Origin of the sequence: Idiomarina sp. ST20R2A10, assembly GCF_051842345.1 — a bacterium.
GTDB classification, from domain to species: domain Bacteria; phylum Pseudomonadota; class Gammaproteobacteria; order Enterobacterales; family Alteromonadaceae; genus Idiomarina; species Idiomarina loihiensis.
On sequence record NZ_JBNIEY010000009.1, the window covers coordinates 1 to 56,685 of the forward strand.

56 protein-coding genes, 1 tRNA gene and 1 other RNA gene (1 of these 58 only partly in view) are annotated in these 56,685 nt (G+C 47.4%); 37 read left to right on the forward strand and 21 right to left on the reverse strand.

What is annotated here, in order from left to right; translation table 11 throughout:
• Window positions 1-284: 284 nt before the first annotated feature.
• Together ACP7H9_RS11500 and ACP7H9_RS11505 are read right to left on the reverse strand one after the other, a co-directional pair.
• Complete coding sequence (locus tag ACP7H9_RS11500; protein ID WP_439222789.1) at window positions 285-3,404, reverse strand: translocation/assembly module TamB domain-containing protein; 3,120 nt, start codon at window positions 3,402-3,404, stop codon at window positions 285-287.
• A 257-nt stretch (window positions 3,405-3,661) separates the two neighbouring features.
• Complete coding sequence (locus ACP7H9_RS11505; RefSeq protein WP_114982022.1) at window positions 3,662-5,389, reverse strand: autotransporter assembly complex protein TamA; 1,728 nt, start codon at window positions 5,387-5,389, stop codon at window positions 3,662-3,664.
• A gap of 85 nt (window positions 5,390-5,474) precedes the next feature.
• Here ACP7H9_RS11505 and ACP7H9_RS11510 point away from each other — a divergent pair, with 85 nt between their 5' ends.
• The 7 genes from ACP7H9_RS11510 to ACP7H9_RS11540 all read left to right on the forward strand — a co-directional run bounded on the left by ACP7H9_RS11510 (window position 5,475) and on the right by ACP7H9_RS11540 (window position 10,622).
• Complete coding sequence (locus ACP7H9_RS11510) at window positions 5,475-6,332, forward strand: HDOD domain-containing protein (protein WP_253620435.1); 858 nt, start codon at window positions 5,475-5,477, stop codon at window positions 6,330-6,332.
• A gap of 95 nt (window positions 6,333-6,427) precedes the next feature.
• Window positions 6,428-6,504, forward strand: a tRNA-Trp gene (locus ACP7H9_RS11515).
• Window positions 6,505-6,571: 67 nt separating this feature from the next.
• The gene (locus ACP7H9_RS11520; protein ID WP_114982020.1) at window positions 6,572-6,892 is read left to right on the forward strand and encodes a hypothetical protein; all 321 of its coding nucleotides are present in this window, start codon (window positions 6,572-6,574) and stop codon (window positions 6,890-6,892) included.
• Window positions 6,879-7,316, forward strand: a complete 438-nt coding sequence (gene rimI, locus ACP7H9_RS11525; protein WP_439222790.1) for a ribosomal protein S18-alanine N-acetyltransferase — start codon at window positions 6,879-6,881, stop codon at window positions 7,314-7,316. The genes ACP7H9_RS11520 and rimI overlap by 14 nt, the downstream gene beginning before the upstream one ends.
• 18 nt (window positions 7,317-7,334) lie before the next feature.
• The gene (gene deoC / locus ACP7H9_RS11530; RefSeq protein WP_034823051.1) at window positions 7,335-8,081 is read left to right on the forward strand and encodes a deoxyribose-phosphate aldolase; all 747 of its coding nucleotides are present in this window, start codon (window positions 7,335-7,337) and stop codon (window positions 8,079-8,081) included.
• A 4-nt stretch (window positions 8,082-8,085) separates the two neighbouring features.
• Window positions 8,086-9,426 (forward strand): thymidine phosphorylase, encoded by a 1,341-nt coding sequence (gene deoA / locus ACP7H9_RS11535; RefSeq protein WP_439222791.1) that lies wholly within the window; start codon window positions 8,086-8,088, stop codon window positions 9,424-9,426.
• Window positions 9,423-10,622, forward strand: coding sequence for a phosphopentomutase (locus tag ACP7H9_RS11540; protein ID WP_114982018.1), 1,200 nt, complete (start codon window positions 9,423-9,425; stop codon window positions 10,620-10,622). Before deoA ends, ACP7H9_RS11540 begins: the two co-directional genes overlap by 4 nt.
• Here the strand turns inward: ACP7H9_RS11540 and ACP7H9_RS11545 are convergent.
• On the reverse strand, window positions 10,615-12,306 hold the full coding sequence (locus ACP7H9_RS11545; protein ID WP_439222792.1) for a methyl-accepting chemotaxis protein: 1,692 nt from the start codon (window positions 12,304-12,306) through the stop codon (window positions 10,615-10,617). The genes ACP7H9_RS11540 and ACP7H9_RS11545 overlap by 8 nt on opposite strands.
• Before the next feature lie 177 nt (window positions 12,307-12,483).
• Between ACP7H9_RS11545 and prfC the strand changes: the two genes are divergently transcribed.
• Together prfC and ACP7H9_RS11555 are read left to right on the forward strand one after the other, a co-directional pair.
• Entirely contained in the window at window positions 12,484-14,073 is a 1,590-nt protein-coding gene (prfC, locus tag ACP7H9_RS11550) for a peptide chain release factor 3 (protein ID WP_034823045.1), read from the forward strand.
• A 5-nt stretch (window positions 14,074-14,078) separates the two neighbouring features.
• Window positions 14,079-14,876: a TatD family hydrolase gene (locus ACP7H9_RS11555; protein WP_439222793.1), complete on the forward strand. Its 798-nt coding sequence runs from the start codon at window positions 14,079-14,081 to the stop codon at window positions 14,874-14,876.
• Here the strand turns inward: ACP7H9_RS11555 and ACP7H9_RS11560 are convergent.
• Window positions 14,833-15,465, reverse strand: a complete 633-nt coding sequence (locus tag ACP7H9_RS11560; RefSeq protein WP_243735037.1) for a YtjB family periplasmic protein — start codon at window positions 15,463-15,465, stop codon at window positions 14,833-14,835. The two genes, ACP7H9_RS11555 and ACP7H9_RS11560, sit on opposite strands and share 44 nt — an antisense overlap.
• A 27-nt stretch (window positions 15,466-15,492) precedes the next feature.
• Here ACP7H9_RS11560 and serB point away from each other — a divergent pair, with 27 nt between their 5' ends.
• Complete coding sequence (gene serB, locus ACP7H9_RS11565; RefSeq protein WP_439222794.1) at window positions 15,493-16,155, forward strand: phosphoserine phosphatase SerB; 663 nt, start codon at window positions 15,493-15,495, stop codon at window positions 16,153-16,155.
• Here serB and ACP7H9_RS11570 read toward each other — a convergent pair.
• Window positions 16,129-18,633: a PilZ domain-containing protein gene (locus ACP7H9_RS11570; RefSeq protein ID WP_439222795.1), complete on the reverse strand. Its 2,505-nt coding sequence runs from the start codon at window positions 18,631-18,633 to the stop codon at window positions 16,129-16,131. The two genes, serB and ACP7H9_RS11570, sit on opposite strands and share 27 nt — an antisense overlap.
• A gap of 65 nt (window positions 18,634-18,698) precedes the next feature.
• Here ACP7H9_RS11570 and radA point away from each other — a divergent pair, with 65 nt between their 5' ends.
• Window positions 18,699-20,063 carry a DNA repair protein RadA gene (radA, locus tag ACP7H9_RS11575; RefSeq protein ID WP_011235106.1) on the forward strand — a complete coding sequence of 455 codons (1,365 nt, stop codon included), beginning with the start codon at window positions 18,699-18,701 and terminating at the stop codon, window positions 20,061-20,063.
• 51 nt (window positions 20,064-20,114) lie between these two features.
• On the opposite strand, the gene ettA is transcribed toward radA, so the two are convergent.
• Window positions 20,115-21,779 (reverse strand): energy-dependent translational throttle protein EttA, encoded by a 1,665-nt coding sequence (ettA, locus tag ACP7H9_RS11580; RefSeq protein ID WP_011235105.1) that lies wholly within the window; start codon window positions 21,777-21,779, stop codon window positions 20,115-20,117.
• A 159-nt stretch (window positions 21,780-21,938) separates the two neighbouring features.
• On the opposite strand from ettA, the gene glyA reads away from it, so the two are divergent.
• Genes glyA through ribBA form a run of 4 tightly spaced genes read left to right on the forward strand, consistent with a single transcriptional unit; the run spans window position 21,939 to window position 25,933 of the window.
• On the forward strand, window positions 21,939-23,195 hold the full coding sequence (gene glyA, locus ACP7H9_RS11585; protein WP_273024582.1) for a serine hydroxymethyltransferase: 1,257 nt from the start codon (window positions 21,939-21,941) through the stop codon (window positions 23,193-23,195).
• Window positions 23,196-23,234: 39 nt separating this feature from the next.
• The gene (nrdR, locus tag ACP7H9_RS11590; protein WP_011235103.1) at window positions 23,235-23,684 is read left to right on the forward strand and encodes a transcriptional regulator NrdR; all 450 of its coding nucleotides are present in this window, start codon (window positions 23,235-23,237) and stop codon (window positions 23,682-23,684) included.
• A complete protein-coding gene (gene ribD, locus ACP7H9_RS11595) occupies window positions 23,677-24,804 on the forward strand; it encodes a bifunctional diaminohydroxyphosphoribosylaminopyrimidine deaminase/5-amino-6-(5-phosphoribosylamino)uracil reductase RibD (protein ID WP_439222796.1) in 1,128 nt (375 codons plus the stop codon). The genes nrdR and ribD overlap by 8 nt, the downstream gene beginning before the upstream one ends.
• 13 nt (window positions 24,805-24,817) lie before the next feature.
• On the forward strand, window positions 24,818-25,933 hold the full coding sequence (gene ribBA / locus ACP7H9_RS11600) for a bifunctional 3,4-dihydroxy-2-butanone-4-phosphate synthase/GTP cyclohydrolase II (RefSeq protein ID WP_011235101.1): 1,116 nt from the start codon (window positions 24,818-24,820) through the stop codon (window positions 25,931-25,933).
• Here the strand turns inward: ribBA and ACP7H9_RS11605 are convergent.
• Genes ACP7H9_RS11605 through ACP7H9_RS11620 form a run of 4 tightly spaced genes read right to left on the reverse strand, consistent with a single transcriptional unit; the run spans window position 25,930 to window position 29,315 of the window.
• Window positions 25,930-26,847: a ketopantoate reductase family protein gene (locus ACP7H9_RS11605; protein ID WP_439222797.1), complete on the reverse strand. Its 918-nt coding sequence runs from the start codon at window positions 26,845-26,847 to the stop codon at window positions 25,930-25,932. The genes ribBA and ACP7H9_RS11605 overlap by 4 nt on opposite strands.
• Entirely contained in the window at window positions 26,834-28,177 is a 1,344-nt protein-coding gene (locus tag ACP7H9_RS11610) for an AmpG family muropeptide MFS transporter (RefSeq protein ID WP_011235099.1), read from the reverse strand. The genes ACP7H9_RS11605 and ACP7H9_RS11610 overlap by 14 nt, the downstream gene beginning before the upstream one ends.
• A complete protein-coding gene (locus ACP7H9_RS11615) occupies window positions 28,177-28,767 on the reverse strand; it encodes a peptidylprolyl isomerase (RefSeq protein ID WP_439222798.1) in 591 nt (196 codons plus the stop codon). Before ACP7H9_RS11615 ends, ACP7H9_RS11610 begins: the two co-directional genes overlap by 1 nt.
• Before the next feature lie 2 nt (window positions 28,768-28,769).
• Window positions 28,770-29,315, reverse strand: coding sequence for a YajG family lipoprotein (locus tag ACP7H9_RS11620; protein WP_439222799.1), 546 nt, complete (start codon window positions 29,313-29,315; stop codon window positions 28,770-28,772).
• Window positions 29,316-29,444: 129 nt separating this feature from the next.
• On the opposite strand from ACP7H9_RS11620, the gene ACP7H9_RS11625 reads away from it, so the two are divergent.
• From ACP7H9_RS11625 to ffs, 3 genes are all read left to right on the forward strand, one after another.
• A complete protein-coding gene (locus ACP7H9_RS11625) occupies window positions 29,445-30,533 on the forward strand; it encodes a ketoacyl-ACP synthase III (RefSeq protein ID WP_011235096.1) in 1,089 nt (362 codons plus the stop codon).
• A 20-nt stretch (window positions 30,534-30,553) separates the two neighbouring features.
• The gene (locus tag ACP7H9_RS11630) at window positions 30,554-31,303 is read left to right on the forward strand and encodes an enoyl-CoA hydratase (protein ID WP_011235095.1); all 750 of its coding nucleotides are present in this window, start codon (window positions 30,554-30,556) and stop codon (window positions 31,301-31,303) included.
• An 83-nt stretch (window positions 31,304-31,386) separates the two neighbouring features.
• An RNA gene (ffs, locus tag ACP7H9_RS11635) (signal recognition particle sRNA small type) lies at window positions 31,387-31,483 on the forward strand.
• A gap of 17 nt (window positions 31,484-31,500) precedes the next feature.
• Here the strand turns inward: ffs and ACP7H9_RS11640 are convergent.
• From ACP7H9_RS11640 to priC, 3 genes are read right to left on the reverse strand one after another with little or no spacing between them, the layout of a single operon-like run.
• A complete protein-coding gene (locus tag ACP7H9_RS11640; RefSeq protein ID WP_011235094.1) occupies window positions 31,501-31,776 on the reverse strand; it encodes a late competence development ComFB family protein in 276 nt (91 codons plus the stop codon).
• A 4-nt stretch (window positions 31,777-31,780) separates the two neighbouring features.
• Window positions 31,781-32,716 (reverse strand): histone deacetylase family protein, encoded by a 936-nt coding sequence (locus ACP7H9_RS11645; protein ID WP_439222800.1) that lies wholly within the window; start codon window positions 32,714-32,716, stop codon window positions 31,781-31,783.
• Window positions 32,703-33,233, reverse strand: a complete 531-nt coding sequence (priC, locus tag ACP7H9_RS11650; protein ID WP_439222801.1) for a primosomal replication protein PriC — start codon at window positions 33,231-33,233, stop codon at window positions 32,703-32,705. Before priC ends, ACP7H9_RS11645 begins: the two co-directional genes overlap by 14 nt.
• Window positions 33,234-33,700: 467 nt before the next feature.
• Here priC and ACP7H9_RS11655 point away from each other — a divergent pair, with 467 nt between their 5' ends.
• The 19 genes from ACP7H9_RS11655 to ACP7H9_RS11745 all read left to right on the forward strand — a co-directional run bounded on the left by ACP7H9_RS11655 (window position 33,701) and on the right by ACP7H9_RS11745 (window position 49,969).
• A complete protein-coding gene (locus ACP7H9_RS11655) occupies window positions 33,701-34,489 on the forward strand; it encodes a DUF3450 domain-containing protein (RefSeq protein WP_439222802.1) in 789 nt (262 codons plus the stop codon).
• Window positions 34,486-35,853: a MotA/TolQ/ExbB proton channel family protein gene (locus ACP7H9_RS11660; RefSeq protein ID WP_439222803.1), complete on the forward strand. Its 1,368-nt coding sequence runs from the start codon at window positions 34,486-34,488 to the stop codon at window positions 35,851-35,853. Before ACP7H9_RS11655 ends, ACP7H9_RS11660 begins: the two co-directional genes overlap by 4 nt.
• A gap of 3 nt (window positions 35,854-35,856) precedes the next feature.
• Window positions 35,857-36,381 (forward strand): MotA/TolQ/ExbB proton channel family protein, encoded by a 525-nt coding sequence (locus ACP7H9_RS11665; protein WP_317498723.1) that lies wholly within the window; start codon window positions 35,857-35,859, stop codon window positions 36,379-36,381.
• A 12-nt stretch (window positions 36,382-36,393) separates the two neighbouring features.
• Complete coding sequence (locus ACP7H9_RS11670; protein WP_439222804.1) at window positions 36,394-36,795, forward strand: ExbD/TolR family protein; 402 nt, start codon at window positions 36,394-36,396, stop codon at window positions 36,793-36,795.
• 1 nt (window position 36,796) lies between these two features.
• Complete coding sequence (locus ACP7H9_RS11675; RefSeq protein ID WP_439222805.1) at window positions 36,797-37,408, forward strand: energy transducer TonB; 612 nt, start codon at window positions 36,797-36,799, stop codon at window positions 37,406-37,408.
• A 3-nt stretch (window positions 37,409-37,411) separates the two neighbouring features.
• Window positions 37,412-38,710, forward strand: coding sequence for a tetratricopeptide repeat protein (locus tag ACP7H9_RS11680; protein ID WP_439222806.1), 1,299 nt, complete (start codon window positions 37,412-37,414; stop codon window positions 38,708-38,710).
• Between the two features lie 74 nt (window positions 38,711-38,784).
• A complete protein-coding gene (locus ACP7H9_RS11685) occupies window positions 38,785-39,594 on the forward strand; it encodes an HvfB family MNIO-type RiPP peptide maturase (RefSeq protein ID WP_439222807.1) in 810 nt (269 codons plus the stop codon).
• On the forward strand, window positions 39,569-40,342 hold the full coding sequence (locus ACP7H9_RS11690; RefSeq protein ID WP_439222808.1) for an HvfC family RiPP maturation protein: 774 nt from the start codon (window positions 39,569-39,571) through the stop codon (window positions 40,340-40,342). Before ACP7H9_RS11685 ends, ACP7H9_RS11690 begins: the two co-directional genes overlap by 26 nt.
• Before the next feature lie 66 nt (window positions 40,343-40,408).
• Window positions 40,409-40,531, forward strand: a complete 123-nt coding sequence (locus ACP7H9_RS11695; RefSeq protein WP_255801606.1) for a hypothetical protein — start codon at window positions 40,409-40,411, stop codon at window positions 40,529-40,531.
• Between the two features lie 35 nt (window positions 40,532-40,566).
• Entirely contained in the window at window positions 40,567-40,944 is a 378-nt protein-coding gene (locus ACP7H9_RS11700) for a response regulator (protein WP_114982003.1), read from the forward strand.
• 16 nt (window positions 40,945-40,960) lie between these two features.
• Entirely contained in the window at window positions 40,961-41,494 is a 534-nt protein-coding gene (locus ACP7H9_RS11705) for an adenine phosphoribosyltransferase (protein WP_011235082.1), read from the forward strand.
• A gap of 25 nt (window positions 41,495-41,519) precedes the next feature.
• On the forward strand, window positions 41,520-43,559 hold the full coding sequence (gene dnaX, locus ACP7H9_RS11710; RefSeq protein WP_439222809.1) for a DNA polymerase III subunit gamma/tau: 2,040 nt from the start codon (window positions 41,520-41,522) through the stop codon (window positions 43,557-43,559).
• A 31-nt stretch (window positions 43,560-43,590) separates the two neighbouring features.
• A complete protein-coding gene (locus ACP7H9_RS11715) occupies window positions 43,591-43,917 on the forward strand; it encodes a YbaB/EbfC family nucleoid-associated protein (protein WP_034823014.1) in 327 nt (108 codons plus the stop codon).
• Window positions 43,918-43,933: 16 nt separating this feature from the next.
• Window positions 43,934-44,539, forward strand: coding sequence for a recombination mediator RecR (gene recR / locus ACP7H9_RS11720; protein WP_011235079.1), 606 nt, complete (start codon window positions 43,934-43,936; stop codon window positions 44,537-44,539).
• Between the two features lie 65 nt (window positions 44,540-44,604).
• Window positions 44,605-46,518 (forward strand): molecular chaperone HtpG, encoded by a 1,914-nt coding sequence (gene htpG, locus ACP7H9_RS11725; RefSeq protein WP_114982001.1) that lies wholly within the window; start codon window positions 44,605-44,607, stop codon window positions 46,516-46,518.
• Between the two features lie 117 nt (window positions 46,519-46,635).
• Window positions 46,636-47,283, forward strand: coding sequence for an adenylate kinase (adk, locus tag ACP7H9_RS11730; RefSeq protein WP_011235077.1), 648 nt, complete (start codon window positions 46,636-46,638; stop codon window positions 47,281-47,283).
• A 75-nt stretch (window positions 47,284-47,358) separates the two neighbouring features.
• Window positions 47,359-47,766, forward strand: coding sequence for an MAPEG family protein (locus ACP7H9_RS11735; RefSeq protein ID WP_034823011.1), 408 nt, complete (start codon window positions 47,359-47,361; stop codon window positions 47,764-47,766).
• Window positions 47,767-47,775: 9 nt separating this feature from the next.
• Window positions 47,776-48,564 carry an alpha/beta fold hydrolase gene (locus ACP7H9_RS11740; RefSeq protein WP_114982000.1) on the forward strand — a complete coding sequence of 263 codons (789 nt, stop codon included), beginning with the start codon at window positions 47,776-47,778 and terminating at the stop codon, window positions 48,562-48,564.
• 16 nt (window positions 48,565-48,580) lie between these two features.
• The gene (locus ACP7H9_RS11745) at window positions 48,581-49,969 is read left to right on the forward strand and encodes an MATE family efflux transporter (RefSeq protein WP_114981999.1); all 1,389 of its coding nucleotides are present in this window, start codon (window positions 48,581-48,583) and stop codon (window positions 49,967-49,969) included.
• On the opposite strand, the gene hisIE is transcribed toward ACP7H9_RS11745, so the two are convergent.
• The 8 genes in view from hisIE to hisG are tightly spaced (at most 2 nt apart) and all read right to left on the reverse strand, a layout consistent with a single transcriptional unit that may run on beyond the window.
• Window positions 49,966-50,574, reverse strand: a complete 609-nt coding sequence (gene hisIE / locus ACP7H9_RS11750) for a bifunctional phosphoribosyl-AMP cyclohydrolase/phosphoribosyl-ATP diphosphatase HisIE (RefSeq protein ID WP_114981998.1) — start codon at window positions 50,572-50,574, stop codon at window positions 49,966-49,968. The two genes, ACP7H9_RS11745 and hisIE, sit on opposite strands and share 4 nt — an antisense overlap.
• Window positions 50,571-51,368: an imidazole glycerol phosphate synthase subunit HisF gene (gene hisF, locus ACP7H9_RS11755; RefSeq protein WP_114981997.1), complete on the reverse strand. Its 798-nt coding sequence runs from the start codon at window positions 51,366-51,368 to the stop codon at window positions 50,571-50,573. Before hisF ends, hisIE begins: the two co-directional genes overlap by 4 nt.
• Entirely contained in the window at window positions 51,350-52,087 is a 738-nt protein-coding gene (hisA, locus tag ACP7H9_RS11760; protein ID WP_114981996.1) for a 1-(5-phosphoribosyl)-5-[(5-phosphoribosylamino)methylideneamino]imidazole-4-carboxamide isomerase, read from the reverse strand. The genes hisF and hisA overlap by 19 nt, the downstream gene beginning before the upstream one ends.
• Window positions 52,081-52,671 (reverse strand): imidazole glycerol phosphate synthase subunit HisH, encoded by a 591-nt coding sequence (gene hisH, locus ACP7H9_RS11765; protein WP_114981995.1) that lies wholly within the window; start codon window positions 52,669-52,671, stop codon window positions 52,081-52,083. Before hisH ends, hisA begins: the two co-directional genes overlap by 7 nt.
• Window positions 52,668-53,744, reverse strand: a complete 1,077-nt coding sequence (gene hisB / locus ACP7H9_RS11770) for a bifunctional histidinol-phosphatase/imidazoleglycerol-phosphate dehydratase HisB (RefSeq protein WP_110014266.1) — start codon at window positions 53,742-53,744, stop codon at window positions 52,668-52,670. Before hisB ends, hisH begins: the two co-directional genes overlap by 4 nt.
• Entirely contained in the window at window positions 53,741-54,814 is a 1,074-nt protein-coding gene (gene hisC, locus ACP7H9_RS11775; RefSeq protein ID WP_114981994.1) for a histidinol-phosphate transaminase, read from the reverse strand. Before hisC ends, hisB begins: the two co-directional genes overlap by 4 nt.
• Window positions 54,811-56,139, reverse strand: coding sequence for a histidinol dehydrogenase (hisD, locus tag ACP7H9_RS11780; RefSeq protein WP_114981993.1), 1,329 nt, complete (start codon window positions 56,137-56,139; stop codon window positions 54,811-54,813). The genes hisC and hisD overlap by 4 nt, the downstream gene beginning before the upstream one ends.
• A 2-nt stretch (window positions 56,140-56,141) precedes the next feature.
• Window positions 56,142-56,685 carry the 3' portion of an ATP phosphoribosyltransferase gene (gene hisG / locus ACP7H9_RS11785; protein ID WP_114981992.1) on the reverse strand. 350 nt of this gene lie beyond the right edge of the window, so 544 of the gene's 894 nt are visible here — the last part of the coding sequence; its start codon lies off the right edge, out of view; it ends in the stop codon at window positions 56,142-56,144.

Sequence of the window (56,685 nt, forward strand, 5' to 3'; positions counted from 1 at the left end):
ACAGGTTGAGCTCTTCGAAACCTTGTCCAGACTACAAATAAAACAGCCCTCAGCTCACGCTGGGGGCTTTTTTTATGCCTGCCTGCTGTGGCCTGACGTTCACGTCAGGTGAGATGCCCTGGCTTCTCCGTACTTAGTCTCCCTGCTCAGTTTATAGCTGCAGTGACGCGTGTCGGCCAAGATCCGCTCTCATAATATACCCCGGGTTTAACCCCCAACCTCCCCACCTGATGCAAGAGCATCAGGCTACTACAAAACAACCTTTGGTGATAAAGCGAGGTGAGTTACTTAGTTTCGATGGTATATATTAAATCGCCACCTTGACCTTCAGTGGTTGAGGTGGATTCAAAAAGTAGTCTTTCAGACAGTGTGTAGCGCAGTATGAAAGTAGAGGTTGGTTCTAGTAAGCCAATTCCATACTTAACGTACAGACGAGGAGAGAGGTATTTACCTATATACAAAGAGGTATCATTGACATCACTGGTTTCAGAATCCAAAGCCACTTCATCTAAATCAAAAGTGTCTTTTATGCCTTCAGTTAGAAACTTGGCGCTACGGCCACCAACTAATAGTGCAGCCTGTAGTTCGAGATTATTCGCATCTCCCTGGCTACCCGGCGGCTTTCCGAATAACAGGTACGAGAGGATAGTACTGTCCGGAAGAGGCGGTGTTGAAAAAAGGCTTAATTCAGGTCGGTTTATAGTACCGGTAACTCTGGCTCCTATCGTCTCAGGCGGCCGCTCGTCGATACCGGTTTTTTCAATATTACGGGTAACTCTAAGATTTAGGGATGGAGTATCTAAAGGCCCCCCATTGAAAAGCAAATCACCGCGTTCAATAGCTAATTTTTGTCCGTAAATCTCGTAATTACCGGATACGACCCCAATACTGCCGTTACCTCGTGCAACGGAATCGGGTTGCTGTGTAATTTGGAGTTTCCCTTTTAAGTTACCTGAAAAACCTAGAGCTTCGACGCGAACTTGTTCTCCTAGACTCACTGTTATATCTGTATTAGTAGAAAACAAAGGAGGATCTTTAGACTCATTTTTCAAAGTAACATCAGCTGACTCAGTGACAGCTTGATCTAAATTCACTGGTGTTATTCGAGCTTTAGGTAGATGTAAATCCCCTCTGACGAATACAAGATCTTTCTCAAGCTTTAGGGAGATATCAGGTGATGCAACAAGGAGAAGATCCGGGGTATCTAAAATCAATAGATCTTTACCCTTTATAACGAGGTTTCCGGTTCGTTTAAATGCATTGAGCTCCCCCTCAATAGCGACATCACCATCACCTATTTTGCCGTCTGCATTAACCGTAAATTCGCCAACATTTGCGTCTGCCGTTAGTTTTGCATTGAGCTCAGTAATTAATGTACCACTGGCTAATACAATGATTCTGTCTGCATTAAGGTTAACTTTTCCTGAAGCAGTTGGATCATTTAAATCACCTGCAATATTGAGTTCTGCGCTAGTACTCCCATTGCCGATATCCACTTGCGGTGCAAATAAATTCAGTAACTCTAAACTTTTAGAATTTAATGAAACCTTTCCGGAAAGAGGACTGTCGGGAGCTACTTTTTCGATAGTAAGCTGCCCTGACAGGTTAAAATCGAGTTCGTCAGCTATCGCTGTCATTCCAATATCAATGCCCTCGTCGTCGCGGTTTTTAGCGGTTAAGTTAAGCTGATTTAAAATAACTTTTTCTTCACCAGCCAGTACTTGACTGTTATCCGCGTTAATAGCGCCGTCAAGTTTCCTTAACGTCATATTTTCATAATCGAATGTACCGACAACCTCAGCCGATATCTCTCCAGTTAGCTTGTAAGCGACGTCGGGTAATACAAGAGCTTGCAGTAAATCCAGCGGAATCTCACTGGCATCTGCATCGAAACTTATTAACTTGTCCTGCTGTTCTAACTTAAGGCAGAAGGGATTATCTATCCCTTTGTAATTTAGACAAACTGGCGTTGTATTGAACGTGATGTCCTCATAGTTAAAAACGACCGTGATAGGTTGATTTAAACTAACAGTATTGTAGTCAGGGTGCTTCAGGTTAAATTTATTAAAACCTATTTTAAACTCTGGTTGGTTTAGTTGCCCACTAATATCACCGGTAGCTACAACCTCTCCTTTAACGTCAGAAAGCTCGCTTAAATCTTTAGACGTTACTTGCCAGGTGAGCTTTTTGCCAGGGCTAAGCGCCCCTTCAGCGATAAGTGACTGCGCTCCCCAGCTGGCATTAAACTGGTCAACAAATAAGTAGGGCTCTGACAAACGCAATTTCGCTTCTGCATTGACCGTCCGCTGTTGATATTCACCCGAAATATCCGTAGTTAAAGATAAATTGTCTTTCCAATTGATAGCAGCCTTGCCACTGACAGTTTCATCATTATGAGTAAGTTTCAGGCTTAAGATATTTAGGCTGTCAGACTTAAGTTTAGCTTCAGTAACAAGCTGTAAGTCTTCTTCCAGTACGCCAGACAGTTCGTTACTTAAATTAATTGCAAGCTCATCGAGTTCGCCTTTGGCCTGTAACCGGCCTTCGTGGCTGCTGATACCGTTCGGTTCGTAGGTTATTTTTTCCCAACTTACAGAAGCATCAATTACCGGAGTAGTCGATAGTGATGAAACATTTCCCTGCAAGGTTAGCTGTCCCTGGATATCCCCTCTAGAGTGCACATTGAGTGGTGCGAAGTTTATTATGTTGTCTTGATAGCTAACGGAGCCATCGATATCCATTGTCTGTTGATTAACTGTGACAGCTATGTCGGGCTCGATACTGGCTCGTGTTACTCCACCCTCTCCACGTATATCTCCGGCAAAACTCAATTCAACCGGGTCAGCTCCGACACTTGCCAACCACAGGCTCAGGTTATTCTTCTGCCAATTGCTGTCAAACTGCCAGGTAAGCTCGTTCAGCGGGTTATCGATTTTAGCGGTAACTTCACCGACAAGTCCTTCGGATAGTTCACTATTTGTCGTCAGAGATCGAATGTCGCCAGCTATCTCCGTTTTTACTTTAAGCGAAGGGAAGTCTGGTGAGTGAAAATGGGTGTTATTTTCGAGCTCACTTTTAAAAGGATAAGATAATTTAGTTTTTCCGGAAATCTCGGTGGTTAGGTATTGGTGCTCCAGACGAAACTGTCTGATATTAAGCTGGCCATCAGCGTTAGCTCTGGCTGATGCTTCAATCGTTAGTTCCTGAGAAGGAGTTTCTAAAATAAAAAAACGGCTTTCCTTAACCAGCAAGTTACGCAAGTTGACATCTAAAGGCAGCTCAATTTGAATGTCTTCAACAGAAGCTTCAGAATCCGCGTTTTGACTCGAATTCTGAGCTGCACGAAGACGGATCTCGCCACCAAGGCTTTCTATGTTATCTATTCGAATAACACCGGACAACAAAGCTAGCGGATCCCAGTTTATGATTAGCTTGTTTGGTGTATAGGAAAAAGTTTCGCTTTCAAAACGAAAATCTTCAAACTCAAACTCATTCAGCAGAGTTCCATTAAATGCTTTGTACTGGATGTCTACCGATAGATATTTTTGTCCCTGAGTTAGTATCCAGCGGCTGCCAGTTTCACTGCCAACCAGGCTGATAGCCATTAGTGGGACTAAAACAACCAGAACAAGAACTGTAATGGCCAACCAACGATAAATGCTCATAAATCGGGGCCTAAGGTAAAGTGTAGGCGCCAGGGCTTATCTGGCTCATCTATTGCCTGAGCCAAATCCAGACGAACCGAACCAATAGGAGAGATCCAGCGAATTCCGAATCCAACACTTTGTTTCAGCTTTTCATTAGGTTCAATCATGGCATTACCAATATCCGTGAATAAAGCGACACGCCAATTTTCCTTAAAGCGATAATCAATTTCTGCGCTGGCAACAGCCAAATAACGGCCACCTAAAATGGTTCCTGTATCGTCTTCTGGTCCTAATTGCTCATAAGCGTAGCCGCGCACGCTGTTGTCCCCGCCAGCGAAAAAACGTAGCGAAGGAGGCAACTGATTAAAATCATCTATATAGGTAGCGCCGGCTTCGGCTCTGGCAAGAAAACGTATATTGTCTGTAACAGGGACAACGGCTTTAAAGCCAAGTTCCACGCTGGCTAAATCGGCATCAGACAAAACTGCTTCACTTGCTGCTTTTAGTGTTACATCAAAACGAAAGCCTTTGTCGATATTTAACCTTCCGTCAGCTGTCACATAGTTCCAACTGGCTTGCGGAATTAAAAACTGACTGGTTCCCGAACTTTCGCCAATTTCGAAGTCATCGCGTTGCCAGTTTAACCCGTACTCGCGTTGCCATTTACCCATTGCAACAACGCTGGATGCGCCAAAGCGATATAGTCGGTTAGTTTGTCCTTCGTTATCTTTATCAGAGGCCTCGGCTCGAATCTGGTAATAATCTGACTGAGGGTTTTGACCCGGAATGATGTAGTTTGCACCAACGCGGCTTTCTACTTCTGATAACTGTGTCATCCCCCTGAGTTGGTGTCCCTGCGTATTGACCCAACGGCGGTTGAGGCTGGCACTAATACGAGCTCCGGTATCGGTTCCGTAACCAACACCGTATTGATACTGGTTTCTGAAGTTAGGCTCGGAGCTGACAGAGATAGGTACTGTGTGCTCTTCGGCATTTCCCCAGTCCGGACTGACCTGAACTTGAGAGAAATATCCGCTGTCACCTAATGCTACTTGTAATTGACTGAGTTCCTGTGTGTTGTAGCCTTCGCCGTGTTCAAAAGGAACAAAGCGATGGAGCAGTTCGTCGTCGAGTATATCCTGTTCGAATGTGACCTGCCCGTACTCGTAGCGTTTCCCGGAATCAAAAATCACTTCTATATCAGCGGTGTTTTCTGCAACATCAATTTCGACATTGTGTTTTATAAAGCGAGCATCGTGATAGCCGCGCTGACTCGCTAATGACAATAACCTGGACTTAACTTGTTCGTAAGTACTATGAATAAAACGTTGTTTTTCTTTGAGGCTATTATTCTCTATTATGTTCTCGAACGCCTCGTCTTCAGCCGCGTCGCCCCGAATTTCCCACATGTTTTTAGCAATTTTTACCGGGTCATTCAGCTCAATTTGGTAGGCAGCTGACCAACCTCCCTCAATGGTTTCTAGTTGAGCATTCACTTCAACCTGATAATATCCATATGGGCGGAGTGCTTTTTTAATGTCGTCAGGTGCTTGTCTATGTAGATACCGGACTCTATAGTCGGCGTAACTTTTGTCTTTATCCAGACGGGCTATTTGTAATAGCGCCATAACATTGGCGTACTCGTCTCCCTCAACACCGGAGACCGCAACTTCAACTGAAGCAAGAGCCAGCCCGTTGAAAAGTATACTAAAACTAAAAAGAATAAATCGAAAGTAACGCATTGAAGTGTTATACCAGACAAAAAGTTAAGACATAATCGCATGCTTTAAGATTTCATGTAAATCATTGGTTCAACCCGGAGACTCTATGGCGATAGAAATTACGACGGCAGAAAAACGATTGTTACAAAGAGTAAGTATTCCACCGCGCCCCGAAACTTTGCTAACTGTGAGTCGTGAAGCCAAAAAAAGTGAACCTGATGTCACCGTTATCGCTGAATCTATTTCGGCTGATATGAGTATAGCCGCCGCTGTTTTACAGGTTGTTAATTCTGCCGCTTACCGCAGAGCAAGAGAGGTCGATTCAATTCAGCAGGCCGTCATGACGCTTGGCTTTCGCCGGGTTTTTCCGATTGTAAGGGCGGTTGCTCTTAAGTCGGCTTTGACATCTGACTATGATCTCAGCGAGTTCTGGCGTTATAACGAGTGGGTTGCCGGGGCCTGTGTGATGATCGCTGAAGCCATCGGACGACCTGAATTGAGAGATCATGCTTATATGCTGGGTCTTTTTCAAAGCTCAGGAATACCGGTTATGTTGGCTGAGTTCGATGATTATGCTGACTTACTCAATGCTGCAGAAAGCACGCCGTGGCAGCAAGTTCAGGCCAAAGAGCTGGAGCTCTTCCAAACCACCCATACCACTATCGGTGCGCTGTTGGCACAACAATGGAAGTTGCCGAAAATTGTAGTTGAAGTCATTTATTATTTGTTTGAAGACAGTTCAATTTTCAATCACTCCAGCGAACTTGACAATTTAACCCTCGACTTATTGGGAATACTAAAGATATCGCGATACGCAATTGATTTGAGAACCCGCAGTTTGGCCGGAGAAGAAGAATGGCAGTATGTTCAGGATGGCGTACTTGAGCATTTTCAAATTGATGAGTTTAAGGTAGATGAGATGCTGCAGATTGTTCATGAGGAGCTTTTTGACGTAGAAGCCTAGCCATAATTGTTTAATTTATCTGCAAACAGTAGGTTAAGCCGTAAATATCGCTTGTCTGAATACTGGGTGTCGGTATAATTCTCCGCTCAAGCGTTAGGGGCGTAGTTCCAATTGGTAGAACAGCGGTCTCCAAAACCGACGGTTGGGGGTTCGAATCCCTCCGCCCCTGCCAGTTTCTAACTGGCTATCCTTCCCAAGCTTGAGTAAACTGCATTTATCTGTTTTCAACGGTAATCGTCATGCTCCCAGAATGGACCAGTCAACAACGCGCCGCATTACAAGTTATGGGTATTCCCATTTGGGACAAGAAACGTGCGTCGGCACCGGTATTTTATTATCGTCTGGGCCCTCTCTATTTGCGTGGAGAGAGAGAATTGCCTGTTTCTTTGCCCGGTTGGCTTGATGATCTTTGTTTGTACTTCGAGCAACGCCCGGTTGCTATAAAAGCCCCCTCTAAAACTCCAGATCTTTGTTTCGATTATACTGACGGTCTTACTGGTTCCTTTCCGGTGGAAACAAAAAAATCTCTCTGGCAACAACTTAAACATGCAAAGCTTTAATATCGAGGATTTTCGACCCGGTGAGCTTGAGTTTTCGGTCGAAAAGAAAGCACATCGTACCCCCTGGCCCTGGTCTGTATTTAGTGAAAGCCATGGTGAACAATATCGTTGTCGGCGGCTATTGAGCGACTCAAGGGTTATTGGTTTTACTATTAGCCAGTTAGTTGCCGATGAATTGACGTTGCACAACATTGCTGTGGATCCTGACTTTCAGGGACAGGGCTTTGGTTACAAACTCATGCAGGACTTATTAGACTATGCTGAAGAGAAACACTGCGTTGTGTTTCTGGAAGTGCGAGCTTCCAATGCTGCCGCTATCCGCTTATATGAAGGCAATGGATTTGATACGGTAGGGCGCAGAGTCAATTATTATCCAGCCGCCGACGGGCGTGAAGACGCTTTAGTTATGCGTTGGGAAAGCTAATAACCAAATGGAGTAATTATGCCATCAACACAACAGGTACGGGCACTACAGGCTTTGTCCTTTATGGATTTAACCACGTTGAATAACGATGATACCCGAGAGGTTATTGAAGACTTATGCCAACGTGCCTCGATAAATAAAAAGAGTGTCGCTGCGGTTTGTGTGTTCCCTGAATGGGTGGCGTTGGCTCGCCAGTTTCTCAACGAGCAGGGGCTGGATACCAAAGTCGCTACGGTTACTAACTTTCCTGATGGCAGTACCAATGTCGCCCGCGCCGCAGCAGAAACCGAGCGAGCTATAGCGGCCGGAGCGCACGAGGTTGACGTGGTCCTGCCTTATGCTGCTTTATTGCAGGGTGATGAGAGCACCCCGGCTGAATTGGTAAGAGAGTGCAAGGATATTTGCGGCGATTCTGTTCAGCTAAAAGTCATTATTGAGTCAGGTGAGCTTCAGCAACACGATAAAATTGTTCTGGCTAGTGAGTTAGCTATTGCTAACGGCGCTGACTTTATTAAAACCTCAACCGGAAAAGTATCGATAAATGCCACCTTGAAAGCGGCGGAAGCTATGCTGGGGGTCATTAAATCCAGTCAAACAGATTGTGGTTTTAAAGCCGCAGGCGGAATCCGGACTCTGGATGATGCGGTTCAGTATATTGAGTTAGCCGAGCGGATTATGGGTGAGGACTGGGTCACAGCTGATAATTTCCGCATCGGAGCCAGTAGCCTGTTGCAGGATCTCCAAAGCCTTTTGGTTAAGGTTTAAGTTTATGTTTTTGGCGCAAGAAGTTATTCGCAAAAAGCGTGACGCTGTAAGTTTATCCGACACCGATATTCAGCAGTTCGTTAACGGAATTTGCGATGACAGCGTCAGTGAGGGGCAAATAGCTGCGTTGGCTATGGCTATTTATTTTCGCGGTATGTCGGCGCAGGAAAAAACAGCTTTAACCGTTGCTATGAGAGATTCCGGCGATGTTCTTGACTGGCGGCAGGACAATTTAAATGGTCCGGTATTGGATAAGCACTCAACCGGCGGTGTCGGTGACGTCGTTAGTTTAATGCTGGGTCCTATTGTCGCGGCCTGTGGTGGCTATGTTCCGATGATTTCGGGGCGTGGTCTGGGACATACTGGCGGTACGCTGGATAAATTTGACGCAATTCCCGGCTATCAGACCGCTCCGGATAATCGGCGCTTTCGCGACACGGTTAAGCAGGCTGGTGTTGCCATTATTGGGCAAACAGGGCGTCTGGCACCAGCTGATAGCCGCTTTTACGCAACGCGCGATGTGACCGCGACAGTGGAGTCGATTCCGTTAATTACAGCTTCTATTCTGGCAAAAAAGCTGGCTGAAGGCCTTGATGGTTTGGTTATGGATGTTAAAGCCGGTAACGGTGCATTCATGCCAGGATACGATGAATCGAGAGAGTTAGCGCAGAGTCTGGTTAGTGTTGGCCGGAAACTGGGAGTAGAAACCACGGCGCTTATTACTGACATGAATCAGGCATTAGGTTCAGCTGCCGGTAATGCGGTTGAGGTTCAGTTAGCCGTTGATTATTTAACGGGAAAGCTCAGAGATAAACGCCTGCATGAGGTAACAAAAGCCTTATCTGCTGAGTTGCTGGTGTCGGGAAACTTGGCTAAAAGTACTGACCAAGCTGAGGTTATGGTTGAAAACGTACTGGGAAGCGGTTTGGCGGCCGAACGTTTCGCCAAAATGGTCGGTTCTTTGGGCGGACCTCACGACTTTCTGGAAAAAAGCGACCAGTACCTGCCCCAGGCAAACCTGAGAAAACCGTTAAAGCTTCCCGCCGAGTATCATGGGCTATATTTATCGGAAGTGAATACAAGAGAATTGGGAATGGCGGTTGTCTGTTTAGGTGGAGGCCGGCGCAAAGCTGATGATAAATTGGATTTAAGCGTTGGTATGACCGATATCCTGACAGTTGGATCGAAAGTGGACTCAGAGAGTGTCATTGCAACAGTGCATGCCAGTAACGAGTCGGACTGGCAAGAGGCTGCTGACAGCATACTGAAAGCTTTGAGTTTTTCCTCTACCCCGCCGGAGCCCGACTCTGTTATCTATGAGCGCATAGCCGGAGAGACTGAATGAGCAGAGCCATTGTTCTGGTATTAGATTCGTTTGGTATTGGTTCAGCCCCCGACGCTGATAAGTTTGGTGATGAAGGCGCTGATACTTTTGGCCATATCGCGGAATACAGGTATCAGCACGGACAACCCCTGCAGTTACCTAACCTTACCCGGCTGGGTTTAGCTAAAGCTCATAAAGAAGCGACAGGCACCTATGCCAAAGGTTTTCACGAAGTGGAAACTTATGGTGCTTATGCCTGTGCCGCAGAACTCTCGTCGGGAAAAGACACACCCTCTGGTCACTGGGAGTTAATGGGCGTTCCCGTACACTTCGAATGGGGGTATTTCCTCAATGAAGAGAACAGTTTTCCCAATGAATTGTTAACTCAAATTCTTAAGGCCTGCGAACTCGACGGTTATCTTGGTAATTGCCATGCTTCGGGCACTGAAATCCTAAAGCAGTTAGGTGAGCAGCACATTCGTAGCGGTTATCCTATTTTTTATACCTCTGCCGATTCCGTGTTTCAAATTGCCGCGCACGAAGAACATTTTGGTCTGGAGCGTTTATATCAGGTATGCGAGAAGGTTAGGGCCCTTATAGAGCCATATAATATTGGTCGCGTTATTGCACGTCCGTTTGTTGGCGATAAAGCGGACAACTTTGAGCGTACAGCCAATCGAAAAGACTACTCTGTTTTACCACCTAAGCCGACGGTGCTGGATAAGCTTCAAAATAAAGGCGGCAAGGTTATTGCTATCGGTAAAATCTCGGATATTTTTGCCGGGCAGGGCGTTTCCGAGTCGGTCAAAGCCTCGGGGCTGAACGGGCTTTTAACGGCCACATTAAACGCAATGGAGAAATCCCCGGAGAACACATTAATTTTTACCAATTTAGTGGATTTTGATACCTTATACGGACACCGGCGGGATATTGATGGCTATGCCCGGGAACTGGAAACGTTCGACCAATGGTTGCCTGTTATTGAATCGGCAATGAAACCGGATGATGTTTTGGTATTAACCGCTGATCACGGCTGCGATCCCACCTGGCAGGGAACCGATCATACCCGTGAATTTATTCCTTTATTACTGTCGGGTCAAAACGTGCAGGCGGGTAACCGGGGGAAACGACACAGTTTTGCCGATTTAGGGCAGACACTGTGTCGTTTATTTGACTTACCCGCGATGGAAGAAGGCAAGGCGATTAAGCTTAGCTAACACGATACCGCTTAACGTTGTTCTCAAGTTGTGCCGCAGTGTTACTAAGCTCTTTCATATGCTCCCCGGCCTGTTGAGTGCCATCGGCGGTTTGCTTCGCAATATCGACAATTGCGGTCATATTTTGGTTTATGGTTTCCGAAACCGATGTTTGCTCTTCCGCTGCAGTCGCAATTTGAGCGTTCTGCGTGTTAATGGTGTTTACCGCCTCCAGAACTTTCGCCAAAGCGTTTTCCACTTCCGCCGCCTCGGCGACACTGGTTTCACTTCCCTGTTTTATGGAGGCCATAACATTCGACACTTTTTTACTGCCTTGCTGCAGTTGCTCTATCATCGATTCAATTTCGTGAGTGCTGTCCTGAGTTCGTTTTGCCAGAGTGCGAACCTCGTCGGCAACAACGGCAAAACCTCTGCCAGCTTCACCTGCACGAGCCGACTCTATTGCCGCGTTAAGCGCCAGTAAGTTGGTCTGTTCAGCAATGCCTCGAATAACATCAAGCACGGAGCCAATTTTCGCTGAGTGCGCGTTAAGCTGTTCAACCTCTGATGCACCATTTTCCACTTTTTCTGCCAGACCGTGAATGACATTAACGGCTTTGGTCAGCAGGTGATTACTTGAATGAACCAATTCTTCTGCCTGTTCAGCTGCTGATGACGCTTCGCTGGCGCTACGGGCGACTTCATGAGAGGCCGTCGACATTTCGTTAATGGCGGTTGCCACCTGCTCACTTTCTGCCTGCTGCTCGGTTACTCCCTCGCGAGCGTCAATCAGAACTTTGTCGAGCTTTTGAGTGGAGCGGCTGACGGAGCTCGCAGAATGACGGATATTGGTTACCATATCGGAAACCTGGTCGGCAAAATCGTTAAAGGCCTGCCCAAGATCGGCCATTTCATCGTTGCTGGTCGTATCGAGGCGCTGGGTGAGATCACCGTCGCCTTTTGCAATTCTTTCCATAGCGTTAAGGGCGTTACGCAGTGGTCGTGTAATTCCTTTTACTACAAACAACGCCAGCGCGGCGATAATCAGCAATGCAATAATTGACGCAACGATGGTTTCAACAACGGCGTCGGCTAGTGCTTCATCAACATTATTTTCAATTCTGGCGGCTTCCTGCTCCATTCCGGCTGTCCAAAAGCCAGTACCTATTACCCAGTTCCACTCGTTTAGTAGCTTGGCGTATCCAAGTTTAGGATTGACTTGCTGCTGAGTATTCTGCCAGTCATATTTGACGAAACCGCCACCACCTTCTGCTTCTTCAATAAGCTTTCTGATAAGGTAAACCCCATTAGGGTCCTGAAAGTCGAACAGGTTTTTACCTTCAAGGCTTTGATTAACGCCATGAGCAACACTGACACCCTGACGGTCATAAACGAAGAGGTAACCCACATCACCAGAGTCATCAAAACGTAGTTGCCGTAGTATTTGCTTTGCGCGTTCTTGTCTTTCCTGTAACGAGCCCAGAGAAGTGTCTTTTACAAGGTGCTGGATAGAAGTAAATGCTAACTCCAAATAGTTAGAAAGCTCCTCTCGACTGTCTTTTTCCATTTGCGTTGTGAATTCTTCAACGGCGTTTTGTCCGACAGTCGTTGACTGAGACAAGTTATACCAGGTTAAGAACACGGCAATAAGTACCGGGGGGATAAGTGCCAGAGAAAATACTTTCGCTTTTATCGTCAGTTGCATGGGCAGGTTACTCGGGTTGTTCATGTCAGTTTGTAGTTTAGTACAGGCTCGGAATGCTATCTTTTAGACGTTAGTACCGTATCTATCTCAGATTATAGCAATCCATGGTTTGTGTATCGGCAGCAGATCAGCGAAAATAAGCAATATAGTTAAATTTAACCAATAAGAGTCTTGTTGATGTCTGAATCCAGCTTGCAGAATGAAGTCGCGAAACGTCGTACCTTTGCCATTATCTCTCACCCGGATGCCGGTAAAACCACGATTACTGAAAAGGTCCTGCTGCATGGTCAGCAGATCCAAAAAGCGGGAACGATAAAAGGCAAGAAATCTGGTCAGCATGCAAAGTCAGACTGGATGCAAATGGAGCAGGAACGGGGGATATCGGTAACGACCTCGGTCATGCAATTCCCTTATCATAATGCCCTGGTAAATCTATTAGATACTCCCGGACACGAAGACTTCTCAGAAGATACCTATCGCACCCTGACTGCCGTTGATTCTTGTTTAATGGTTATTGACGGCGCTAAAGGTGTTGAGGACCGAACCATTAAATTGATGGAAGTCACGCGTTTACGTGACACTCCTATTATCACGTTTATGAACAAACTTGACCGTGACATTCGTGACCCGCTGGAGTTGCTGGATGAAGTGGAAGATGTTCTGAAAATTATGTGCGCACCTATTACCTGGCCGATTGGTTCCGGCAAAAACTTTAAAGGGGTTTATCACCTTCTTAAAGATGAAACGATTTTATATAAAACCGGGCAGGGGCATCGAATTCAGGAAGAGACCATTATAAAAGGTCTTGATAACCCTGAGTTAGATGAGAAGCTAGGCGTATGGGCAGATGAGCTACGTGAGCAAATCGAGTTGGTGAATGGCGCGTCAAACCCCTTTGATAAAGAGCTTTTTCTCGCCGGTGAATTGACTCCGGTATTTTTCGGAACGGCGTTAGGTAACTTCGGTGTGGATCATATGCTGGATGGTCTGGTCGACTGGGCACCGAAACCTCAAGGCCGGGAAACCGATCAACAAGAAGGCGTTAGTGCCACCAGCGAAGACTTCTCCGGTTTCATTTTTAAAATTCAGGCGAATATGGACCCGCGTCACAGAGACCGGGTTGCCTTCATGCGTATTGTGTCCGGTAAGTATGAGAAAGGTATGAAAATGCGTCAGGTTCGTACAGGTAAAGACGTGCGTATCAGTGATGCATTAACCTTTTTAGCGGGTGACCGTTCGCATGTGGAAGAAGCCTACCCAGGCGATATCATTGGTCTTCATAACCACGGAACTATTCAAATCGGCGATACCTTTACCGCCGGCGAAGACTTCAAGTTTAGCGGTATTCCGAACTTTGCGCCTGAGCTTTTCCGTCGTATCCGTCTGAAAGATCCACTAAAGCAGAAGCAATTATTAAAAGGCTTAGTGCAGTTATCTGAAGAGGGCGCCGTGCAGGTGTTCCGTCCGCTTATCAGCAACGACCTGATTGTTGGCGCTGTTGGTGTACTGCAGTTTGATGTGGTTGTTCATCGCCTGAGAACAGAATACAAAGTGGATGCCATGTACGAAAATATTAACGTTGCGACAGCGCGCTGGGTGAGTAGTAAAGACGAGAAGAAACTGGATGAGTTTCGTCGTAAAGCAGAAGCGAATCTGGCATTAGATGGCGGTGACAACCTGACCTACATTGCCCCGACTATGGTGAACTTAAGCCTGGCAGAAGAGCGTTACCCTGATATTGAGTTTACTCACACACGCGAACACTAAAGCTTATGAATACGCTTTACGACACTCATTGCCATATTGATTTTCAGGCATTTGATGAGGACCGGGAGCAAGTTTTAGAAGCGGCTGCCGAAGCCGGAGTTGAGCGTTTTATGGTGCCGGGTGTTAGTGCTGAGCAATGGCCCCGGCTGCAGCAGTTAGTTAATCAGTTTTCAAGCTGGCGCTTTGCTTTAGGTTTGCATCCCTGGTTTATTCAACAACATAATCTGAACCACCTGCAAGAGCTGGAACAAGCCTTAGATACTCCGCATGAACGGTTACGGGCAGTGGGGGAGGTGGGGCTAGATGCTACCTGCGATAATTCCGAGCTGCAGCGCGAGCTCTTTATTGAACAGCTGAAATTAGCGAAGAACTATCGCCTGCCAGTGATTATACATCACCGTAAAACTCTGGAGACAACTCATCCGTTAGTCAAACAATATGGTCCTGAGCAAGGCGTTATACACGCCTTCAGTGGCAGCTACGAGCAGGCTATGAAGTTTGTTGATTGCGGTTATAAGTTGGGTGTTGGCGGAGTAATTACTTACACCCGGGCACAAAAAACGCGACAGGCAATAGCCAAAGTACCGCTATCGGCTTTGGTGCTAGAGACTGATTCACCGGATATGCCTATTTGCGGACATCAGGGAGAACGTAATGAACCGGCAAGGATTGCAAAGGTTTTGAGCGTTTTAGCCGAGTTGAGAAAGGTTGATAAAGACTCACTTAGCGAGGCTTTATGGAAGAACAGTTGTGAGCTGTTTAATGATGCTCAACCTGCCAGTAACGATCACGTATCCGGTTAAAGCCAAGCATAATAAACACACCGGCTAGCATCGCCAAAAGAAGTAAGAGTTTACCTTGTTGCATCAGGCCGTTATGGGCGGTCTGGCTTTGCTTCAATAATAAATTTTTATCGAAAATGACCTGTAAATAACCACTCACATTGTCTTCCAGGTTAATTTCTTCAACCAGTACCCATGGCTCAGAAGTGTCTTCGCTAGTGGGCCAGTCAATAATGGATGAATTAACGCCACTGTGCACGAGCAGTTCACCAAAACGGTTACGAATGGTTGCCGCCATAACTTCGGGGTGGCTGGCGATATTGTCGGTCAGAGCAGTTAAGCGCTCGGTATTTTGATGTTCAAGCCAATAATGCGCTTCGTGCTCGGCCTGATCCATCATAAGCTGAGTTACCGACTGAGTTTGCGAGAAAAGTTGCTGTTGCGACTGGACACTGGCAATATTCCAGACATTAATAATGATTAGCAGTAATCCACCGGCAGCGGCTAAGCGCAGAGCACGTTTCGTCATAATACGAATAATGGCTTTGGTTTTATTGTTAAGCAAAGTACTTTTTACTCTTTGCCATTGCCTGGATTCTGTTAGTCGCATGAGTTCAGCTCAGGAGTTTCCCGTTAAATGAAACACAGTTCTGGTTTAATTGTTTTCGACATGGATTCTACCTTAATTCATATTGAGTGTATCGACGAAATTGCACGATTAAACAACCGTTATACTAAAGTCTCGGCCATAACGGAAGCCGCTATGAGGGGAGAAATTGATTTCGCAGAGAGCTTAACCCAGCGTGTGGCCTGCCTCGAAGGCATTAAAGAGTCTGATCTGGAAAGTTTATTTTCACCTATTCCATTTAACCCCGGCGCTAAAGAACTTATTCAGGCGCTGCAAGCCGCCGGCTGGAAAACTGCACTGGTTTCCGGTGGTTTCACCTGGTTTGCAAACAGGGTTCAAGCGGCTCTGAATCTGGATGCGGTTGTCGCTAACCAGTTGGAAGTAGCCGATGGCTTTCTGACCGGGAAGGTATTAGGTGACATTGTTGACGCTCAAGTTAAAGCTGAACAACTTCAGCAACTGGCCGGGCACTGGAGTATTCCGCCGGACCGAACTGTAGCGGTAGGAGACGGTGCCAACGACGCCTTAATGCTTAAGGCCGCCGCTGTTGGTATTGCTTTTAATGCAAAACCGGCATTGCAGGCTATTGCGGATTACTCTGTCAATGCTAATAACTTACTCGAGATACTAGGTTGCCTTAAACAGTCAGAACTTATTGAGCCAGTTATTTAGGCGCTCCTGCTGCTCCTTAATGGCATCGGTGCCCGATAAAGCAAATTCCAGTAAGCTTTCGGTTACATCAACTGTGTCTGCAATGGCGTATACCTGCCACAAGTCTTCTTCTATTTCCTGTGCCCGGTAAGCAGCATAGCGGCTAATGTAATTCAGTTCGGCCTGAATAAACTGAGTATCAGGGCGTCCTGTTCTGGAAAGAGTCACAGTGATAGCCCGAAAGATAGAATTGGGTATGCTTTGCTCAATAAAAGATTCAATGGCCTGGTTGTCATTACCCTCCAGCCATTGGGTCTGAACAATATCCTCTCCATTTTGGCGATATAACCGCAGTAACAGTAATAAAGTGACAGGTTCCGACGTACGATCCATCTCATTTAATCTGGGGAGAAGTTCTTCTGTTAACGAGGAACCTCGCAGCAGCGGTTGTAAATTAATTGCACTTGGCTGACTGCCGGGAAATTTAGCCAATAACTTAGCCCATCCGGATGGCCAGTTAGAGAGGCCGGCGCGGCGCACAGAGGTTTTACGCTTTTTATTTCTGTACAGGAAAACCGGCAACGAGCCCGGAGCGTCACAGTACAAATTGCGCAGACAAAGTTCCAGCCCATTTATTGAGGTGTTTTCCACTTGAAGCTTAAGCAAGTCGCGCTGTTCACGAATTAAAAAGCGTATGAACTCCGAGCCCATGTGTTGTTCGTGGTCACCTTCAATTTTCAAACGTAACGTGGTGCGGGCATCGTCAATAGAAGCTATGGTGTAAGCTAACTGGTCTAACTTGGCTTTTTTATACAGCTTCTTGAAGCCGGTCAGAGAAATGTCGACGTTGTCACCTTTTTCTGCCGGTAGTGGTGTATCAATTTGTACTTGCAGACCGCTGACAGAAAGGTCAATGATCATGCCGTCACGAACCAGCTTGCCAACTTTAACCCGGCAGCGGCTGCGGTAGCTGAAGCGTTTTTCACTGCGTAAGTTAATAAATTCAAGGCGTGCTTCTTTTGTCCGAATAGGTGTGGACGGTGGGTGTGCAAAAGCTTTTAATGAAGCTAATTGCTCTTTTTCTATACCCGTGTCGAAAAAGCCCTGCAAACTATCCGTTATATCGTTAATCACCCCCATATATCGTAAGGGTGCTATCGCTCTTTTAACTTGTGCTGTAGGAGGGTTGATGCGAAACGGAACATTAATGTTTTTCGGTACGCTCTGAGGTTGCCATGCCTGATTCAAATCTACCCGGCGTAAATCGATTTGATAAACTCGCCAGGAGGCTTTTTTACTGCCGAAGGCAATATAAGTGTCCCATAACCCCGTTTTTTGAAGCTCTTCTGCGGTGGCTGAATAGTTGTATATTTTTCCGCGGGCGGTAATAGAAAAGGTCATTACCAGTAAACGAGCATGCTCTTTTTGAGCTAAGTCCTGAAGTAACCAGCGGCTGCGGCGTAGATTAAAAATAGAACCGAAACTGATTTGATTCAGTTCATTAATCCAGTTACTTAAAATAAAGCGGTTGTTGTCGGTGGTTAATACGTAATCGGCTACCAGTTGTTTGTTTGACTCGGAAAAGAACACCGGCAACTGCTGCATCCTGGGTAACAGGAATTGCTCGTGTCCTTTATTGAGTATTGTGTTGTAAGTATTATCAATATTAACGCGGTAGCGTTTTTTATAACCATTAATGAATCGATGAAAAAACTTATCCAGTTCGGCTGACTGATAATCCGGGTCTCGATTCAAACTCAAGTAGTGTTTACCGTCTAGCTCCTGAACTCCGACAACACGATAGGGAATTCGAGTTTCAGGGTTTACCGTGAACTCTTTTGCCAGTCCGGTAAAATAAAGCGACAGTGAATCGCCGTATTGCAGTCTATGTTCGTCGTTGACACGTACGCGCATCCCCGTAATGGAAATGTCAGCCGTTACCGCCTGATAATTTTTTCCTTTACTGTCTTCAAGCCCGACTTCGATGGTAAAATTCATTCGTTCTTCGGCGCGGTAAGGGTACTGGCCAAAGTGGAATGTTTCCAGAAGGTAAGATTCAGCCTCGTTGTCGCTGTTCAAAAATGGTGATTGACCGCTTAAGGGCTCGGCATTGTGGTCAGCTAAACTTTGTGCGAAGGCTCTTTCTTCTTCGCGAGCCTGGCGTAAATGGTTGTCTGCATCCAGTATTTGCTCAAAAGTATCCTGGGTAAAAACGCCTTTATAGGTTTCCAGGCCCCGCTCAAAAATTTCAATAGCAACATCGTCAAGCTGATGCCGGCGTCCATTGTATTCGTAAGGACGGCAATCGCCAGCAACCTGATTACGCAAGTCAACAGTGCGATGACAGGGAGCGGCTAAACGTCTAAGCTCCATTTTAAGCTTGAATTTTGTGGGACCATCTTCGTTTTCAGTTAACGACTGAAATAAGGTGTCAAAGTCAGTATCGTAAACGACGGGTTTTAACTGATCGATAAGTTGGTCAAAATAATGGTTCGGCATCGAAGTCTAATATTTTTTATAGTTATTCTTGAATAATACCTCATCATAAAACGAGAAGCAGACGAATGGCAAAAGCAAAAAGTGCGTATGTGTGTAATGACTGTGGCGCCGACTTCCCGCGCTGGCTTGGGCAATGCCCGGAATGTAAGGCCTGGAACACGTTAACTGAAATTCGTTTAACATCAAAAACAACCCCTACTTCATCTGAACGGAGGGGCTTCAGCGGTATTACCGAAGGCCGGGTGCAGACCCTGAACGAGGTGGACTTGCAGGAAGTGCCGCGTTTTAGCTCGGGCTTTCAGGAGTTTGACCGCGTTTTAGGCGGCGGCGTTGTGCCCGGTTCGGCAATACTCATCGGCGGTTCACCGGGGGCAGGGAAAAGCACGCTGTTACTGCAGGCCTTATGCAAACTGGCAGAACGTATGCCTGCATTATACGTTACCGGCGAGGAATCTCTGCAGCAGGTTGCAATGCGGGCTCAGCGGCTTAACCTGCCGACGGATAAACTGCGTATGTTGTCTGAAACCTCAGTGGAAAGTATTTGTCAGCTGGCTGATAAAGAAAAACCCGCCATTATGGTCATTGATTCCATTCAGGTGATGCATATGGCGGATATTCAGTCGGCACCGGGCAGCGTCTCTCAGGTGCGTGAATCAGCCGCCTTTTTAACGCGTTACGCCAAACAAAAAAATGTCGCCATTATTATGGTCGGACACGTGACCAAAGAAGGGCACCTGGCGGGGCCGAAAGTTCTGGAACATTGCATTGACTGCTCCGTACTTCTGGATGGCTCATCAGACTCCCGTTATCGCACCCTGCGTGGTACCAAGAACCGGTTTGGTGCGGTAAATGAACTCGGCGTATTTGCGATGACAGGTGGCGGCCTGAAAGAGGTCTCGAATCCATCGGCTATATTCCTGCAGCGCGCCGAAGATCAGGGCAATGGCTCTGTGGTGATGGTGATCTGGGAAGGTACCCGACCCTTGCTGGTTGAAATTCAGGCCTTGGTCGATTACTCGGCACTGGCTAATCCTCGGCGGGTTGCGGTAGGACTGGAAGCAACGCGATTAGCACTGCTACTTGCGGTTTTGCATCGGCATGGTGGTTTACAGGTATCGGATCAGGATGTTTTTGTGAACGTCGTTGGCGGGGTTAAGGTATCTGAAACGTCGGCAGATTTAGCGTTGTTGCTTGCTATTGTTTCCAGCTTTAAAGGAGAACCATTGCCGCGTGAATTAATCGTGTTTGGTGAGGTTGGCCTGGCCGGAGAAATACGCCCGGTGCCTAATGGTCTGGAACGATTAAATGAAGCTGCGAAACACGGTTTCAAAAAAGCTATTGTACCTATCGGCAATACGCCCAAAACCTCACCCAAGGGTATGGAAGTTATTGGGGTGAAGAATCTTCAACAAGCGCTGGATGTCATGTAGCTCGGAAATAAAAAAGGGGAGCAATAAAGCTCCCCTGTTAGCAGCATTCTTTTAACCAATAGGTTTGTATTTAATGCGGTGCGGCTCCATAGCCTGTTCACCGAATTTTTCTTTCATATAAGCTTCGTAATCGCTGTAGTTACCTTCGTAGAATACTACTTCGCCTTCATCGCGGTAGTCCAGAATGTGAGTAGCAATACGGTCAAGGAACCAACGGTCGTGCGAAATAACCATCACTGAGCCCGGGAATTCCAGAATGGCTTCTTCCAGTGCCCGCAGGGTTTCCACGTCTAAGTCGTTGGTCGGCTCATCGAGTAACAAGGTGTTGCCACCGGCTTTTAGCAGTTTGGCTAAATGCACACGGTTACGCTCACCACCAGACAATTCGCCAATGCGTTTTTGCTGGTCGGTACCACGGAAGTTAAAGCGCCCAACATAAGCCCGGCCGTTAACTTCAAAGTTACCAATTTTCAGAATGTCGTTTCCGTCAGTAATCTCTTCAAAGACGGTTTTGCTGTCATCCATGTTGTCACGGAACTGATCAACGCTGGCTAATTGCACGGTTTCGCCCAATTCAACTGAACCACTGTCAGGTTGCTCTTGCCCGCTAATCATGCGGAATAAAGTGGATTTACCCGCACCATTTGGACCTATAATACCAACGATAGCGCCTTTGGGAACGCTAAAGCTTAAGTTATCAATTAGCTGGCGCTTGCCGTAAGCCTTGCTTATGCCGTTAACCTCAATAACTTTGTCGCCTAAGCGAGGGCCCGGTGGAATAAACAGTTCGTTGGTTTCGTTACGTTTTTGGTAATCGCCACTTTGTAGCTCTTCAAAGCGGTTAAGACGCGCTTTGCTTTTCGCCTGACGGCCTTTCGGGTTAGTACGTACCCACTCCAGCTCCTGCTTAATAGTGCGCTGGCGTGCTTTTTCAGAACGCTCTTCCTGCTCCAGACGCTTCTCTTTTTGCTCCAGCCATGAGGAGTAGTTGCCTTCCCACGGAATGCCGTAACCACGGTCCAGTTCAAGGATCCAGCCCGCAACATTATCAAGGAAATAACGGTCGTGGGTAATGGCCACCACAGTGCCGTTGTAGTCGTGCAGGAAGCGTTCCAGCCAGGCTACTGATTCTGCATCCAGGTGGTTGGTGGGCTCATCAAGGAGCAGCATGTCGGGTTTCGATAGCAACAGGCGGCAAATGGCTACACGGCGTCTTTCACCACCTGACAAGTTGCCGATTTTTGCATCCCACTCCGGCAGGCGCAGTGCGTCTGCAGCACGCTCAAGAATGTTGTCGATATTATGCCCGTCTTTTGCCTGCAACAAGGCTTCAAGCTCACCTTGCTCTTTTGCTAAGGCGTCGAAATCTGCGTTTTCGTCGGCATAAGCGGCATAAATTTCGTCAAGCTTAGCGAAGGCCTCTTTTACATCTGCCACAGCCTCTTCAACGGTTTCTTTCACCGTTTTATTTTCATCTAACTGAGGTTCCTGAGGCAGGTAACCGATTTGGATACCTGCTAACGGACGGGCTTCGCCTTCGTATTCATTATCAACACCCGCCATAATGCGCAGTAAGGTCGACTTACCAGCACCGTTAACGCCTAAAACACCAATTTTGGCGCCGGGATAAAACGACAGAGAAATGTCTTTTAAAATCGTTTTCTTGGGGGGAACAACTTTGCTCACCCGCGACATTGAATAGATATATTGCGCCATAGCGACGTAAAATCCTTCTTATCAACAAAAAAGTTACTGCATAGTTTACTGTTATTTACGGACATCCCCAAACTTTGTTGTGCTGAACTAGGCACTCATTTGCGTTTTAAGGTAAAATAACGGGCAAATTAAGACCATTTAATGATTTGGAGAGCTGTAATGCTGAAATCTGAGATGAACATTGCCGACTTTGACGCGGACTTATGGCAGGCGATGCAGGGTGAAGTTGAACGTCAGGAACAACACATTGAGTTGATAGCATCGGAAAACTACACCAGTCCGCGGGTAATGCAGGCTCAGGGGTCACAACTGACCAACAAATACGCAGAAGGCTATCCGCACAAGCGTTACTACGGCGGCTGTGAGTTTGTTGATAAAGTAGAAGACTTGGCTATTGAGCGGGCAAAAGAATTGTTCGGTGCCAAGTACGCAAACGTACAACCGCATTCCGGTTCTCAAGCCAACACCGCTGCCTTTATGGCAATGATGGAAGCCGGCGATACCTTTCTTGGTATGAGCCTGGCTCACGGTGGTCACTTAACACACGGCTCTGGTGTGAACTTTTCGGGCAAACTTTACAATGCGGTTTCATACGGCCTGGATGAATCCACCGGTGAAATTGACTATGCCGAAGTTGAAAAGCTGGCGCTGGAATATAAACCGAAAGTTATCGTCGCAGGTTTCTCTGCGTATTCAGGCATTGTTGACTGGGCAAAATTCCGTGAAATTGCCGATAAAGTTGATGCTTATTTAATGGTTGATATGGCGCACGTAGCGGGTCTGGTTGCTGCCGGCGTTTATCCGAATCCTGTACCTTATGCTCATGTTGTCACTACCACTACGCACAAAACTCTGGCGGGCCCACGTGGCGGCTTGATTATTTCCGGCAGTGACGACGAAAAGTTACACAAGAAATTAAACAGTGCGGTATTCCCGGGTAACCAGGGTGGGCCGCTGTGTCACGTTATCGCTGGTAAAGCGGTGGCTTTTCAGGAGGCGTTGCAGCCAGAATTTAAAGACTACCAAAAGCAGGTGTTAGTGAACGCCAATGCCATGGTAAAAACCATGCAGGCGCGCGGTTACAAAATTGTGTCGAACGGCACTCAGAATCATTTATTCCTGGTCGACCTTATCGACAAAGATATTACTGGCAAAGACGCTGATGCGGCTTTAGGTAACGCGTTCATTACCGTTAACAAAAATGCGGTTCCTAATGACCCGCGTTCACCTTTTGTCACTTCAGGTCTGCGTTTAGGCACGCCGGCAATTACTCGCCGCGGCTTTAAAGAAGCTGAGGCTGAGCAGGTCGCCAACTGGATTTGCGACGTGCTGGATGACATTGCTGACGAAAGCAAAATTAATGAAGTTCGCGAGCAAGTAAAAGCGTTATGCGCTAAGTTTCCGGTTTACGGTTAATTGCTATCAGTTGTAGAGCGCACATAAAGGAGTCAGGCAATGCATTGTCCATTTTGCGGCACACAGGATACTAAGGTTATCGATTCGCGATTGGTTGCGGATGGTGCCTCGGTTCGTCGCCGGCGTGAATGTAATCATTGCAAGGAGCGCTTTACAACCTTTGAGACCGCTGAGCTGGTCATGCCGCGGGTTATCAAAACCGATGGTTCCCGCGAACCATTTAACGAAGATAAACTCCGAAATGGATTGCTGAGAGCGTTGGAAAAGCGGCCTGTGAGTCTCGAGTTGATGGAGCAGGCTATTAACAAGATTAAATCCAGTATCCGGGCAACCGGTGAGCGTGAAATAAGCAGTAACTTCGTCGGCAGTCTGGTAATGGAAAATCTCAAGCAGATAGACAAGGTTGCTTACGTTCGTTTTGCTTCTGTTTATCGCTCGTTTGAGGACATTCGCGAATTTGGTGAAGAAATAGCGCGCCTTAATGACTGAGTTAAACCCGCAGTACTTTGACCATCAAATGATGCACCGTGCGTTAATGCTGGCACGGCGTGGGCTGATGACGACCCGGCCAAACCCTGCGGTGGGTTGCGTAATTACTTCTGATAATAAGATTGTGGGCGAAGGCTGGCATCATCAGGCTGGCGAGCCTCACGCTGAAGTACATGCTTTGCGCGCGGCAGGACAAAAAGCCAGGGGCGCAACGGCCTACGTCACGTTGGAGCCATGCAGTCATATAGGCCGCACACCTCCTTGTTGCGATGCGTTAATTGAGGCCGGAGTAAAACGTGTTGTGGTTGCAATGCAGGATCCAAACCCACGGGTTAGCGGTAATGGTATTCAGCGTCTAAAAGCTGCGGGTATTGCTGTGGACGTAGGTGTACTGCAATCGGCTGCGGAGAGTCTGAATCCGGGGTTTATTTCCCGAATGACACGGCAACGCCCGTGGGTAACCCTAAAAATGGCAACCTCACTGGACGCAAAAACGGCGTTGTCAGATGGCCGCAGTCAATGGATAACGTCCTCTGCCGCCCGCAGTGATGTGCAGTTTTTTCGGGCACAGGCCGATGCCATACTGAGTGGTGCTGCAACGATTCTGGCTGACGATCCTAAATTGACAGTGCGTGTTGATCAGTGGCCAAAATCAAGACCGCTGCCTGAGCCTTTAAAACAGCCGGTACGTATTATTATTGACAGTCAGCACAGGGTGAATGATGAGGCCAGGGTTTTTGACTCTCCGGCGCCGGTGTGGTTAGTGCGAACAACTCCTGGTAAACCCAGTTGCCATCCACATTGTCATGAATTAATTATTGCCGCAGACCCTAACGGTAAAGTGAGTCTGCCGGCGCTTATGGTTGAATTGGCTAACCGCGAAATTAACCAGTTATGGACTGAGTGTGGGGCGAATTTGGCGGGCGCTCTTATTCAGCAGCAATTATGCGACAGATTGATGATTTACAGTTCGGGTCAGTTATTGGGCCATCATGGACGTTCGGTTATCGACATGAACGAGCCGTTGAATTTAGCTTCAGCACCAAGGTTTAAAATTATTGATCGTCGGCAGGTAGGCCCTGATCAACGCTTGGTAGCAGTACCTCATACACAAGATTAAAGGGTAAAGCGTTATGTCACTGCATAGCACAGAAGAGATTATCGAAGACATTCGTCAGGGTAAAATGGTTATCCTTATGGATGACGAAGACCGCGAAAACGAAGGCGATATCATTATTGCAGCCGAGTGTGTGACGCCGGAAACTATCAATTTTATGGCGCGTTACGGTCGTGGACTAATTTGCTTAACTCTGACTGAAGAACGCTGCGAGCAACTTAATTTGCCGTTAATGGTAGATAAGAACAACGCCCCATACGCAACAAGCTTTACTGTTTCGATTGAGGCCGCGGAGGGTGTAACCACAGGTATTTCCGCGGCGGACAGAGCGAAAACGGTGCTGGATGCTGTGAAAAAAGACGCCAAGCCCGAAGATTTAGTCATGCCGGGACATATTTTCCCGTTAAAAGCTAAGTCGGGCGGGGTTTTGAACCGTGCGGGACACACCGAAGCGGGTTGTGACCTTGCGCGTTTAGCCGGGTTTGAACCTGCGGCGGTTATCGTTGAAGTGCTGAACGAAGATGGCACCATGGCGCGCCGGGCCGATCTTGAAGCTTTTTCTGAAGAGCATGGTATTAAAGTCGGCACCATTGCCGATTTAATCGAATATCGCTCGATACAGGAAAAAACCATAGAACGGGTGGCTGAATGTAATTTGCCTACGGCATTTGGCAAGTTCCGGTTAATCACTTATCAGGACACTATTGATGAACAGGTACATTATGCTCTTGTTCACGGTGACCTCTCGCAAGATAAAGTGACTAACGTACGTGTTCATTTGCAGGACACCTTCCACGATACCTTTTTAACCGAGCGTGCAGCAAAACGCAGCTGGCCAATTCAGAAAGCTATGTCCTATATTGCTGAACACGATGGTGTGCTGGTTATTATTGGTCGTCAGCAAACCCCGGAGAGCATCATTGCTCAGGTGTGTGAATTTGAAGCGCAGGATAAAGGAGAGCAAAAACCAACAACATCGGCGTCAAATGCGTCCCGGAACGTCGGTTTAGGCTCACAGATTCTGGCAGACCTGAACATTCATAAAATGCACTTAATGAGCTCGCCAAAACGTTACTCTGCACTGTCAGGCTTTGGCCTGGAAGTGGTCGACTTTATTGAAGATAAAGACTAGCCGCTATAACGTTGTTGGAACTCATTGAGTAGTTGCTGGTGAGTCGGTGTGGCAACACCCGCCGTCTTACCAGTATTAACTAAATAACCGGTTAGTTGGTTTATCTCGGTACGCCGTTGTTGTTGAATATCCTGCAGCATGGAAGAGTGGTTTAAGGCCGTCTCCTTTGCTACTAAAAGCACCTCTTTATAGCATTCCTCAGTTGTCAAAGACACATTTTGACTGTTCGCTACAGCTACGGCTTCTGCTACGAGGCTGTATACTTGCGCCTGCCAGCTTCCCTTCAGCAATTCGCCATTAGCGCACTGATGAACTGCAGTCAGCGGATTAATAACGCAATTAATAACGAACTTTAACCAGCGCCTCTGACTTAGATCTTGTTCCAGAGTAAGCGGAGGAAAAGCCTGTTGCAGGACCAGGCCTGGGTCAAAGTCCGTCGGCTGATTCCGGACTGCAGGGTCGACTTCCAGCCAGCTTCGGCCTGCCCCCCTGTGTTGAATACAAAGGTCGGCATTTTCATTCCGGCTTCGTACCGCACCGTGAGTTGTCACCAATGGGTGTAAATTAAGCTCTTTTAACGGTTCCGGAAGTTCCACCATGCCGTTGTGACTTATTATTATGGGTATGGCTTTATTAAATCCGCGCAATGTCGTTATGCGTTGCAAGGCTTGAATCACATCAAAGGCTTTAACCGAAATAATGAACACCGTATTCTCGGCCAGAGGTTGTGTAATAACAGGAGCACTGTAGTCAGCTTTAAACTGCTTATGAGTGACTTGCCAGTTTATTTCTCGTGTTCGGTTCTTACGCGGTAAAACCGATACAGACTGGCCATGTTCCAGCAGAGCGCCGGCAATAAGCCCACCAATGGCTCCGGGGCCAAGCACGACCCAATTTAGGTTAGCCTTCGTCACGTTTTCGCTCCAGCTCGGCTATGGGTTTACGAATAAACCAGAGGAAGATAAGACTAGGGATAACCATTAAAGCAGTTAAGACAAAGAATAAAGCCCAGTTGCCATCCATATAATCGACAATTTGTCCGCTGGAGGACGACAGTACGGTTTTTCCTAAAGACCCCAACGATGCCATTAGTGCATACTGGGTTGCGGTAAAGGTTCGGTTACAAAGTAAACTGATGAAGGCAACGAAGGCGACAGTTGACCAAGCACTGGTAAAGCCGTCAATTAAAACCGCGCTTAGAAATAGGTTTGTATCCGGGCCTACCAGAGCAATCCAAGAGAACATCAGGTTAGAAGAGGCCATGGCTACGCCGCCTATGAGCAGGCCTTTAATTATACCCAACCGTAAGTTGACGGCACTGCCTAGTAGCGCAAAAATAATAGTTACCCACCAGGTAACCAATTTTGAATAGGTGCCGATTTCGGCATTAGTAAAGCCAACTTCTTTATAGAAAACAATCGACATTCGTCCCAGAAAAGCTTCGCCAATTTTAAACAAAAAGATAAAGGCCAGAATTGAAAAAGCGAGCTTAACGCCGTTACGGGAAAAGAACTCACCAATAGGCTGAATAACAATAATGTTGACTCTCTCTTTCATTGCCGGCCAGAAGTGAGTCAATTTTGTTTTTATGGTTGGTTCCTGATGATAAGTGGTGCGGCGCACAAAGAGTACGACAGCTGCAAGGACTAACATGATGCAGCCCAGTCCGAAATAAGCGTGTTGCCATTGCCAGGTTATACCATCGACAAAAAAGAACGGCAGGGCACCTAAACCACTGTAGCCGGTCCACCATCCGGCGGTTGTCATTGCTGCACCGGCGCTTTGCAGTCGACCTTCGTTTTCCGCAAAAGATTCAATTCGGTAGGCGTCAATGGCTATATCCTGAGTCGCTGAACTGACAGCAATGCCAAGTGCAATTAGCCCGACGAGATGAAGGTGGTCGATAATATCCAGACTCGCTAATGCGAAACAACCTCCGGCAATGAGCATCTGGCAGAAAAAAATCCAGCTCCTTCTTTGCCCTAGCCAGCGAGTGAGTATCGGGATTTTTAGGTTGTCGATAATAGGCGCCCATAAAAAATTTATAGAGTAGGCGCCAAAAACCGCACCGAAATAGCCAATGACTGAGCGGGTTAGTCCAACCTCCTGCAGCCACGCTGAAAGTGCTGAGCCAATCATCACCCACGGAAAACCACTGGCTAGGCCCAGAACAAAAATCACTAATACGCGAGGCTGTTTGTAGACTTTCAAATCTTGCCAGAAAGTCGGTTTTGTTAAAGCCATTAGTTTTGCGGTACAACCTCTATACGTTTCAGAATAGGCGGGTCGACAGGTACATCAGCCCAGCCAATTTCATCGCTATAGGCCTGTGATTCAAGTTTAGCCATGGCTTCAAGGACATCTAAGCCTTCAACGATACGACCAAATACAGCGTAGCCCCAGTCACCATTGTCTGGATTAAGTGAAGTATTGTCATTTAAGTTAAAGAAAAACTGGCGGGTACCTGAGTGAGGTTCACGTTCGCGAGCCATAGCAATTGTGCCATATTCGTTCTTCAAGCCGTTACCGGATTCATTCGCAATTTTTTCAAATGAGGGTTTGTCCTGAAAATCTTCGTCATAGCCGCCGCCCTGGATAACAAAGCCGGGAACTAAACGATGAAATATCGTACCGTTGTATTGTGCTTTTTTCACATAACGGAAAAAGTTCTTAACGGTTAACGGAGCTGCATCGCGATTGAGCTCTACAGTGATGTTACCCATAGAAGTTATCATTTTTACCCGCGGAAAGGGGTTATCTGGCTGAATTTCAGCATGACTGACGCTGATAAAAATAGCTGCGGTGAGGCCAATAAAATATTTAAGGAAAGTCATGACTAAAAGTCCTCTTGTTCACGCATACGCAGCTTAGGATCATTAGCGATTTCCATAAGCACCGAATTCAGTAATTGTTTGAATTGACGTTCTAAAGTTGCCTGGGCTGGTTTCAGACCACCCGTGGAGTTATAGGTTCCAGAATAAAAATTGCTATAGCGACGATTTCCCCGGGTGGCCTCAACACGAATGGTAATACTATGCTCGAGTTCGTATTTTACGGTATGAAGAGTTGCGTCAATTAGTGCTTTTTCGATGGTGACGTACCATGTCAGACCGTTTTCATCATAAGCACCTGTAACAGGCTGTAAAGCCTCTTCAACAACTAAGGTTAAGGGCCTTAGAGTGGGCGCGAATGCTGCTTTGTCCTGTTCTTTTTTATGACGATATAAATAAGAATAAGAGCGTTTATCCGTGACTTTTAATTGGTTTACCTTGGTGTTTAGTTTATCAACAACAGTGTCAGCGCTAATAATTAATGGATCAGGCTGGCTCTGGCAAGCACTGATAATAAGCAAAAAACTGGCGGCAAATAGTGTTCGGAACATAGGAGTTATCCTTTTTTATGGCGGTCATTCACCTGACGTCGATTCGTGCTATCATACCGTGAAACCGTATTGTCATAAAATACCTTACCATTATGACGATACTAGCCGACAGAAGTAAAAGGTTTTGCCGTGACTAAATTTGCTGAAATTACCGGTTGGGGAAAATGTCTGCCACCGGCTGTAATGACCAATGATGATCTTGCCACTTTCCTGGAAACCTCGGACGAGTGGATTGTTTCACGAACAGGTATTTCCGAACGTCGAGTAAGCCATGTTGGTACGTCTGAGTTGGCGACGGTTGCTGCGCGTAATGCTCTGGCAGCTGCCGACTTAGATCCCAATGAACTGGACCTCATCATTGTCGGTACTTGTACTGCAGATGAACTTATCCCCAACGTCGCGTCTAAAGTACAGCAAAATATCGGTTCAAAACATGCTGCAGCCTTTGACCTAAATGCAGCTTGCAGCAGCTTTTTATACGCGATGCATGTTGCGACTCAAGGCATAAAAACCGGCGCACATAAAAAGGTCTTACTCATAGGTGCTGAACGTTTAACCCGCATTCTGGACTGGACCAAGCGCGAAAGCGCCGTTTTATTTGGCGATGGCGCGGGCGCTATGGTACTTGAAGCCTCAGATGAAGAAGTTGGTTTGCTAGCCAGCCACATCAGTTGTGACGCAGATGCCCGCGACGTGTTAAGCCTCGATTTTGGCTCTAGCTTTGACCGCTTTAACTTTGACGGCATTATGCAATTTGATTTTGTTGGCCAGGAAATATTTAAACGTGCAGTGAAAGGCATGAGTGCGGCTGTCGACAAGGTTTTTCAGGAAACCGGCATGACCACCGACGATATCGACGCCCTTATTCCGCATCAGGCGAATAAACGGTTAATCGATTTCTTAGGTAAAATGTGCAAAGTGCCGAGCGAGAAAACCGTTATTAATATTCAGAATTACGGGAATACATCCTCAGCGACACTACCTATTGCCTTTGCTGAAGCTGCTGACAACGGTATTATCAAGCCTGGCGACAGCATTATGTCAGCCGTGTTTGGTGGTGGACTCACTTGCGGTGCCGGATTGATTAAATGGGGGCAGAGAGTCACGCCCAAACGTCCTAATCAAATGGAGCTACCGGCTGGAGATAAAAGCGCATTGGAGCTTATTGTTCCCATGCACGAAGCGACTAAAAAGGCCTGGAAAAATCGCGGTCAGTAATAATTGACGGGAGACAGATTTTGAGTACTGAAGAGCTCGTACAAGTTTCGCAAGATAACGGTGTTGTTCGCATACGTCTGAACCGACCAGCAAAGAAGAATGCCTTCACTCAGGACATGTACACAACATGTAATGAAGCGTTGAAAGCGGCAGACAACGACAGCTCGGTTCATGCAGTACTTTTTGAGTCCAGCGGTGACAGTTTTTCTGCCGGTAACGATTTAAATGACTTTTTATCAACTGAAAACTTAGATGAATCGGCTCCAGCGTTTCAGTTTTTGCATACTCTGGCCCGTGCCGAGGTACCTATAGTTGCCGCAGTAAATGGATTAGCTATAGGCATAGGAACAACGCTCTTACTGCATTGCGATATTGTTTACAGCAGTGACGACGCAGTATTTGCGTTGCCATTTGTGCAGCTCGGGTTATTGCCTGAAGCTGCCTCAAGTTTGTTGTTACCGCAAATTTGTGGTTACCAAAAAGCGGCAGAATTGTTGTTGCTCGGCGAAAGTTTTGACGCGCAGTCGGCTCAGCAAGCCGGGTTTGTTAACCATGTGGTTTCGCTTGAGCGGTTGCCTGTTGTGGTTGAAGAAACTCTGGATAAACTGCGTAAGCAATCCAGCAAGTCATTACGAATTTCCAAGCATTTATTAAAGCAGCCGACGGAGTCAGTAGCTGACCGCATCAGTCGTGAAGCGACGTTTTTTGCAAAAGCGTTAAGCTCAGATGAAGCTCGTCAGGCAATTGCTGCAAAGCTGCAGAAAAAGTAAGCAAAAGGTAAACTGTGGGTTGTTTCAGCCGGGCAACTGGTTCATAATGCAGCCCGCTTTGAACAAAGCGTTTATGGTGACTCTGCGGGTCCCCTCGCAACGCTAACTGGTGAACCCGGTCAGGCCCGGAAGGGAGCAGCCGTAGTCAGGGATGTGTGTGCCGAGGTGTGGCTGGTAGAGTCGCCACCCAATCTTTATTAATCGCCGTCAGGGCGTTTTCTTCCTTTCAAAAATTCCAGTGCTTCCGCTATTGCTTTGTGTACCTGCATTTCCATGTCCAGCCGCTTTGACGGTGGTAAAAAGAAAGCCATATCAACTTCGTGTCGAATGTAACGCGGCGGTAACTGATTAAGTACCAGGCAACTGAGATCAGCCAGAAACTCCTGACTGTGTTGCTTTTCCAGTTCCAGTTCTTCTATCCGGTCTGCAACTAAGCGCTCGTAATAATTGTGAATGTCATCGTCAAACTTCATACTTTTATCCTTCTGTTAGCTCATTCTCAGTATAGACATAATAACTGGCTCTTAGTAGTTGAGCATGGGCTCTGACTAAACGCGGTAAATTACGTTGATACCCTCCGCCGATGACAGCAGCCAAAGGAATCTCATGTCGTTTAGCAAAGCCTAGTACAGCAAGGTCTCTTTGAAAAATACCCGCCAGACTAATATTCAGATGACCCAACTCGTCCCGCTGATAAATGTCGACACCGGCATCGTAAAGAATCAGATCGGGTTTAATTTCGCGGTTGATGCGTTCGAGGGTATTTTCGAGAGCCGCTAAGTATTCTTTGTCAGAGGTATGTTTAGCTAAAGGAATATCCAGATTAGAGCTAGCTTTGGAAAATGGAAAATTGCGTTCCCCGTGTATTGAGCAGGTAAACACCCTATTATCACTTTCGAAGAGCGTGGCGGTTCCGTCGCCTTGATGAACATCGGTATCCAGTACCACTATTTTTAGCTTTGGGTGGCGAACTAGTATTTCATTGCAGGCTATTGCTAAATCGTTGAGTAAGCAAAAACCACTGCCCCAGTCTTTGTGGGCATGGTGGTAGCCGCCGGAGAAGTGTATGGCAATTCCCTTCGTGAGTGCCAGTTCGGTCGTCAGCAGTGTGCCCCCAGCGGAGGTTAGGGTGCGGTACAATAGCTGTTCTGACCAGGGAAAGCCTATACGTCGCCAGCTGCTTTTATCCATGCTGTTCTGCCGTAACTGAGACAGATAGCCTGGACAGTGTGTTAGTGCTACCTGCTCCCAGCTAAGCGGCTCAGGTTGATGCCATTGGTTATTGGTTGCTCCGTGTTTAACTGCCCAGTCTTTTAGTAGACGGTATTTCTCTATTGGGTAACGGTGTCTGGGCGGTAAATCTAATTCACTGTATAAAGGTGAGTAGATAAAAGGAACGTCAACCTTCTTCATAACGGCTAATCTTTTTCTCCAGAGAATCAATAGCCATTTGGCAGCGGTTAAGGCGTTGCTGCGCGCTTTGAATCATGGTTGGGTTATTACCCGCAGCAGCCGTATCCAGGTTTTCTGTCAGTCGTCTTTCGTAATCACGATAAGTCACTAATTGTTGATGCATCTGCTGCAGTTGATTTTGCGCTGTAATGCGATGATCTTGCTGTTGTTTAGGTGGTCTATTAGCCCGGAAAGCTGTATTTAATGCTTCTAGCTGCAGACTGAGTTTTTCCGCAAGGTAACGTTGAGCCTGATGGTTGTCGCTTTTCTGAAGCTGCCGAAAAAGGTTTTGGGTCTCTGCAACGTAATCGACAGCCAGGTTAGAACTTTGGCTGAACAGCGACGAACTAAACCAATTTTCGCTAAGCTGGCGATGTTTCTTTCTATTTTCCCCATCAATTTGCTCAGCTCGCCCCTGTAAAGTGTTGAGCAGCTGTTCAATATGTTGTATTGAGGTTACATTTAATATCTCTCTCATCCCTCTATATTAAAGGATTTTGAAACTTAGGTCACGAAATTGGGTCTACCATTGAATATAGGCTAATAAATTAATTGTTTAAAAAACGTTGAAATTGAAATGTCAGTGTTGTTCGTCGATCAAAAAGTGATACTATTCAGGAAGGAGTAATATTCCAAGTTAGGTATACATGTACCAAAACTGGGGGTATGAAATGAGTTGACGACAGGATGTCGTCCGAGAAAATATCTGGAAATTACGAGAGTCCAGAACCGTGTTCTGCACCGGATACAAAGCGACAGCTATAGCGCGGTTGACTCAGTTTACTTGGTTGACAGCGTATAGCCATCGTGGGAGTATCTTTTAGTATTGCTGCTTTTTTTGGCAATAATAATAAAGTGTAGAACGAGATCTTTTCGTCATTCAAACAACTGGTGTTTCACGCCTTAGGCGTTGAAGCGGAAGTTAAGTCAAATTGGTTGGGAACTATGACCAAAGTAATCAAAAGAACCAAACTCGCTGCAACCCTTATGGGTGTGATGGCGTTTGCTGGCACCGGCGTTGCCGCGGCACAGCAAGTAGATGTAGCTAAGCTACAAAACGAAGAGCAAAAGATTTTGAACGCTGACGAACAGTCACAGAAGAAAATCGACTCTTTGTTCGAGCAAAGCCAGGATCTTCTTATCGAATATCGTTCAGTGGTTGCTGAGTACGAGAACTTGAAGGTCTATAACGATCACGTTCAAGGCTTGGTTAATGACCAGAACGCTACGCTTGAGTCTCTTCAGAAGCAGATCGACGGAATCGAACGCACGAAACAAGGTGTTGTTCCTTTGATGTATGAAATGATTGACTCGCTTGAGCAATTCGTGAAATTGGACATTCCAATTCACCGCGAAAAGCGTATGGCACGTGTTGAGCGTTTACGCGACATCATGGACAGCTCAAGTGTTTCTACATCAGAGCAATTTCGTCAAATCATCGAAGCTTATCAAACCGAAATGGACTACGGTTCAGGTTTGATTTCTTATCAGGGCAACCTAGAAGTTGACGGTAAGGAAGTGGCTGTTGATTATTTCCACATGGGTCGTGTTGCTTTCTTAGCTCAGTCTCTGGACTTGAAAAATGCTTGGATCTACAACAACGAAACCGATGAGTGGACTGCTTTGGAAGACGAGTTTATCCGTCCTCTGACCCAAGCGATTCGTATGTCACGTAAGCAGCTTGCTTACGATCTGGTGAAACTTCCAGTATTCGCAGCGGAGAGTGCAGAATGAATAAATTAGTTAAATCGTTAATGATTGCAGCAGCAGTCACCCTTTCTGCAGGTACGACTCTCGCTGCCCAGGCTCAGGATCAATCTGAAGCTAAAAGTTTGGATGAGCTATTGCAGCTTGTTGAAAAAAACCGTGTTTCTTCTCGTGAACTGAACGCTGAACGTGAACGTGAATTCACTTCTGCTCGTGCTGACAAGCAAGCATTGCTGAATCGTGCAGAGAAGCAGTTAGAAGATGAAAAAGCACGTGGCAAACGTTTGCAGGAAGAGTTTTCTGAAAACGAAGTTAAACTTTCGAACAAAGAGCAGGAACTTGAGAATGCCAAAGGCACTTTAGGTGAAATGTTCGGTGTTGTTCGTGGTGCTGCAACCGAGACTATCGGGCGTATCGCGACTTCTATCATCAGTGCGCAGTACCCCGGTCGTGAAGAGGTTCTGGAAAGCTTGTCAGAAGCAAAAGAACTTCCTACTCTGGAAGAACTTGAAGAGCTTTGGAAAGCCTTGCTGACTGAAATGGTGGAATCGGGCAAAGTAGTTAAGTTCAATACTGATGTAACTTTGCTTGACGGCGGTAGTGAAACTCGTGAAGTGGTTCGTGTTGGTACCTTTAACTTAATTTCAGGTAATCAATACCTACTATACAACGATACTACAGAGCAAGTTCAGCCGTTAGGTCGTCAGCCTCAGGGTAGTGCGACTTCGCAAGCTAAAGAGTTTGCTAACACTGAAGAAGGTTATGAAGGTGTATTTCTTGACCCTTCAAAAGGTCAGATTCTGAGCTTGTTAACTGGCAAAGCGACTTTGGAAGAGCGTTATCATCAAGGTGGTACTGTTGGTTATGTAATTACTGCAGTATTAATTCTTGGTTTGTTAATCTCTGTATTCAAACTGGTTACTTTGACAGCAGCGGCGGGAAAAATCCGTTCTCAGTTGAAAAGCCCAGAGCAGCCTAAAGACAACAACGCATTAGGTCGTATTCTAAAAGTTTATCAAGAGAATAAGAATGCAGATGTTGAAAACTTAGAGTTGAAACTGGACGAAGCGATTTTACGTGAAACCCCGAGAGTCGAAAGTGGCATTAACGTCATTAAGATCCTTGCGGCTATCGCTCCATTGCTTGGTCTGTTGGGTACGGTTGTTGGTATGATTGGTACGTTCCAGTCTATTACACTGTTTGGTACCGGTGATCCGAAGATCATGGCAGGCGATATCTCTATGGCGTTGGTAACAACAGCTATGGGTCTGATTGCAGCTATTCCATTGATTTTGGCTCACAGTATTGTGGCTTCTCGCGGCAAGTCTATTGTTCATATTCTGGACGAGCAAGCAGCGGGTATCGTAGCCTCGCATTCGGAGAAGGAGTAACCCATGCTTTACCTGATGGAACTTTGGGAATCTATCAGGGATTTTCTGGCTACCGGTGGCGATGTTTTGTACATCGTCATGGGGGTGCTCTTTCTAATGTGGGTACTGATGATTGAGCGTTATTGGTACCTTACAGGTGCTTTCCCTAAACTTCGCAATGAAATTATAGCGAAATGGGATGCCCGTAAGGACACCACCTCATGGTACGCCCATAGAATCCGTGAAGCATGGATTTCCGAAGCGAACGATAAACTGAATGCACGTATTCTGTTGATAAAAACTTGTGTTGCCTTATGTCCACTAGTCGGGCTGCTGGGTACCGTGACAGGTATGATTGCGGTGTTTGAAATCATGGCAGTACAAGGGACGGGTAACCCTCGTCTAATGGCGTCGGGTATCTCGATGGCTACTATCCCGACAATGGCGGGAATGGTTGCTGCGTTATCCGGTATGTTTTTCGCAACACGTCTGGAAAGTAAAGTGCGTAGAGCGAAAGAACGCCTTGTTGACAGTTTGCCACATCACTAAGAGAGTAAAACTATGGCACGTAATCGTAATCGAGAAGAGGAAGATGCGTCGATCGACATGACGCCGATGCTCGACATCGTCTTCATTATGTTGATCTTCTTTATCGTAACGACCTCATTCGTCAAAGAAGCGGGTATTCAGGTTAATAAACCTGATGCCAGTAACACGACCAAGGAGCCTTCAGCTAACATCTTTATCGCTATTCGTGATACTGGTGAAGTCTGGATGGATAAACGTCAAGTGGATGTAGAACGCGTAGGTGCAAACATCGAGCGTATGCTTGCCGAACAACCAACCGACGTTGTTGTTATCCAGGCTGACAGGAAAGCTGAACATGGTGTCGTTGTAGAAGTCATGGATCAGGTTAAGGAAGCGGGTATCGATAAGATATCCATAGCTGCGGAGAAGAAATAATATGGTGCGCTTTTTAGTATCTTTACTACTAGGTGCCGCCGTTACGTTTGCTCTGTTTGCTTTCATGGCTTACTTAATCGGCGGGGGAGCGCAGCGCAATGAAGCGCCGCCTCCAACGCCGGTCATTGACATCGTAACGTCGCCACCTGAGTCTGACGTTCAGGAGCGTCGGCGTACGCCGCCGCCGCCCCCACCGCCACCTGAGCAGCCACCAGAAACACCACAGTCTGAGCCTGATACATCAGACAGTGGTATGAACATGAACATGGGTTTTGATGTTGATGTTGGTGGTGCTGATACTGGTCTTTCAGGACCAGGCGGAGGACTAAACTCTGACGGAGACGCAACACCAATTGTTCGTATTGAGCCGCGTTATCCGCCTTCAGCCGCAAGAAACGGCACCGAAGGTTGGGTACAGCTGCGCTTCACTATTGACCAGCAAGGTGGTGTAACTGACGTTGAAGTCATCGATTCTGAACCTCGTCGAGTTTTCGACCGTGAGGCACGGCGCGCGCTATTGCGTTGGAAGTATAAGCCCAAGGTCATTGATGGTAAGCCTGTTCGTCAGGAAGGCATGACCGTCCAGCTCGACTTCACAATGGATGGGAACTAAGAAATGAAATATACAGTTAAAACATTTGTTAGTGCCCTGGCTTTTGCTTCCGTTATGTCGATGACAACGGTTCCGGCTTCGGCGCAGGACCTTGGTTTCAACATTCCGGACAAAAAGACCGTTGAGGCGCAGAAGAAAGCTCGTGACAATAAGGCTGCTTCGCAGAAGATTGGCCGGGCAATCATGGATGCGTTTGAACTGTATGAAGAAGAGAAAATCAAAGAAGCGATAGCGGTTCTTGAAAATCAAGACCCTGACCCTGGTTACGACTCTGCGTACCTGGATCGTTTTCTTGGTAATCTTTATGCAGCAGACGAACGCATGGCTGATGCTTTAAAAGTCTTGAGAAACGCAGTGGATCAGGACGTGCTCGGTTGGAATGACCAAGCAGCTGCGATGAAGCTGGTTGGGCAAATTAGTCTGCAAGAAGAGAATTACGAACAAAGCCTTGAATACCTGAAAAAGTGGGTTCAATTCACAGGTGAACGTGATCCTCAAGTGTTCTTATACATGGCTAATGCGCACTACCAGATGAAAAATTTCGCTGAAATCATTCCTTTTGCGGAAGCTTCTTTGAAGGCGGCAGACAAGCCAGAAAAGAATGTCTATACGTTGATGATGGCGTCTTACTATGAACGTAAGATGTATCCTCAAGCCATAGAAGTTCTTGAAGAAGGCCTGGACAAGCTACCAGAGGTAACCCAATGGTGGCCGCAGTTAGCGCAGTTTTATATGTTAGAAGAAAACTTAGCTAAGTCTCTTCAAACTATGGAAATCGCGTATTTGGCTGGATACCTTGATAAGGAGAGTCAGTATAAAATGCTGGTTCAACTTTATGATAATGAAGGTATTCCGTACAAAGCTGCTGCGACTATGGAAAAGCACGTAGAAGCGGGTGATATCGAAAGGACTGCGAAGAACTTTGGAACTATTGCTAATAGTTACCATCGCGCGAAAGAGCTTGATAAAGCCGTTTCCTGGTATGAACGCGCAGCAGAAGCAACCAATGACAGTGATGACAAAGGTGAATACTACCGCAAGCAAGGTAACTTGATGCTGTTGAACGAACAGTATATTGCGGCAGCAACTCCCCTAAAAAAGGCTCTGGATTATTTGGAGCGTAATGAAGAAGGTCGTGTGTACATGTCATTAGCGGAAGCGTATTTCTATGGTGGTGACTATCGCCAGGCTATGCGTTATGTTGATGAAGCTGCAACCTTCGATGGTCAACGTCGGAGTGCTCGTAGCTGGAAGGGTTATATTAAGTCTACAGCTAAACGAAAAGGTATCGATCTCGATTAACCACTTTTCGTTTTTATAACTGCATAGTAAAACCCGGCCACAGTGTCGGGTTTTTGTTTTCTGGGGAGAGAAATATGAGGTCTCATTCGGTCGGTCTTGGCTTAAGAAACGAGTTGCTTGACGCTGCTTTAGCTGGAGATATTGATGCGGATTTTCTTGAAATAGCCCCGGAGAACTGGATACCTTTTAAAGGTTCTCGCTTGGACAAACTCGCCCAAATAGCCGGAAAATATCAACTGACCTGCCATGGGCTATCGCTATCTATTGGCAGTCAGGACTCGTTGAACCAAAGCTTCCTGAAAGATGTGAAACGCTTTTTGAATGACTTTGATATTGAAATTTACAGTGAGCATTTAAGCTATTGTTCTCATAACGGCCAGTTATACGATTTACTGCCTATTCCTTTTACAACCGATGCCGCTGCCTATGTAGGCGAACGAATTAAGGAAGTGCAGGATAGGTTAGAGCAAACTTTAATATTAGAGAACGTCTCTTATTACGCCAGCCCTTCGCCGCAGCTCACTGAGTTAGAGTTTATTAATCATGTGCTTGAGGCCGGAGACTGCAAGCTTTTGCTGGATGTAAACAATGTCTTTGTTAACAGCGTAAATCACAGTTATGACCCTTATGAATTCATCGATGGCCTGCCTTCTGAGCGAATTGTCTACGGACACATAGCGGGACATCACGAAGAATACGACGATCTTTATATTGATACTCATGGTGCCAGCGTAAAAGACGAAGTTTTCCAGCTTCTGGATTATGCTTATGGGCGGCACGGTGTTTACCCTACTTTGTTGGAAAGAGACTTCAACTTCCCTTCGCTGGAAGAGTTAAACCAGGAGTTGAACAGGATAAATGCGATACAGGCTCGCCATGAGTAAAATGACTTTTAAAGAAATTCAAAATCGCTTTGTGGAACAGTTAAAAGCGCCGGAAAAGTTCGTAGACGAAGCTTGGCTGGATGAGATAGAAGCGCGGCGGCTGGCTGTTTATCAGCGATTACTGCGGAATAATATCTTTCGTTTTATTGATAGTGCATTCCCTGTACTCAAAAAGCTGACAGCGGAAAAAGAATGGGCAGAAACCAAAGAGCGGTTTTTTCGTACCTTTTCTTCTCAGTCACCATATTTTACTGGTATTGCGGCAAGCTTTGTTGAGTACCTGCAATCTCATGACGAGTTGTTTATCTTTGCAGCTGAACTGGCTCACTATGAATGGGCAGAACTGGCGGTAGAGCAAAAGCCGTGGCCTGAAAATTATATTAATCCGGCAGAGGCGCTTGAGAGTGACACTCTGATTGCACTTAACCCGACAGCTATGGTGTCGTCATATCAGTACCCGGTTGATGAAATAAGCACTGAGTTTCAGCCTCAGGAACCCTTGGCAGAACCGCGTTTTTTGATCGTGTTTCGCGACAACGGCGATAAGGTTCGCTTTATTCGCACTAATGCGATGACTTTTTTACTGTTAACAGAGCTACAAAATAGAGAGAGTATTCAACTGAATAGCTTACTCGAGCTTTTGCCTGAATTACTCCCTCAATGGCCCAAAGATCAGCTACAGCAAGGGGCCGAACAGACTTTAAACAGACTAGCCGGGCAGCACTTGATATTGAAGGTAAAGAATTGAATTCAACTTTTATCGTTGTCGAGGATCGAGTATGATCAGCCCCGATTTCATCAAGAGGTAAAAGTTATGTCATCAGAAACCTTTAAAGAACCGGCAGGCAAACGATTTTTGCTTATTACGGCAGTGTTGTTTTTATTCTGGGCCTGTTTACCGCTGGTTCTGCGTTTAACACAAATTCTTTCTTCTTAAATACATCCTCATTAACTATCAGGTAAACGACATTTATGTCAGTCACTTTGCTCGTTGTCGAGGATAAAGACAAAACTCTGGAGTCTATTTGTAGCTTGATAAAGCCACTTGGCTTTGAGGTTACTGTAGCCCGGGATGGTTTAGATGGCTTAAGCAAAGCGAAACAGAGCTACTTCGATATTGTTTTGCTTGACCACAAAATGCCGGTTATGGACGGTTTGTCTTTACTGAAAAACCTGCGCGATTTAGACGCTTATCACCGTACTCCATTGTTGTTTATGTCAACTCAGGATTTGGTAGAGATAGAGCCAAAGGCATTAAAGGCCGGTGCGACTCAATGTCTGGCTAAACCTTTGAACGAGGATTTTCTGCTGGATACGCTAAAATCCTGGGCGGTGCGCTTTGTCGCATAATGATGAGACTAAGATTATGGAATCAGCCACGACTGATATAAGGGACTCTATTGGTTCCATTCCGGACTACCCTAAGCCAGGTATTATTTTCCGGGATATAACGCCTTTACTACAAAACCCGGATGCGTTCAGATTAACCATTAATACGTTAAAGCAACGCTATGCAGGGCAGGGCATAACACAAATTGCTGCTGTTGAAGCCCGTGGCTTTATTTTTGGTTCCGCATTAGCCTATGCCATGGGGTGTGGAGTTACTCTGTTAAGAAAGCCGGGGAAGTTACCCGGTAAAGTGACACGTCAGAATTATGAGTTAGAGTACGGTTCAGATGAATTGCAAATGCATGAAAACGCTTTGACTGAAAACGACAGAGTGCTAATTGTCGACGATTTACTGGCTACCGGCGGAACCGTGGTAGCTGCAAGTCAGTTGATTAAGTCTTCCGGCGCAGACGTTGTAGAAGCCGCTTTTGTGGTTTCTTTACCTGAGCTCGGTGGTGAAGATAAATTGCAGCAGGCCGGCGTTGCGTGCTATACCTTATGTCAGTTTTAACGAAACAGAGTTAATAATCCATCCTATGAGTTATCAGGTACTGGCAAGAAAATGGCGACCTTCGCAATTTGCAGAAGTTGTCGGCCAACAACATGTTTTGAAGCCGCTTGAGCACGCGTTAGACAAGCAGCGGCTTCATCATGCTTATCTGTTTACCGGTACCCGCGGGGTGGGTAAAACCACCATTGCACGAATCCTGGCTAAAGCACTGAATTGCGAAGAAGGTATTACGGCAACGCCGTGTGGCAAATGCAGTGCCTGTCTTGAAATAGAGCAGGGACGGTTTGTTGACTTGCTGGAAATTGATGCAGCATCAAGAACCAAAGTTGAAGACACCCGCGAGTTACTTGATAACGTCCAGTATCGGCCCACCCGCGGCCGCTATAAAGTGTACTTAATTGATGAAGTGCACATGCTGTCACGGCACAGTTTTAATGCGCTGCTGAAAACACTGGAAGAACCACCGGAGCACGTAAAGTTTCTGCTGGCGACCACCGATCCGCAGAAGCTACCGGTCACCATTTTATCGCGTTGTCTGCAGTTTAATTTAAAAGCCTTGTCGAACGACGATATTACGCAGCAGCTTAGCTATGTTTTATCGCAGGAACAGGTTCAGGCTGATTCCGAAGCGCTGCCACTCTTGGCTCGTTCTGCCCGTGGCAGTATGCGCGATGCGCTTAGCTTAACCGACCAGGCTATTGCCCAGGGTGGCGGTTCGGTTAGTATCGACAGTGTCAGACGTATGCTTGGCAACGTACCCGTGGCCGATATTGCCGCATTACTGGAATGTGTTCTCGAAGGGGATGCAGAAGCCGTAATGCAACGTGTGGACAGTATGGTATCAATGGTACCGGACTTGAGTTCAGTGCTGGTCGAGCTACAGAGCTTATTGCATCAGCTGGCGTTGGTTCAGCAAGTACCCAGTGCCGCTAATGTGTTCGAAAACAGTGATGTCCTGAAACCATTATTGCGACGCATGCCGGCTGAACTTATCCAGGTTTTCTATCGCACGGTTCTGGAAGGCCGCCGCGAGCAGGCTTACGCTATAGACGCACGTAGCGGACTCGAAATGACTTTATTGCGGCTGCTGTGTTTCCGCCCGGCAGAAAAGGGCGATTACAACATTACTGAACCAGACTCGTCTGCTGTTGATATGCCTGAGTCGAAGCTAACGGCTCCTGCTCCAGAAGTGACTGAACCTGAGCCTGAAGCAGAAGTAACACCGCAGGCAGAACCAGAGCCGCAGCCTGAAGCGGAATTATCGGAGCCTATGCAACCGTCTTATAGTGAGCATGAAGAGCCTCCTGAATTTAATTACTCTGAACCGGATGATGATGCGGGCTTCTATCATAATGATGCGCCTCCGTATCATATGGAAGAGGCCGCTAAGTCGGAGCCAGTACCTGAGCCAACAGCAGATCAAACAGCAGAGCCAACGCCTGAGCCAGCGGCGCAGAGCAGTTCTGGCGTAGCCGATCTTTTACGCGTGCGAGAGCAACTGGCTGAAAAAAAAAATCCCGACAATAGCAACAAAACATTAAACAGCCAGACAGAAAACAGCTCGCCGGTGGCGTTAACTGTTCCGGCAGAAGCCGAACCAGAAGCTCACCCCGAGCATCAGCCGGAATCAAAAGACGAATTAAACGAAGAACTGCCAGAATTAAATGACGATATCCGCGAAGCCGCCGAAGTTGATAAATGGAGTGCCATGATAGCAGGCATGGACATTTCCGGGCTGGCTCGTCAGGTGTTGTTAAACTCCGAACTGCAAAAGCTTGGCGATGACGACTGGTTGATTCTGGTGGCTGAAGAACAAAAAAGTTTATTGAACGAATCGACCAGTCAGGCCGTCAGAGAGTCTTTGGCCGGGTTATTAGGGGCGACTGCAAGGGTAGAGTTTAAAGTTGGCGTGCCGAGCCAGCCAACACCTTTAATGGTGCAACAGCATATCAATGAATACCGTCACCAGCGCGCGTGTGAAATATTACACGGAGACGCCGGCGTACAAGACTTACAACAAAGGTTTCAAGCGCAAATTGATGAGTCATCAATTCAGGCGCGTTAATTTTTTAAAAGCTTAAACGAGGAATAAAATTATGTTTAAAGGTGGAATGGGTAACATGATGAAGCAGGCGCAACAAATGCAGGAGCGCATGCAAAAAGCCCAGGAAGAAGTCGCCAATATGGAAGTTACCGGTGAAGCCGGTGCAGGCCTGGTTAAAATTACCATGCTGGGTAACCACAACGTAAAGCGCGTAAGCATTGACCCAAGCCTAATGGAAGACGATCAGGAAATGCTGGAAGACTTAATTGCTGCAGCTACCAACGATGCTGTGCGTCGCGTTGAAGAAACCAGCAAAGAGCGCATGTCTGAAATAACCGGCGGTATGGGTTTACCTCCGGGCTTTAAAATGCCTTTCTAAGTAGTAAGGTCAGTTAATGAGTATTAGTCCGGCAATCGATCAACTGGTCGAGAATTTAAAACGCCTACCGGGTGTTGGCCAAAAGTCAGCACAGCGTATGGCGTTTCATTTGCTTGAGCGCGATCGCGGTGGAGCCTCAAGGCTTGCCGAGTCTTTGCAGTCTGCGGTGGAAAAAGTAGGCCACTGCGAGTGTTGCCGGACCTTAACCGAAGAACCCTTGTGTCGCATTTGCAGCAACCCGATGCGGCGCGAAAATGGTGTGCTTTGTATTGTTGAAACACCCGCCGACGTATTAGCCATTGAACAGACCTCTCAATTTCAGGGGCGTTATTTTGTGCTGATGGGACATTTGTCGCCGCTGGATGGTATTGGGCCGGCAGACATTGGTCTGGATGAACTGGAGCGGCAACTGCAGAGCGAGCCGGTGGAGGAAATTGTGCTGGCGACTAACCCGACTGTGGAAGGGGATGCTACCGCGCACTATATTGCCGACATTGCCGCGCAATTGAATATCAACACCACCCGAATTGCTCACGGGGTGCCAGTAGGCGGTGAGCTGGGTTATGTTGATCAAACCACACTGGGTCACGCCTTCAGTGGTCGAAAACAATTTTCCCGATGACTTGAAAATGTCTCCTGCGCCCCCATTGTTATTGCCATAGGTAATAACAGTAGGAGAAATATACTATGGCGGAAGCCGGTCAAATGGAAAAACATGGATTTCAGACAGAAGTAAAACAATTGCTTCACCTGATGATTCATTCTTTGTATTCCAATAAAGAAATTTTCTTACGCGAATTGGTCTCTAATGCGTCCGACGCAGCAGATAAATTGCGCTTTAAAGCCTTAAGCGACAACTCTCTGTACGGTGACGACAGTGACCTGCACGTTCGTGTTTCTGTTGATAAAGACAGCCGCACTATTACCATCAGCGACAATGGCGTTGGTATGACGCGCGACGACGTGATGAATAATCTGGGAACCATTGCCAAGTCAGGCACTGCGGAGTTCTTTGGTCAGCTGTCCGGCGACGAAGCAAAAGACAGTAAGCTTATCGGTCAGTTTGGTGTTGGCTTCTATTCAGCCTTTATTGTTGCTGATGAAGTTACCGTAAGAACCCGTTCAGCATTAGATAAAGACGCTCGCGGAGTCGAATGGCGCTCGCAAGGTGAAGGCGATTTCGAAATTGCTGACATTGATAAAGCCCGTCGCGGCACGGATATTATTTTGCACCTGAAAGACGATGCCGATGAATTCTTAGATGAAAATCGTCTGCGCGGCATTATCAATAAGTATTCAGAACACCTGAGTATCCCGGTTCAAATGTGGAAAGAACCGGTACCTGAGTCAGAAGACGACGAAGGCAACAAAGTGGAAGGGCAGCCCGGCGAATGGGAGACCGTAAACTCAGGTCAGGCACTCTGGACTCGTGAAAAGTCAGACATTACGGACGAAGAATACAAAGAGTTCTATAAGACCGTAGCGCACGACTTTGATGAACCACTGCTGTGGAGCCACAACAAAGTTGAAGGCACAACCGAATACACTAATTTGCTGTACATTCCAAAACGCGCTCCGTGGGACTTATGGAACCGCGAACAACAGCACGGCGTTAAGCTTTATGTGAAGCGTGTTTTTATTATGGACGACGCTGAGCAGTTAATGCCGACTTACCTGCGTTTTGTGCGTGGTTTGGTTGACTCAAACGACTTACCGCTGAACGTTTCGCGTGAAATTTTGCAGGATAATAAAATCACCCGTGCAATGCGTAATGGCAGTACCAAAAAAGTACTGCAAATGCTGAAGAAGCTGGCAAAAGACGACAAAGAACAGTATCAACAATTCTGGGATACCTTCGGGAATGTGCTGAAAGAAGGTCCGGCGGAAGATCACACTAACCGTGAGCGTATTGCCGAGCTGCTGCGTTTTGCTTCAACGCATAACGAAGGCGCAGTGCAGTCAGTCAGCCTGGACGACTACATTGAGCGAATGAAAGAAGGCCAGGATAAAATCTTCTACATTGTTGCTGACAGCTACGAAGCCGCCAGAAATAACCCTGCACTGGAAATCTTCAACAAGAAAGGCATTGAAGTGTTGCTGCTTTCAGAGCGCATTGATGAATGGTTGATGAGCCACCTGACTGAATTTAAAGAGAAACAGTTGCAGTCAGTGACTCGTGGTGACCTTGATTTAGGCGAACTGGACGACGAAGAAGACAAGGCCGAGCAGGAAAAAGCCGAAGAAGCCTTTAAAGAAAACCTGGAACGCTTTGAAAAAGCCTTAGGTGATAAAGTTAAGAAGGTTCGTGTGACTAACCGCTTAACCAACTCGCCGGCCTGTATCATTACCGATGACAATGATATGAGTACGCAAATGGCTAAGTTGATGGAAGCCGCCGGTCAGGCGGTTCCTGAAACTAAGTACATCTTTGAAGTAAATCCAGAACATCCGTTGGTTCAGCGCATGCTGACCAAAGAAGATGATACCTTTAAAGAATGGGCTGAAGTGTTATTAGATCAGGCCACTTTAGCGGAGCGGGGCAACCTGAAAGATCCAGCCTCCTTCGTTACCCGCCTTAACAAATTAATGCTTAACGCTTAATTTCGTATCAACCGCTGTGGGTAAGTCATTGCCTGCAGCGGCTTTCTGCGCTTGTAATAGCCCGCCTGTCAGGGTAAAGTTCGGGGCAGACTTTTGAATCATGCAAAGAGGTTTTCTATGCGCATTATTTTGTTAGGCGCCCCGGGAGCTGGAAAAGGAACTCAGGCACAATTCCTGATGAATACTTTTGGGATCCCTCAAATTTCCACCGGTGATATGCTGCGTTCAGCAATAAAATCCGGATCAGAACTGGGTAAAAAGGCCAAACAAGTTATGGATGCCGGACAGTTAGTGTCGGACGACATCATTATCGAGTTGGTCAAAGAACGAATTGCAGAGCCAGACTGCCAGAATGGTTTTTTACTCGACGGTTTTCCAAGAACCATTCCGCAAGCCGACGCGATGCGTGATAACGGTATTGAAATTGATTACGTGCTGGAATTTGATGTTCCGGACGAAATTATTGTTGATCGCATGAGTGGTCGCCGTGTCCACCCTGGTTCCGGCCGTGTTTATCATGTTGAGCACAATCCACCGAAAGTGGAAGGCAAAGACGATGAAACGGGTGAAGATTTGGTTGTTCGCCCGGATGATCAGGAACAGACGGTTCGTAAACGTCTTTCGGTTTACCACGAACAGACCGAGCCTCTGGTAGAGTATTATCAAAAGCTGTCTGAAGAAGGTAAGACGGAGTATCACAAAATTGATGGTACACAACCCGTTGAAAGAGTCAGTGAGCAACTGGGCGATTTGCTCAGAAAGTAATTTTTTACTAAAAGGCTCACATGGTGAGCCTTTTTTAATGAAGCAAGGCCCCAACGAATAACAAGAGGCATTCCAATGACATCTCAACTAACAATCACCGGCTTTTATGCGGGCATTTTAACGCTTATTTATCTTGTTCTGGCTGTGAACATTATCCGCTTGCGCTGGAAACATCGGGTAGGCCTTGGTACAGGTGAAGCCGAAGAACTCAACGTTGCAGTACGCATCCATGGGAATTTTATTGAGTACGTGCCTCTGGCGCTTATTCTGTTTGCTATGATGGAAGTACAAAACGCTCCGCTTGCTCTGCTCCATGGGTTGGGTATTGCGTTAGTCGTTGCTCGCTTATGTCATGCTATAGGATTAACCCGCAGTGTCGGCGTGAGTTTGCCTCGCACCATTGGGGTATTAACGACTTTTGCCGTTTTATTGTTAGCTGCTGGCTTTGGTATCGGTCAGTTTGTTGGTGTCAGTTTATTATAAAGTGAAGCTATGTCTGAATTAGAATCAGGTATCCATTTGTACGGCGAACAACAAAACCCTCCGGTTGTTTTGTTGCACAGCTCGCAGAGCGCGAGTAGCCAGTGGCGGGCGTTAATAAAAGAATTAACCAGCACTCACTTTGTTATTGCGGTTGATTTGCTGGGCTATGGGCAGGCGCCTAACGTCGAGTTTACGGCAAACTTTCGACTGGAGCAGGAACTGCCCCGTATTATTAACGCGGTTGAGCAACTTGCGTTATCCAGGCCTGTGCAACTGGTTGGTCACTCCTATGGCGGTGCTGTTGCATTAAAGCTGGCACTGGAAAAGCCATTTAAAATTGCCGATGTGGTTGTCTACGAACCTGTTGCCTTTCACGTGTTACCGGATGATTCTCCCGGAATGCTGGAAATACAGGAGATCAGTCACGCTATGAACGGTAAAGACGCAGTCGAATGCACTCGCACCTTTGTCGATTACTGGAATGACGCCGGATATTTTGATGCTTTGCCTGAACGCATTCAGCAAATCATGGTCAGTCAGGCTGCCAAAGTGGCGCTGGACTTCGACGCCTTGCTTAACGAACCCCGACGCCTGGAAGACTACCGCGGGGTAGGGCAAAGCGTTCTGCTGCTGCAGGGCGAACACACTCGTCGCAGTGCAAAAGCTGTCGCAGAGGCTTTATCGACGATACTTCCTGATGTTCAACGAGACTCCGTTGGAGCAGGGCATATGGGGCCTTTGACTCATCCGGCTGATGTGAATCAGCGTATCCTGCAATTTTTGCGTAAGCAATCCTAACCCAGAGAAAACGCGCGTGAACTGGTGGACGAATAATAAAGGCGAATTTAATAAGCTGGCTAAACTGACCGGCCCTATTCTGGTGGCTCAGTTAACTCAAATGTTAATGAGTGTCGTGGATACGGTCATGGCCGGGCGTAAAGGCGCGGTTGATTTGGCCGCTGTGTCTGTCGGCGGCAGTATTTTTGTGCCGGCAACTTTATTGGTGTTTGGTCTGGCGCTGGCATTAGCGCCCATTATCTCTCACCTGGACGGGTCAAATTCGCACCGGCGTGTCGCTAACATATTGCAGCAGGGGTTCTATGCTTGCGCCATTGTTGGTGTTATCACGTTACTGGGTATGTCATCAGCGCCATGGTTGCTGGACATCATGGAAGTTGAAGACGACTTTCGCGCCATTACTCTGGATTATTTGTTTTACATCTCCTGGGGCATACCGGGCTTTGTTATTTACGCGGTACTGAGAAACTTTTGTGAGGGCTTGTCGAACACAATGCCGTCGCTGATCATTGGTTTTATCGGGCTATTGATAAATATTCCGGCAAACTACATTTTTGTTTACGGCAAGTTTGGCATGCCGGAGCTGGGTGGCGCTGGCTGTGGCCTGGCGACAGCCATTGTGTTGTGGGGTATGGCGCTTTCAATGGTTGTTTATACCTTTACCGCCAAACGTTACAAGCGGTTACGTCTGCTCCGGCGCTGGTATCGACCTAACTGGGACGACGTTACCTACGTTATCCGTATCGGTTTCCCTATTTCGATGTCGCTCTTTTTCGAGGTCAGTCTGTTTGCTGCTGTGGCGTTATTAATTGCGCCGCTGGGGCCGACTGTGGTTTCTGCTCATCAAATTGCACTGAACATAAGTTCGTTAGTGTATATGGTGCCGCTGAGTATCTCTATGGCGGTGACTTTACGGGTTGGCTTTGCGCTGGGTGCGGGTAATCCGAAAAACGCCATGTTGAGCTTTAAACTCGCGATGCTGTTTGGTGGTGTGTTTGCGGGCGTTAACGGTTTAATTATGTATCTGGGTGGTGGTTGGTTAGCCAGCCTTTACACTCCTGATAAGGATATTATTAATCTGGCAGCGACGCTGATGGGACTGGCGGCTATTTTCACTGTGTCGGACACCTTCCAGGCCATTTCTATTGGCACTCTGCGTGGCTACAAAGACACTAAATACCCAATGATATTGGCCTTTATTTCGTACTGGCCATTTGGCTTAACCGTTGGTTATATTCTGGGGCTGACCGACTGGGTTGTGCCAGCCATGGGCGCGGCAGGTTTCTGGATTGGCTTTATTAGTGGCCTAAGTGTCGCAGCGGTACTCTTGTCATTGCGCCTACGCCGCGTATCCCGCCGATACGAGCGTAAGCATTTTCGTGAGCAGTTAAACAGCGCCGCTTAACCGCGGCGCTTCGCTAATACCTCCAGCACATCGTCCAGGCTAAGCTCATTGGCCCGTAGCGCAACCAGCAAGTGGTAGAGTAAGTCGGCGCTTTCATTAGCCAGCTCGTCTTTATCGGCAGTTGCCGCTGCCAGAGCGACTTCCACGCCTTCTTCCCCAACTTTTTGAGCCACACGTTTTAATCCCTTAGAAAATAGGCTGGCAGTGTAACTTTCGTTGGTATCTGCGCCTTTACGGCTGGCAATGAGCGAGTCAAGCTCATGCAGCAAGGGTTTAGGTGCCTCGGCAAAACAACTGCGGTTACCTAAATGGCAGGTAGGGCCATCGGGTATAGCCTGAACCAGTAATGCGTCATAATCACAGTCCGAATAGATGCCCTCAAGCCGGAGGTAGTTGTTTGAGCTTTCGCCTTTAGTCCATAAACGTTCTTTACTGCGGCTATAAAAAGTGGTTTTACCGCTTGCTAAGCTTTCCTTAATGGCTTCTGTACTCATATAGGCCTGCATTAACACTTCACCGGTTAGAGCGTGTTGTACTGTGCAGGGCAGTAAACCTGACATTTTCTCCCAGGCCAACTGGTTTATGTTATTCAAATCAATTTTCATGTCGTCTCCTGAAGCGCTTCAATGGGGCGAACTGCAATATTATTGGCTGCCATTGCGGCTTTCACTTCGCTGATACTGAATAGGTTTTTGTGAAACACCGAAGCCGCAAGTGCACCATCCACCTGCGCCTTTTGAAAGGCATCAACAAAATGCTGAATTTCACCGGCACCACCGGACGCAATTAAAGGCACAGAGCAATGTTCGCGCAATGCCGACAGTTGTGCAATATCGTAACCTTGACGCACGCCGTCCTGATTCATGCAATTCAACACAATTTCACCGGCCCCACGGGAAATGACTTCCTGCAACCAGTCTTTGGTCTGCCATGTTGATTTCTGCGACTTGCTCTCGTCGCCGGTAAACTGATGCACTTCGTATTCACCGGACTGTTCGTTATAGAAACTGTCGATACCAATAACAATGCACTGCTGGCCAAATTCCTCCACCAGGGTATTAATTAAATTGGGATTAAGCAGGGCAGGCGAGTTAATGGAGATTTTGTCTGCGCCCATAGAAAGCATGGTCTGTGCGTGCTCAACCGAACGAATACCGCCGGCAACGGTAAAAGGAATGTTGATTTCCCGGGCAACCCGCTCAACCCAGGACTTATCCACCGTACGGCCGTCTGCCGATGCGGTAATGTCGTAAAACACCAACTCGTCAGCGCCACTTTCTGCATAGCGTTTTGCCAGAGGCAGAATATCACCAATAATTTCATGGTTACGGAACTTAACCCCTTTTACTACTTGCCCGTCGCGAACGTCCAGGCAGGGTATTACGCGTTTTGCCAGCATGCTAATGCCTCCTGCATAGTGAAAGCACCGGTAAGTAACGACTTACCCAATATAACCGAGTCACAGTTTACGGCTTTTAAATCTTTAAGATCGTCTAAGCAACTGACGCCACCGGACGCCTGCCAGATCACTTGCGGATAAAGTGCTTTGTAGCGCTTATAAAGCTCAACATTGGTGCCGGTCATGGTGCCATCTTTACTGATATCGGTGCACAGTACATGACGGCAGCCTAAATCCAGGTAACGGTTGAGAATGTCATCCAGTGTATGCGTGCTGGCCTGTTGCCAGCCGTGGGTAGCGACCATGGCATTGCCACTCTGATCAATATTCACATCCAGCGCCAGTACAATTTTTTCGCCGCCGTAGGTCTGCAACCATTGTTTTACTCTGTCCGGGTTATTAACCGCGGTGGAACCAATGACGGCACGCTCAATACCGGCGTCAAACAAGGCTTCCAAATCCTCGGTTGTACGAATTCCGCCGCCAGCCTGACACTTCATACCGGAATCTGAGGCTAGTTTAGCCAGCAGTTGTTGCTGGCGCTTGTCCGGGTCTTTAGCGCCATCCAAATCAACCAGGTGCAGCCACTCGGCGCCTGCTTCTGCATAGAGCTGAGCCTGCCCCAGCGGGGTTAAATCAAACTCGGTTTTTTGCGCGAAGTCGCCCTGATACAGGCGTACCACTTTGCCGTCAATTAAATCCAGGGCAGGTATCAGCATAATGTTAACTCCAAAAAACGTTTCAGCAGAGCTTCGCCAGTCTTACCTGAACGCTCAGGGTGAAACTGCGCACCGAAATAGTTGTTGTGGCGTATCATAGAGGCAAAGCGCTCACCGTACTCGCTGCTGGCAATAGTGTATTCGTCCACTGCTACGGCGAAACTGTGCACGAAATAGCAGTAACTGTCGCTGCGTTCGACCAGCGGGTTGTCTGCGGTTGGCTGCAGTGTATTCCAGCCCATATGCGGCAAAGGAAGGCCATAGTCGCGAAGGCGTTTGGTTTTAGCCGGAATTAGGTTAAGGCAGCCCACATTGCCCTCTTCTGAGTGCGAGGTTAGCAACTGCATTCCCAGACAAATGCCTAACACGGGTTGCGTTAACTCACACAGTGGCTGAACCAGCTGCTTGCGCTTCAGGTTACGCATTGCCGCCACAGCTGTACCGACGCCGGGCAGGATCACACGGTCAGCTCCGCGTATTTGCTCCGCGTCATCGGTAATAAGCACTGAGTAGCCCAAACGTTCAACCGCAAAGCGGACAGATGTCAGGTTGGCACACTCGGTATCGACAATCACCACATTCATGCCAGCATCCCCTTACTTGAAGGCAACTGTTGGTCTCCGGTTTTGGTAATGGCCTGACGCAGTGCCCGGCCAAATACCTTAAACAGGCTTTCGACCTGGTGGTGGGTATTACCCTCGGTGGTCGATAAGTGCAAGCTCATTGCCATGGCGTCGGTTAACGAGCGGAAGAAGTGCTCGACCATTTCGGTGGATAACTCGCCGACTTTGTCGCGGGTGAAATCTGCTTCCCATTTCAAATAGGGGCGTCCGGATAAATCGATGAGACATTCCGCCCGGCATTCATCCATAGGCAGAGCAAAACCAAAGCGACCAATGCCGCGCTTGTCGCCCAGTGCTGAGCGTAATGCCTGACCCAACGCCAGAGCCGTGTCTTCAATGGTGTGGTGATCGTCAATGTGCAAGTCACCCTTAACCTTAACCGAAAGCGAGAAACCGGCGTGTGTGGCTATCTGCTCAAGCATGTGGTCAAAGAAGCCAATGCCGGTATCAAATTCGCGCGGAGCCTGACTGTCTAAATCCACCTTAATATTGATGTCCGTTTCCCGTGTGGTGCGGGTAACCGACGCTGTACGCGGGTTGTCCAGTAATTGGTGAACAATGGCATCCCAGTTGAGTTCGCTACGACTGTAACGCAGACCTTCAATACCCATATTTTCTGCCAGTTGCAGGTCGGTTTCACGGTCGCCAATAACGTAGGAGTTGGTAAAGTCGACACGGCCTTCTTTCAGATACGACTTTACCAGCCCAAGCGCAGGCTTACGGCAGCTGCAGTTATCACTGTCAAAGTGAGGACAGATCAAAACATCGTCAAAACGAATGCCTTGTGACTCAAACACCGCCATCATCAAATTATGTGGCGCGTCAAAATCAGCCTGCGGAAAGCTGTCTGTACCCAGACCGTCCTGGTTGGACACCATCACCAGCTGATAACCCGCCTGTTGCAGTTTCAGCAAAGCCGGTACCACGTTCGGTTCAAACACCAACTTTTCAACGCTGTCCAGCTGTTTGTCAGTGGCTGGTTCTTCAACCAGGGTGCCGTCACGGTCAATGAATAAAATAGGCTTCTGGCTCATGAAAAATAGTCCTTCAACTGTTGAATCAGTTCGTCATTTTCGGCGGCGCTGCCAATGGTTATGCGAACAACGTTTTCCAGCCCCCGCTGCGCCGACTGATTACGTATTAATAAGCCGTTATCGGCAAGTGATTTCACTAAACCAGCGGCATCTTCACACTGATACAGTAAAAAGTTCGTGTCACTTTCCGATACCAGGGTCAGTGGTGTTTGTTCTAAGGCTGTTTGCACCCGATCGCGCTCGGCTAATAAGGTTGCTACCTGTTGCTGCAGCCGTTCAAGCGAGCTTGTCTGCAAAGCCTGAACCGCAATTTGCACTGTCGGGTCTGGCAAAGGGTACGGCGCCAGAACTTTCTGCAGTAACTCAATAATGTCGTCATTCGCCAGCAAAAAACCGCAGCGAATGCCGGCCAGAGCAAAGGCCTTCGATAAGGTGCGTAACACCACCAAGTTCGGATAACGTTGCAACCAACTGACAACGCTGTCACCAGAGCTGAACTCAATATAGGCTTCATCAACTACCACCATAGAACGTGGCGAGTGTTGCAGCACCTGTTCAATATCATCGGTATTTAGCGCATTGCCCAGCGGGTTTGAAGGCGAACAGAGAAAGATGACTTTGCACTCAGCAGCAGCTTCTATAACCGACTCCGTATCCAACTGCCAGTTGTTCACCTCTCTGCTATTTAGTAAGGGAACCTCAGTAACACCAACCGCAAAGGTTTTAGCCGAAATAGCGTACATACCGTAAGTGGGCGGGCAAATCAGTACCTTGTCCTGCGCCGACTCACAAAAAGCTCGTATCAGTAACTCGATACCCTCATCCGAACCTCGGCTGCTTAACACCTGTGAGGCATCAACTCCGGCGTATTCAGCGTAGGCCTGATTCAGCGGCTTAGACTGAAACTCCGGGTAACGGTTAAGTTTGCTGTCATCAACGGTGTACGAGTTACTGTACGGAGACTCGTTAGCGTTCAGCCAGATATTGCCACCGCTCATACTTCGCCGTGCAGAGGCATAGGGTGTTAGCTGTTTCAGGTGCTGGCGCTGTAACTGCTCAACAATGCTCATAGTTTGCTCTCCGTACTTTTAGTTTCCGTACGAATAGTCACAGCACGTTTGTGCGCATCTAAACCTTCAACGTCAGCCAAAGTAGTAATGGCTTCTGCTAACTGGCGTAGTCCGTCGTGACTGGCTTCCTGGACCGTATAACGACGGTAGAAGTCGACCAGCCCAAGGCTGCTGTAATTGCGGGCATAGCCATACGTTGGCAAAACGTGGTTGGTACCGGTGGCATAATCACCGCCGGACTCTGGTGTGTAGTGTCCGACAAAGACAGAGCCTGCACGGGTTAACTGTGGCAGCAGCTCACGCGCGTTATCCGTCTGAATAGAAAGGTGTTCGGGCGCATAGGTTTCGCTAATGGCTATGGCTTCATTCATATCGGCAACTACCAGCAGACGACTGGCCTGTAAGGCCTGCTCGGCAATATCGGCGCGACTTAGTTGAGCGCATTGTGCCATCAGCTCCTGCCGTACGTTTTCTGCGACCGTCATTGACGGCGTAAGCAAAATAACCTGAGAGTCCGGCCCGTGCTCAACCTGCGAGAGTAAATCCGCCGCCACATAAGCCGGGTTTGCACTGTCATCAGCAATAACCAACAGCTCTGAGGGGCCTGCCGGTAAATCCATGGCACAGCCGCTGTCATTCTGGCTAACCTGTTGCTTGGCTTCGGTAACAAAGCTGTTACCCGGGCCAAAGACTTTACCTACAGCAGGCGATGACTCTATGCCGTAGGCCAGCGCGCCAATTGCCTGAGCGCCGCCACACAGCAGAATATCGGTTACGCCGCAACGCTTTGCAGCGTAGAGCAGGGCGGCTGGTAATTCGCCCTGTTTATTAGGCGGGCTGACCATAACCACACGCTGACACCCGGCAATTTGCGCGGGCACACCCAGCATTAATGCGGTGGAGGGCAAGGTTGCGCTGCCACCGGGAATGTATAAACCGACGGCGTCTAACGGCGCATAACGCAATTCACACTGCACGCCTGGCGCGGTTTCAATGCTTAAATTCTGCGGACGTTGCGCTTCGTGAAAGCGATAAATAGTTTGATACGCGGTATCTATAGCGCGTTTTACTTTGTCATCTAAACTAGCAACGGCGGATTCCACCTGGTCATCACTCATTCGCAGTGAGGTCGCATCCGGGTTATCGAACTGGCGGGTATAATTCAGTACCGCGCGCTCACCGTTATCACGAACGTCACTTAGAATTACCGCGACTTTTTCACGTAAAGATTCGGCCTGAGCCCGTCCGGGGCGCGCTAAGCGTTGAGCTTGCTCCGCTGACGACAGGCTCTGCCATTGTTCAATGGGTATCCGTAATTCACTCATGATCACCCCATCATTTTTTCAATAGGTAATACAAGTATTGAACTGCAGCCCATAGATTTAAGATCTTCCATGGTTTCCCAGAATAGCTTCTCGGTGCTGACCATGTGCACGGCAACCTGCTCGTCGGTGTGGCTAAGCGGCAAAATGGTTGGTGTTTCTGCGCCGGGTAATAGCTCTACTACCTGCTCTAATTTGTTCTTTGGCGCGTGCAGCATAATGTATTTGCTTTCCCGTGCCATTTGCACGCCGTCTATGCGTGGCAGCAACTGGTCTATCATGGCTTGTTTTTCTTCCGACAGGCTGTCAGCGCGTTGTATTAGCTGCGCCTGAGAACGGAATATCACGTCTTTTTCGACTAACCCGTTTGCTTCCAGCGTAGCACCGGTGGAAACTAAGTCACATATTGCTTCGGCAAGGCCCGCACGGGGAGCAACTTCCACAGAACCGGTCAGCATAACCGTACGCGCATTCACGCCGTTGTCTTTCAGGTAACGCTTTAGCAACTGCGGGTAAGTGGTCGCGACTCTTAAACCCTCTAAATCTTGT

Coding starts and splice junctions, on each gene's coding strand:
- ACP7H9_RS11610 (WP_011235099.1), bottom strand. CDS start 28,177: ATGGCTTTAACAAAACCGACTTTCTGGCAAGATTTGAAAGTCTACAAA.
- ribD (WP_439222796.1), top strand. CDS start 23,677: ATGACTGAGTTAAACCCGCAGTACTTTGACCATCAAATGATGCACCGT.
- recR (WP_011235079.1), top strand. CDS start 43,934: ATGAGTATTAGTCCGGCAATCGATCAACTGGTCGAGAATTTAAAACGC.
- ACP7H9_RS11520 (WP_114982020.1), top strand. CDS start 6,572: ATGCTCCCAGAATGGACCAGTCAACAACGCGCCGCATTACAAGTTATG.
- ACP7H9_RS11700 (WP_114982003.1), top strand. CDS start 40,567: ATGTCAGTCACTTTGCTCGTTGTCGAGGATAAAGACAAAACTCTGGAG.
- hisIE (WP_114981998.1), bottom strand. CDS start 50,574: ATGAAAATTGATTTGAATAACATAAACCAGTTGGCCTGGGAGAAAATG.
- hisA (WP_114981996.1), bottom strand. CDS start 52,087: ATGCTGATACCTGCCCTGGATTTAATTGACGGCAAAGTGGTACGCCTG.
- hisF (WP_114981997.1), bottom strand. CDS start 51,368: ATGCTGGCAAAACGCGTAATACCCTGCCTGGACGTTCGCGACGGGCAA.
- ACP7H9_RS11740 (WP_114982000.1), top strand. CDS start 47,776: ATGTCTGAATTAGAATCAGGTATCCATTTGTACGGCGAACAACAAAAC.
- priC (WP_439222801.1), bottom strand. CDS start 33,233: ATGAGAGAGATATTAAATGTAACCTCAATACAACATATTGAACAGCTG.
- ettA (WP_011235105.1), bottom strand. CDS start 21,779: ATGGCGCAATATATCTATTCAATGTCGCGGGTGAGCAAAGTTGTTCCC.
- ACP7H9_RS11670 (WP_439222804.1), top strand. CDS start 36,394: ATGGCACGTAATCGTAATCGAGAAGAGGAAGATGCGTCGATCGACATG.
- ACP7H9_RS11555 (WP_439222793.1), top strand. CDS start 14,079: ATGAATACGCTTTACGACACTCATTGCCATATTGATTTTCAGGCATTT.
- radA (WP_011235106.1), top strand. CDS start 18,699: ATGGCAAAAGCAAAAAGTGCGTATGTGTGTAATGACTGTGGCGCCGAC.
- ribBA (WP_011235101.1), top strand. CDS start 24,818: ATGTCACTGCATAGCACAGAAGAGATTATCGAAGACATTCGTCAGGGT.
- ACP7H9_RS11560 (WP_243735037.1), bottom strand. CDS start 15,465: ATGCGACTAACAGAATCCAGGCAATGGCAAAGAGTAAAAAGTACTTTG.
- ACP7H9_RS11655 (WP_439222802.1), top strand. CDS start 33,701: ATGACCAAAGTAATCAAAAGAACCAAACTCGCTGCAACCCTTATGGGT.
- ACP7H9_RS11540 (WP_114982018.1), top strand. CDS start 9,423: ATGAGCAGAGCCATTGTTCTGGTATTAGATTCGTTTGGTATTGGTTCA.
- ACP7H9_RS11570 (WP_439222795.1), bottom strand. CDS start 18,633: ATGCCGAACCATTATTTTGACCAACTTATCGATCAGTTAAAACCCGTC.
- ACP7H9_RS11735 (WP_034823011.1), top strand. CDS start 47,359: ATGACATCTCAACTAACAATCACCGGCTTTTATGCGGGCATTTTAACG.
- htpG (WP_114982001.1), top strand. CDS start 44,605: ATGGCGGAAGCCGGTCAAATGGAAAAACATGGATTTCAGACAGAAGTA.
- ACP7H9_RS11505 (WP_114982022.1), bottom strand. CDS start 5,389: ATGCGTTACTTTCGATTTATTCTTTTTAGTTTTAGTATACTTTTCAAC.
- hisB (WP_110014266.1), bottom strand. CDS start 53,744: ATGAGCCAGAAGCCTATTTTATTCATTGACCGTGACGGCACCCTGGTT.
- ACP7H9_RS11545 (WP_439222792.1), bottom strand. CDS start 12,306: ATGCAACTGACGATAAAAGCGAAAGTATTTTCTCTGGCACTTATCCCC.
- ACP7H9_RS11665 (WP_317498723.1), top strand. CDS start 35,857: ATGCTTTACCTGATGGAACTTTGGGAATCTATCAGGGATTTTCTGGCT.
- ACP7H9_RS11620 (WP_439222799.1), bottom strand. CDS start 29,315: ATGTTCCGAACACTATTTGCCGCCAGTTTTTTGCTTATTATCAGTGCT.
- rimI (WP_439222790.1), top strand. CDS start 6,879: ATGCAAAGCTTTAATATCGAGGATTTTCGACCCGGTGAGCTTGAGTTT.
- hisH (WP_114981995.1), bottom strand. CDS start 52,671: ATGAATGTGGTGATTGTCGATACCGAGTGTGCCAACCTGACATCTGTC.
- ACP7H9_RS11675 (WP_439222805.1), top strand. CDS start 36,797: ATGGTGCGCTTTTTAGTATCTTTACTACTAGGTGCCGCCGTTACGTTT.
- serB (WP_439222794.1), top strand. CDS start 15,493: ATGAAACACAGTTCTGGTTTAATTGTTTTCGACATGGATTCTACCTTA.
- hisD (WP_114981993.1), bottom strand. CDS start 56,139: ATGAGTGAATTACGGATACCCATTGAACAATGGCAGAGCCTGTCGTCA.
- ACP7H9_RS11690 (WP_439222808.1), top strand. CDS start 39,569: ATGCGATACAGGCTCGCCATGAGTAAAATGACTTTTAAAGAAATTCAA.
- ACP7H9_RS11645 (WP_439222800.1), bottom strand. CDS start 32,716: ATGAAGAAGGTTGACGTTCCTTTTATCTACTCACCTTTATACAGTGAA.
- deoA (WP_439222791.1), top strand. CDS start 8,086: ATGTTTTTGGCGCAAGAAGTTATTCGCAAAAAGCGTGACGCTGTAAGT.
- dnaX (WP_439222809.1), top strand. CDS start 41,520: ATGAGTTATCAGGTACTGGCAAGAAAATGGCGACCTTCGCAATTTGCA.
- ACP7H9_RS11715 (WP_034823014.1), top strand. CDS start 43,591: ATGTTTAAAGGTGGAATGGGTAACATGATGAAGCAGGCGCAACAAATG.
- ACP7H9_RS11680 (WP_439222806.1), top strand. CDS start 37,412: ATGAAATATACAGTTAAAACATTTGTTAGTGCCCTGGCTTTTGCTTCC.
- adk (WP_011235077.1), top strand. CDS start 46,636: ATGCGCATTATTTTGTTAGGCGCCCCGGGAGCTGGAAAAGGAACTCAG.
- ACP7H9_RS11615 (WP_439222798.1), bottom strand. CDS start 28,767: ATGACTTTCCTTAAATATTTTATTGGCCTCACCGCAGCTATTTTTATC.
- ACP7H9_RS11705 (WP_011235082.1), top strand. CDS start 40,961: ATGGAATCAGCCACGACTGATATAAGGGACTCTATTGGTTCCATTCCG.
- ACP7H9_RS11695 (WP_255801606.1), top strand. CDS start 40,409: ATGTCATCAGAAACCTTTAAAGAACCGGCAGGCAAACGATTTTTGCTT.
- ACP7H9_RS11640 (WP_011235094.1), bottom strand. CDS start 31,776: ATGAAGTTTGACGATGACATTCACAATTATTACGAGCGCTTAGTTGCA.
- glyA (WP_273024582.1), top strand. CDS start 21,939: ATGCTGAAATCTGAGATGAACATTGCCGACTTTGACGCGGACTTATGG.
- ACP7H9_RS11510 (WP_253620435.1), top strand. CDS start 5,475: ATGGCGATAGAAATTACGACGGCAGAAAAACGATTGTTACAAAGAGTA.
- deoC (WP_034823051.1), top strand. CDS start 7,335: ATGCCATCAACACAACAGGTACGGGCACTACAGGCTTTGTCCTTTATG.
- ACP7H9_RS11685 (WP_439222807.1), top strand. CDS start 38,785: ATGAGGTCTCATTCGGTCGGTCTTGGCTTAAGAAACGAGTTGCTTGAC.
- prfC (WP_034823045.1), top strand. CDS start 12,484: ATGTCTGAATCCAGCTTGCAGAATGAAGTCGCGAAACGTCGTACCTTT.
- hisC (WP_114981994.1), bottom strand. CDS start 54,814: ATGAGCATTGTTGAGCAGTTACAGCGCCAGCACCTGAAACAGCTAACA.
- nrdR (WP_011235103.1), top strand. CDS start 23,235: ATGCATTGTCCATTTTGCGGCACACAGGATACTAAGGTTATCGATTCG.
- ACP7H9_RS11660 (WP_439222803.1), top strand. CDS start 34,486: ATGAATAAATTAGTTAAATCGTTAATGATTGCAGCAGCAGTCACCCTT.